General features: G+C 56.9%; 52 protein-coding genes (2 of these 52 cut by a window edge). 19 read left to right on the plus strand and 33 right to left on the minus strand.

The features are described 5' to 3' along the window. Both GH722_17815 and prpB read right to left on the minus strand, forming a co-directional pair. A protein-coding gene (locus GH722_17815; protein MRG73624.1) for an acetoin utilization protein AcuC crosses the window boundary here: on the minus strand, positions 1–683 show its 5' portion. It extends 448 nt beyond the left edge of the window; the window shows 683 of its 1131 coding nt (coding positions 1–683); the start codon lies at positions 681–683; its stop codon lies off the left edge, out of view. Between the two features lie 62 nt (positions 684–745). After that, a complete protein-coding gene (gene prpB, locus GH722_17820; GenBank protein MRG73625.1) occupies positions 746–1660 on the minus strand; it encodes a methylisocitrate lyase in 915 nt (304 codons plus the stop codon). 95 nt (positions 1661–1755) lie between these two features. Between prpB and GH722_17825 the strand changes: the two genes are divergently transcribed. Continuing rightward, positions 1756–2583 carry a hypothetical protein gene (locus GH722_17825; GenBank protein ID MRG73626.1) on the plus strand — a complete coding sequence of 276 codons (828 nt, stop codon included), beginning with the start codon at positions 1756–1758 and terminating at the stop codon, positions 2581–2583. A gap of 91 nt (positions 2584–2674) precedes the next feature. Here the strand turns inward: GH722_17825 and GH722_17830 are convergent, their stop codons facing one another. The 11 genes from GH722_17830 to GH722_17880 all read right to left on the minus strand — a co-directional run bounded on the left by GH722_17830 (position 2675) and on the right by GH722_17880 (position 15536). Then, on the minus strand, positions 2675–4144 hold the full coding sequence (locus GH722_17830; protein ID MRG73627.1) for a sodium:proton antiporter: 1470 nt from the start codon (positions 4142–4144) through the stop codon (positions 2675–2677). A gap of 92 nt (positions 4145–4236) precedes the next feature. Next, complete coding sequence (locus tag GH722_17835) at positions 4237–4797, minus strand: hypothetical protein (GenBank protein MRG73628.1); 561 nt, start codon at positions 4795–4797, stop codon at positions 4237–4239. A gap of 88 nt (positions 4798–4885) precedes the next feature. Next, positions 4886–5278, minus strand: coding sequence for a hypothetical protein (locus GH722_17840; protein MRG73629.1), 393 nt, complete (start codon positions 5276–5278; stop codon positions 4886–4888). A gap of 70 nt (positions 5279–5348) precedes the next feature. Beyond that, positions 5349–5774: a hypothetical protein gene (locus GH722_17845; GenBank protein MRG73630.1), complete on the minus strand. Its 426-nt coding sequence runs from the start codon at positions 5772–5774 to the stop codon at positions 5349–5351. Positions 5775–5883: 109 nt separating this feature from the next. Next, a complete protein-coding gene (locus GH722_17850) occupies positions 5884–6750 on the minus strand; it encodes an alpha/beta fold hydrolase (GenBank protein MRG73631.1) in 867 nt (288 codons plus the stop codon). Between the two features lie 8 nt (positions 6751–6758). Further along, positions 6759–7244, minus strand: a complete 486-nt coding sequence (locus GH722_17855; GenBank protein MRG73632.1) for a tetratricopeptide repeat protein — start codon at positions 7242–7244, stop codon at positions 6759–6761. An 81-nt stretch (positions 7245–7325) separates the two neighbouring features. After that, on the minus strand, positions 7326–8489 hold the full coding sequence (gene tssA, locus GH722_17860; protein ID MRG73633.1) for a type VI secretion system protein TssA: 1164 nt from the start codon (positions 8487–8489) through the stop codon (positions 7326–7328). A gap of 28 nt (positions 8490–8517) precedes the next feature. Beyond that, a complete protein-coding gene (locus GH722_17865; protein ID MRG73634.1) occupies positions 8518–12708 on the minus strand; it encodes a hypothetical protein in 4191 nt (1396 codons plus the stop codon). A 4-nt stretch (positions 12709–12712) separates the two neighbouring features. Next, the gene (locus GH722_17870) at positions 12713–13498 is read right to left on the minus strand and encodes a DotU family type IV/VI secretion system protein (protein ID MRG73635.1); all 786 of its coding nucleotides are present in this window, start codon (positions 13496–13498) and stop codon (positions 12713–12715) included. A 3-nt stretch (positions 13499–13501) separates the two neighbouring features. Continuing rightward, the gene (gene tssK / locus GH722_17875) at positions 13502–14848 is read right to left on the minus strand and encodes a type VI secretion system baseplate subunit TssK (protein MRG73636.1); all 1347 of its coding nucleotides are present in this window, start codon (positions 14846–14848) and stop codon (positions 13502–13504) included. A gap of 235 nt (positions 14849–15083) precedes the next feature. After that, the gene (locus GH722_17880) at positions 15084–15536 is read right to left on the minus strand and encodes a MerR family transcriptional regulator (GenBank protein ID MRG73637.1); all 453 of its coding nucleotides are present in this window, start codon (positions 15534–15536) and stop codon (positions 15084–15086) included. 32 nt (positions 15537–15568) lie between these two features. Between GH722_17880 and merF the strand changes: the two genes are divergently transcribed. After that, positions 15569–15784 (plus strand): mercury resistance system transport protein MerF, encoded by a 216-nt coding sequence (merF, locus tag GH722_17885; protein ID MRG73638.1) that lies wholly within the window; start codon positions 15569–15571, stop codon positions 15782–15784. Positions 15785–15967: 183 nt separating this feature from the next. Here the strand turns inward: merF and GH722_17890 are convergent, their stop codons facing one another. Further along, the gene (locus GH722_17890; protein MRG73639.1) at positions 15968–16486 is read right to left on the minus strand and encodes a hypothetical protein; all 519 of its coding nucleotides are present in this window, start codon (positions 16484–16486) and stop codon (positions 15968–15970) included. Positions 16487–16567: 81 nt separating this feature from the next. Then, positions 16568–17593 carry an LPXTG cell wall anchor domain-containing protein gene (locus GH722_17895; GenBank protein MRG73640.1) on the minus strand — a complete coding sequence of 342 codons (1026 nt, stop codon included), beginning with the start codon at positions 17591–17593 and terminating at the stop codon, positions 16568–16570. 200 nt (positions 17594–17793) lie between these two features. Between GH722_17895 and GH722_17900 the strand changes: the two genes are divergently transcribed. Then, entirely contained in the window at positions 17794–18177 is a 384-nt protein-coding gene (locus GH722_17900; protein MRG73641.1) for a hypothetical protein, read from the plus strand. A 6-nt stretch (positions 18178–18183) separates the two neighbouring features. Further along, positions 18184–19242 (plus strand): methyltransferase domain-containing protein, encoded by a 1059-nt coding sequence (locus tag GH722_17905; protein MRG73642.1) that lies wholly within the window; start codon positions 18184–18186, stop codon positions 19240–19242. A gap of 71 nt (positions 19243–19313) precedes the next feature. On the opposite strand, the gene GH722_17910 is transcribed toward GH722_17905, so the two are convergent. The 13 genes from GH722_17910 to GH722_17970 all read right to left on the minus strand — a co-directional run bounded on the left by GH722_17910 (position 19314) and on the right by GH722_17970 (position 34796). Beyond that, positions 19314–19739, minus strand: a complete 426-nt coding sequence (locus GH722_17910) for a hypothetical protein (GenBank protein ID MRG73643.1) — start codon at positions 19737–19739, stop codon at positions 19314–19316. Then, the gene (locus GH722_17915) at positions 19726–20544 is read right to left on the minus strand and encodes a hypothetical protein (GenBank protein ID MRG73644.1); all 819 of its coding nucleotides are present in this window, start codon (positions 20542–20544) and stop codon (positions 19726–19728) included. The genes GH722_17910 and GH722_17915 overlap by 14 nt, the downstream gene beginning before the upstream one ends. After that, positions 20544–22598 (minus strand): type VI secretion system tip protein VgrG, encoded by a 2055-nt coding sequence (tssI, locus tag GH722_17920; GenBank protein ID MRG73645.1) that lies wholly within the window; start codon positions 22596–22598, stop codon positions 20544–20546. The genes GH722_17915 and tssI overlap by 1 nt, the downstream gene beginning before the upstream one ends. A 30-nt stretch (positions 22599–22628) precedes the next feature. Then, positions 22629–25280: a type VI secretion system ATPase TssH gene (gene tssH / locus GH722_17925; GenBank protein ID MRG73646.1), complete on the minus strand. Its 2652-nt coding sequence runs from the start codon at positions 25278–25280 to the stop codon at positions 22629–22631. 107 nt (positions 25281–25387) lie between these two features. Beyond that, positions 25388–26518, minus strand: a complete 1131-nt coding sequence (gene tssG / locus GH722_17930) for a type VI secretion system baseplate subunit TssG (protein MRG73647.1) — start codon at positions 26516–26518, stop codon at positions 25388–25390. Beyond that, a complete protein-coding gene (gene tssF, locus GH722_17935; GenBank protein ID MRG73648.1) occupies positions 26482–28293 on the minus strand; it encodes a type VI secretion system baseplate subunit TssF in 1812 nt (603 codons plus the stop codon). Before tssF ends, tssG begins: the two co-directional genes overlap by 37 nt. Further along, positions 28286–28762, minus strand: a complete 477-nt coding sequence (gene tssE / locus GH722_17940) for a type VI secretion system baseplate subunit TssE (GenBank protein ID MRG73649.1) — start codon at positions 28760–28762, stop codon at positions 28286–28288. The genes tssF and tssE overlap by 8 nt, the downstream gene beginning before the upstream one ends. Before the next feature lie 32 nt (positions 28763–28794). Further along, positions 28795–29280: a type VI secretion system tube protein Hcp gene (gene hcp / locus GH722_17945; GenBank protein MRG73650.1), complete on the minus strand. Its 486-nt coding sequence runs from the start codon at positions 29278–29280 to the stop codon at positions 28795–28797. A gap of 54 nt (positions 29281–29334) precedes the next feature. Continuing rightward, positions 29335–30786 (minus strand): type VI secretion system contractile sheath large subunit, encoded by a 1452-nt coding sequence (gene tssC, locus GH722_17950; protein ID MRG73651.1) that lies wholly within the window; start codon positions 30784–30786, stop codon positions 29335–29337. Positions 30787–30843: 57 nt separating this feature from the next. Beyond that, complete coding sequence (gene tssB / locus GH722_17955; GenBank protein ID MRG73652.1) at positions 30844–31404, minus strand: type VI secretion system contractile sheath small subunit; 561 nt, start codon at positions 31402–31404, stop codon at positions 30844–30846. A gap of 540 nt (positions 31405–31944) precedes the next feature. Beyond that, a complete protein-coding gene (locus GH722_17960) occupies positions 31945–32658 on the minus strand; it encodes a hypothetical protein (protein MRG73653.1) in 714 nt (237 codons plus the stop codon). Positions 32659–32757: 99 nt separating this feature from the next. After that, the gene (locus GH722_17965) at positions 32758–33696 is read right to left on the minus strand and encodes an exopolyphosphatase (protein MRG73654.1); all 939 of its coding nucleotides are present in this window, start codon (positions 33694–33696) and stop codon (positions 32758–32760) included. 83 nt (positions 33697–33779) lie between these two features. Beyond that, a complete protein-coding gene (locus GH722_17970) occupies positions 33780–34796 on the minus strand; it encodes an EamA family transporter (GenBank protein ID MRG73655.1) in 1017 nt (338 codons plus the stop codon). Positions 34797–34898: 102 nt separating this feature from the next. Here GH722_17970 and GH722_17975 point away from each other — a divergent pair, with 102 nt between their 5' ends. The 10 genes from GH722_17975 (at position 34899) to GH722_18020 (ending at position 44939) form a co-directional block, all read left to right on the plus strand. After that, entirely contained in the window at positions 34899–35615 is a 717-nt protein-coding gene (locus GH722_17975; protein MRG73656.1) for a helix-turn-helix domain-containing protein, read from the plus strand. 157 nt (positions 35616–35772) lie between these two features. Beyond that, on the plus strand, positions 35773–36759 hold the full coding sequence (locus GH722_17980) for an aliphatic sulfonate ABC transporter substrate-binding protein (protein ID MRG73657.1): 987 nt from the start codon (positions 35773–35775) through the stop codon (positions 36757–36759). Positions 36760–36877: 118 nt separating this feature from the next. Continuing rightward, positions 36878–37642, plus strand: a complete 765-nt coding sequence (locus tag GH722_17985; GenBank protein MRG73658.1) for an ABC transporter permease subunit — start codon at positions 36878–36880, stop codon at positions 37640–37642. A gap of 5 nt (positions 37643–37647) precedes the next feature. Beyond that, positions 37648–38505 (plus strand): ATP-binding cassette domain-containing protein, encoded by an 858-nt coding sequence (locus GH722_17990; GenBank protein MRG73659.1) that lies wholly within the window; start codon positions 37648–37650, stop codon positions 38503–38505. Then, positions 38420–39760 carry a hypothetical protein gene (locus GH722_17995; GenBank protein ID MRG73660.1) on the plus strand — a complete coding sequence of 447 codons (1341 nt, stop codon included), beginning with the start codon at positions 38420–38422 and terminating at the stop codon, positions 39758–39760. The genes GH722_17990 and GH722_17995 overlap by 86 nt, the downstream gene beginning before the upstream one ends. 98 nt (positions 39761–39858) lie before the next feature. Further along, a complete protein-coding gene (locus GH722_18000) occupies positions 39859–41118 on the plus strand; it encodes an aminotransferase class I/II-fold pyridoxal phosphate-dependent enzyme (GenBank protein ID MRG73661.1) in 1260 nt (419 codons plus the stop codon). Positions 41119–41249: 131 nt separating this feature from the next. Then, positions 41250–42410 carry a mandelate racemase gene (locus GH722_18005; GenBank protein ID MRG73662.1) on the plus strand — a complete coding sequence of 387 codons (1161 nt, stop codon included), beginning with the start codon at positions 41250–41252 and terminating at the stop codon, positions 42408–42410. A 23-nt stretch (positions 42411–42433) separates the two neighbouring features. Beyond that, positions 42434–43495 carry a tartrate dehydrogenase gene (locus GH722_18010; protein MRG73663.1) on the plus strand — a complete coding sequence of 354 codons (1062 nt, stop codon included), beginning with the start codon at positions 42434–42436 and terminating at the stop codon, positions 43493–43495. Between the two features lie 102 nt (positions 43496–43597). Continuing rightward, entirely contained in the window at positions 43598–44506 is a 909-nt protein-coding gene (locus GH722_18015) for a trypsin-like serine protease (protein MRG73664.1), read from the plus strand. A gap of 103 nt (positions 44507–44609) precedes the next feature. Continuing rightward, on the plus strand, positions 44610–44939 hold the full coding sequence (locus GH722_18020; GenBank protein ID MRG73665.1) for a 4,5-dioxygenase: 330 nt from the start codon (positions 44610–44612) through the stop codon (positions 44937–44939). Between the two features lie 21 nt (positions 44940–44960). On the opposite strand, the gene GH722_18025 is transcribed toward GH722_18020, so the two are convergent. Both GH722_18025 and GH722_18030 read right to left on the minus strand, forming a co-directional pair. Further along, complete coding sequence (locus tag GH722_18025) at positions 44961–46346, minus strand: DUF2254 domain-containing protein (protein MRG73666.1); 1386 nt, start codon at positions 46344–46346, stop codon at positions 44961–44963. 12 nt (positions 46347–46358) lie between these two features. Then, on the minus strand, positions 46359–47573 hold the full coding sequence (locus GH722_18030) for an MFS transporter (GenBank protein MRG73667.1): 1215 nt from the start codon (positions 47571–47573) through the stop codon (positions 46359–46361). A gap of 294 nt (positions 47574–47867) precedes the next feature. Between GH722_18030 and GH722_18035 the strand changes: the two genes are divergently transcribed. From GH722_18035 to GH722_18045, 3 genes are all read left to right on the plus strand, one after another. Continuing rightward, the gene (locus tag GH722_18035; GenBank protein ID MRG73668.1) at positions 47868–48578 is read left to right on the plus strand and encodes a ribonuclease activity regulator RraA; all 711 of its coding nucleotides are present in this window, start codon (positions 47868–47870) and stop codon (positions 48576–48578) included. 97 nt (positions 48579–48675) lie between these two features. Further along, on the plus strand, positions 48676–49704 hold the full coding sequence (locus tag GH722_18040) for an extracellular solute-binding protein (GenBank protein ID MRG73669.1): 1029 nt from the start codon (positions 48676–48678) through the stop codon (positions 49702–49704). A 25-nt stretch (positions 49705–49729) separates the two neighbouring features. Further along, positions 49730–51457, plus strand: coding sequence for an ABC transporter permease subunit (locus tag GH722_18045; GenBank protein MRG73670.1), 1728 nt, complete (start codon positions 49730–49732; stop codon positions 51455–51457). Here GH722_18045 and GH722_18050 read toward each other — a convergent pair. The 3 genes from GH722_18050 to GH722_18060 form a co-directional block, all read right to left on the minus strand. Next, positions 51454–52785, minus strand: a complete 1332-nt coding sequence (locus GH722_18050; GenBank protein ID MRG73671.1) for an adenylate/guanylate cyclase domain-containing protein — start codon at positions 52783–52785, stop codon at positions 51454–51456. The genes GH722_18045 and GH722_18050 overlap by 4 nt on opposite strands. A gap of 85 nt (positions 52786–52870) precedes the next feature. After that, on the minus strand, positions 52871–54631 hold the full coding sequence (locus tag GH722_18055; GenBank protein MRG73672.1) for a hypothetical protein: 1761 nt from the start codon (positions 54629–54631) through the stop codon (positions 52871–52873). Positions 54632–54647: 16 nt separating this feature from the next. After that, positions 54648–55538 carry an EamA family transporter gene (locus GH722_18060; protein MRG73673.1) on the minus strand — a complete coding sequence of 297 codons (891 nt, stop codon included), beginning with the start codon at positions 55536–55538 and terminating at the stop codon, positions 54648–54650. A gap of 295 nt (positions 55539–55833) precedes the next feature. Between GH722_18060 and GH722_18065 the strand changes: the two genes are divergently transcribed. Next, positions 55834–56853 (plus strand): transporter substrate-binding domain-containing protein, encoded by a 1020-nt coding sequence (locus GH722_18065; protein ID MRG73674.1) that lies wholly within the window; start codon positions 55834–55836, stop codon positions 56851–56853. A gap of 102 nt (positions 56854–56955) precedes the next feature. Further along, positions 56956–57671: the 5' portion of an ABC transporter permease subunit gene (locus GH722_18070; GenBank protein ID MRG73675.1), read on the plus strand. Its footprint extends 490 nt past the window's final position; 716 of the gene's 1206 nt are visible here — the first part of the coding sequence; it begins with the start codon at positions 56956–56958; its stop codon lies off the right edge, out of view.

The raw sequence follows: 57671 nt of genomic DNA on the forward strand, positions 1-57671 counted from the left end.
TCTGCCGGCACAGCTGCATTGCGGGCCATTCCCCCTGCCCGGTCTGATACCGGACCGCTACGCGGCCAGCGATTCGCTTCATGAATCGAGAAGGTGAATACCCGGTCATCATCGGCAAAGGCATCCTGTACCCCGTCACCGTGATGGGCATCAATATCCAGATAAAAAATCCGTTCCAGCCCGTCATCCAGCATTTGCAGGATCGCCAGCACCGGGTCATTGAAATAGCAGAACCCGCTCGCCCGGTCCGGTCGGCCGTGATGCGTGCCACCGGCCAGACTATGCACCACCCCGCCCCGGCGCAGCATTTGTGCCGCCAGAATACCGGCACCGCAGGATGTCGCCGGTCGCCGGAATACCTCGGGATAGATCGGATTGCCGAACCGACCGATATGATAACGCTCCGCCAGTTCCTCCGGCAGTGACTGTTCGGCTTCGGCCCGCATCACCGCTGCGATATAATCGGGGTGATGGAACCGGGCCAGTTGCTGCGGCGTCGCCCGGGGGCTGTCGACGTACTGATCCGGCGCAATCCAACCCGCGGCATGACACAGATCAAGCGCCGCCGAGACCCGGGCAATACCCAGCGGATGCTTGCTGCCATAGGACGAGTTTCGGTAAATCTCGCTGGCGATCAGTACCGGACGGGCTGCGGCATCAGCCCCCGCTGCTTGCGGTAACATGGTTTCAGACTGCTTCATTCAACCCAGATGGGGACTGGCCGGCTTGCGGAAAAGCAACAAGATCAGGTTGCCGGTGTATCCGGTGCAATTGACCGGGCAATACTGGCATCCAGTGCCTCATAGTCATTCAGGCCGATAGTTTCATAAAGCTCTGCCCGGCTTTGCATCCGGTCCAGTGCAGGTTCAGTTCCGTCGGCCTGTTTCAGCCCACCGTAAAGCTGCTGCATCGCCTTGGCGGCAACGCGCAGCGAGGAAACCGGCCAGATGACAATCTGATAACCCATGGCTTCAAATTCTGCCCCGGTCATATAAGGGGTACGCCCGAATTCTGTCATGTTGGCCAGCAACGGTGTTCCCGGCATGGCATCGGCAAATGCCCTGAAAGCCTCGCGTGTTCCCAGAGCTTCCGGAAAGATGATGTCAGCGCCCGCTTCGACATAAAGCCGGGCACGGCGAACGGCCTCATCAAAACTTTCAGCCGCAGCATCCGTGCGGGCGATAATCCGCAAATCGGTCCGGGCACGAACGGCGGCAGAAACCTTCGCTGCCATTTCCTCGGCACTGGCGAGTCGTTTGTCATTCAGATGACCGCATTTCTTTGGCAGGATCTGGTCTTCAATCTGAACCGCCGCCGCCCCCGCAGACTCCAGCTCGCGCACCAGCCGCATGGCGTTCAGGGCCTCGCCATATCCGGTATCACCATCGACAATGATCGGCAGGTCGGTTGCCCTGTGAATCTGCCGGGTCGCCGCACAAAGCTCTTCCATGGTCAGGATACCGAGGTCAGGCAGGCCCATGCTGGCCGTTACAGCCGCACCAGAGAGGTAAAGGCAGTCAAACCCGGCTTCCTGTGCCAGCAGGCCGGCCATAGCGTTATGGGCGCCCGGAGCGCGCAGAATACCCGGCTTTTGTAATAACTCGGCCAGTTGGTCACCGGGACGCTTGGTTGATGCTGGTCGGTCAAGCCAGGTGTTCATGGGAAGGTTCCTTTCATGGATACAGAACGGGCAGCCACGTTGCACCGTCCGCTGCCTGCGGTTAATCTCTGCCCACAGTCATCACGGAGTGCATCATGTCGATCAAGTCTATTCTGGTCCATATCGCGGACGATGAAGATCATCTCGCAAGGTTTAAAGCCGCCAAGGGGCTGGCTGCCTGCTTTGATGCCCATCTCACCGCGCTCTATGTGACCAGCCCGGTGCATTTCAAGGCGGCTATGGTCGGGCGAGGTGCGTCAGTTGGTTATGAGCGTGAGAAAGTCGCTTTTGCCGAGCGCAAGATGAAAGAGATCGAGAACGAATTCAGAGAATATCTCGACAGTAACGACATTGACCTGGAATGGGTGGTCAATGACGGTGAGCATCTGGAGCGTCTGACCTATCATGCCTGCTTCAACGATCTCGCGATCGTCAGCCAGACAGAAGAAACCACACTTGAGGAAATCATCGCCCACAGCCTGCCCGATCAGCTGGCACTTCATTCTCCCTGCCCGACACTGGTTTTGCCGCATGGCTGGGACAAGGGCGGTCTTCCCGAACGTGTTGTCATCGGCTGGAAACCCAGCCCTGCCGCCAACCGGGCACTTCGCGGTGCCATGCCCTTCCTGAAACAGGCCAAGGGTGTCCGCGTCGTTACCGTATCCGAACGCGGCAAGGCAGACGCCCATGACAAATCAGTCATGATGCATCTGGAGCGCCATGGAATTCAGGCGGAACTGGTGCACGAAACCGGCATTGACCGTAAGGCCGGACATATTCTGCTCGATCAGGCGGCATCATATCAGGCAGAGATGGTGGTCATGGGTGGGTTCAGTCATTCACGACTGCACGATCTGGTTGTTGGCTCTGCCACCTCACATGTCCTGCACTATGCGGAAGTGCCGCTGCTGATGGCGCACTAGATCAGCGAATACTGATACGGAAGAAATAAAAACCCCGCAGGCTGCGATGCCTGCGGGGTTTTTTCATGGCCTGTTATCAGGCCGCGGTCAGTTAGAAGAAGACCAGCGTTACCAGTCCGAAGACCGGCACCAGGAAGATCAGCGACCAGCCCATATAGCCGAAGAAGCTTGGCATCTTGATACCCCTGTCTTCAGCAATGGACCGCACCATGAAGTTCGGTGCGTTGCCGATATAGGTGTTCGCCCCCATGAAAACGGCACCCGCAGATATCGCCAGCAGGGTCTGGCTCATCGGCCCCATCAGCTGCTGTGCATCACCGCCTGCCGTATTGAAGAAGACGACATAGGTCGGCGCATTATCAAGGAAGCTGGAGAGCACACCCGTCAGCCAGAAATAGGCAACATTCACCGGTTCCCCGGCATCATTGGTGACCAGCGAAATCACATCGGACAAGGCGCCGTCCCGGCCTGCTTTCAGAATGGCAATCGCCGGTATCATGGTCAGGAAAATACCGATGAACAGCTTACCGACCTCCACGATCGGGAACCAGCTGAAGCCATTGGCTTCCCGGCTTTCCCGGCTGGTAATCACCCAGGAGGCAACCGCAATAGCAAGCAGCAGCAGGTCCCGCAGGATATTCTGAAGCTCAACCGGGGTGTGGTAGATGGAAATCGAAATGCCAGGCTTCCAGGAACCACTCATCAGCACCGCAGCGACAATGCCGCCCAGCAGCAGGATATTGAAGCCACCCTCGATACCGAATTTCTCTCCCTCACCCGGTGCAGACGCATCTGCCGGCGGTGTGCTTTCCTTGCGATAAAGATAGCTGTCCAGAAGGAAGAAGACGACCAGCAGAATCGCGCTGACGAACAGCATCGGCAGGAACATATGCGTGGTCGGCCAGAAGAATGAGACCCCCTTCAGGAAGCCCAGAAACAGCGGCGGATCACCAAGCGGGGTCAGGGAGCCGCCGATATTCGCGACCAGAAAGATAAAGAAGACAACCACATGCACATTATGTTCGCGATTTTCATTCGCCCGCAGCAAAGGGCGAATCAGCAACATTGCAGCCCCGGTCGTTCCCATCCAGCTCGCGATCAGCGTACCGAACGCCAGAATCCCGGTGTTCACTACCGGAGAGCCGACCAGTGAGCCTTTCAGGCGTACGCCCCCTGCCACCGTGAACAGCGACAGCAACAGAATGATGAACGGGATATATTCAAGGAACAGGGTATGAATGATCTCGAACAGGGCGATATCAAATCCGTACACCAGCGCAAAGGGTCCGAGGAAAGCCAGCGCCCAGAATCCGGAAATCTTGCCGAAATTATCATGCCAGAAATGTGGTGCTGCCAGCGGGAAGACGGCAATGGACAACAGCATCGCCACAAACGGTGCCACCCACCATACCGCAAGGTCTGCACCATCAAGAACCGGCGCGCCCTCGCCGGCGGCAAATGAAGCTGACGTAGTGGTCAGCAAAATCGTGGCGACAAGCGCAAGCAAACGGATCAAGACATCCCCCAATGATTTCTCTCTGATCGCAAAACCGGCAGGCATACCTGAGGAAAGCCTTGGTTTTCGCTAATTCCAAGTGGGGAGCAAGTATGCCGAACGGGTCAGATCAAGCCAAGCCGAAACTCCCCGGAAAGCTATCCGGGTTTTTGTCCCGGCACCCATTTGGTTACCGAGACCGGACGCCCGGTCTGCGAGACCAGAAGTGTCGGGCGATCCGGATGCAACTGCTCGACGGGATCAGCCGCTTTCTTCTTTTTCTTCGGCTTGCGATTGAAGCGGCCGTAAAAGGCAATCATGTCATCAAGACTGATTTCCGCCCCCGGTGCACGCTTGAAAGCATTCAGAAAGGGGGCGTGCTTCATCAGCGTCTTCGACAGATGATCAGCCGAATGATGGCTATAGCGTTCCCAGATAGCATTCAGAAAGACTTCCGCCTCTTCCGGCAGCGGCCAGGTGTCGAAGTCAGGCCGGCCATTGGTGAAGGCCCGGTAGACATTCGGTTCGATCGGTCCGAGATGGTCTGCAACGAAAATGGAGGGCATCAGTTTGCGTCCGCCATTATCCACGGCATAGAACGCCTGAGAAACATAGAGCAGGCGGTGCAGTTTCTGTGGTTGCAGATAGCTGTTGTCCTGCAAGGCCCGGTCTGTGAACCAGATGGCGACATCAAAGCTGGAATCGGCTGCAGACGGCATTTTCCCTCACGCCAGGAAACAGTTACTCCCCGGTTCTAGACTGAACAGGGTAAAGAAATCATTTCCGCATCCAGACCGTGATAACCGGTCAGGTCTTGATATCAAGGACCGAGCGCGCAACCTGATCTGCGGTTTCAAGAACCCTGAGATTCGCTTCATAGGCATTTTCAGCGAGCGCCAGCTGAGTGACATCCTCAACCAGTGATCCGGATGGCACACCAACGATCCCCTCGTCATTTGCATTCGGGTCGGACGGGGCAAACTGCAGGACAAAAGACGGGTCCACAGGTGCCGTGCCAGAAACAACCCCGCCCCCGGCCTGCGAGGACTGCGTTACCCCGGTCGTTCTGTATCCGTCATAGCTGCCATTATCCCCGACCGAACCTGTCGTGTTTCGGTTGGCGATATTACCGGCAGCAGATTGCGCCCGGTTAGTTGCGGCCTGAAGACCGGATACAGCAATCGAAGAAATGGGGTTCATGTTTCCGTACTCCGTTTCACCGATACTGGATGATCGCAGAGCATTCGGCTGTGACGACAGACACAGGAGATCAGATAGCGTAACTCAACTGCGCGCCAGTGGATTTCCCACCATTCGCGATCGTCGTGATATTGCTTTCATACACGGCGATACCGCGGGCAATTTCATAAGGTGGCAGGTTTATGCCGCTACGCCCCGACGCCGTGAAGACTGCTGAACCGTCAGTCGACCCTTCTTCTGCCTCATGCAGCTCATAGGCGAAGGCAACGGACTGGGAGCTGAACCTATTGCCCGACTGCCGGTCATTGTCTTTCTCAGTGAACGAAAAATCCTGCTGGAGAACCTGTTCATCCTGCGAACCAACATTGAAGCCTTCAGGGATAGCATCGACCTCAGCCCGTGAACCGGACGCAACACCACGACCACCGCTGCTCGGCGAAATACGCGAGCTCGGCGTTGTGGCAGCAGATGCGACCGGTTTGACCTGAAGGGCCATGCCCTGATGATTCCTTTAATTATTCCAGAAGCTTAAAGCGTTCCGCAAAAAACAGTACGGCACACCTGTTAAATTTCATTAAGCATAGTGGACGTTAAGGATAAAAAAATCAAGGTTTTCCGCGATATTCGTTCTGTTCCTCATGGCCATGGTGAGCCGCTTGTCCACCCGCATAGCGTTCAACGAACCCCGCAACAGCCGCTGCCGCACCAAAATCATAGAGGTCCATATGCGCCCCGCCTTCAAAACGGACAAATTCCTTCGGCTCATTTGCAGCTGAAAACAGCCGGTGGCCAAGTTCGTATGGAACAACAGAATCAGCCGTTCCATGCATCACAAGAACCGGGGAGACGACCTGACTGATACGGCTGAACGAATCAAAGCGGTCTTTCACCAGCCAGTGCACAGGCAGCCAGGGATACTGGCGCGCAGCAACATCCGGAACACTGGTTAGCGGGGCATCCAGAATAACAGCCGCAACAGCCGATTCTGACGCCAGCTTGACCGCAACGGCTGTCCCCAATGATTCGCCGTAGATCACAATCCGGTTCTCGGCAATGCCCTCGGCCCGCAACCAGTTCAGACCGGCCAGCCCGTCCATGAACAAACCGGCTTCCGTCGGCGTCCCCGGATTTCCCCCGAACCCGCGATAATCAACCAGCAGGCAGCCAAATCCGGCGGCAATAAAATGTCGCAATCTGGCCGCACGGTCCGCCAGCGTTCCCGCGTTACCATGAAGATACAGCAGCACCGGCCTGTCAGCCCGAGGCGGCGGTACGTACCATGCATTCAGTTCAAGATGGTCTTCTGTCTTCAGGGTAACTTCTGAAGCTTCCGCCAGATCCGCTTCACTGAGGTGGCTGCGATGAACGTCAGGGCGATAAATCAGCTTTCGCTGGAACAGATACATGCCCAGCGTGATGCCGAGGTACATTGCCAGCAGAACTGCTGCCAGCCAGCCAAGAGACTGCATCATACGAAAAATCAGCCCCCGGCCCGCTTTTTCGCGTCCGCTATCGAACGCTTCAGCTGATCAAATTCACGACAGCCGAAAAAACACAGGCCATCGAGAATATCGAGCTGGGCTTCTGCTTTTTCCATTTCACCTGTCTGGACATAAAGCTCACCCAGATATTCATTGGCGCCCAGATGTCTCGGGTCGATATCCAGCGCCTTCCCGTACCAGTTTCTGGCCTGATCCATCCGGCCAAGTTTCCGGTTGCTGTAGCCCAGATAATTATAGGCATCTGCATTCTCAGGCTCATCGAGAATCAGCCTGGTCAGTTTCCCTATGGCATCTTCATAGTCTCCGGCCTTCACCGCTGCTTCTGCTGCAATGAAGGCCTGACTGAAGGAGTTGGAACTGCCGGAACCGTCAGAACTGCCACCACCGCCCGCACCGAACGACGGAACAGCAAACATTGAGACGATCACAAACGGGATGACGAAAACGGAGACGAACGGCTTCATGATGGTTCCCCGGACAGAATATGAATATCAAGGATATAGGTATTCACCCGGTCTTTGTCAGGATTATATCGGAGACTGGTTTCAGTCATCTCCGCGGGGCATCTTCATACCCAGAAGTTTATATAGCTGATGCCGGTCGGTACCGTCCTGCAGCAACTCTGCCAGCAGGTCATGCAACGGCATCCGCCCCCAGGTCACCGCGCGTTTGACGAGGTAAGGTGTCGGACTGTGCGGTTCTGCGCGCAACAGGTAATCAGCCGCGGCATCCAGCATCTTGTAGGCCTGTGCGCGACTGGTGATCGGGCCATCTGTCACAGAGATATCCCCTTCCATATCCTCATCCACCGAGTAATCGTGGAAACCGGTACTGTCATCATCATCGTCGTCATCATCATATTTTGGTGTCTCGCCCTTTTCGGCCATGGTCCGCTGGGCAAACAGCATGATCTGCTTCAGTGCGTCTTTCAGCCGGCCAAGGCTTGGCGCATCATTTCCCGCCTGATCATCAAGGAAATCATCCAGTTCCTCGGCGGCTTCATAGGCCTTGCTGGAATCCTTCCACAGGTCGCGGAAGAAAGCGCCCGGCGTCAGCGCCACACTGGTCAGGAATTTCTCGCGGGTCACTGCCCCGCCACGCTCTGCCTGGTCCGCCGCACCTTCATCCCGGCGCGACAGGTTTTCGAGGCGGTCGCCGCCTTCACGGTCATTCAGACAATAGGGTCTGGCATCCGTCGTCGACGGCTGTGTGATCGGCAACAGACGCGCCTGAACAGCCAGCCGGTCATTCAGCCAGGCGTAAGGCCCGACACGAAATTCAATATCGCCTTCTTCGATACGCGGATGCAGGCCATCCCAATAACGTTCCGACAACTTAACAATCAGATCCAGTCCCGCAGCAAACCCCGCGAACCCGAACCGATGCAGCCAGGCTTCGGTCAGCCAGACTGCGATCTGGGCATCTTTTGACTGCTCGACAATGACCTTTGTGCAGAGGGATTCAACGAGCTTCCAGTCCGCCCGTTTCAGTTCAGTCTCCCAGACACCCTGCGATAATGAGGGGTCGTCTGACCGGCGGGCATCCTTGATCTCGTCATAAATATTCTCATACCGGATCGACACACCGGCAGGATCATCGCCCGGAACCGGCTCCAGAAAATCCTCAAGCACCGGTCGGAAACGGCCATTTACAAGGCCATCATCATATTCCGGAGCACCGGCATCCTTGTCTTCGGGCTCTGAGGCCATATTCAGTCGTCTTTCCTGTTCTCTGCGTCTATCGGGTTTGCTGTGTTCGCTGTTCGAGGCCCGCAAGCTTGCGCCCCATTTCCAGCGCCGGTGCCTTCACCGGGAGCTGTGCCGGCAGTTTCAGTCGTTCCACCAGCCGGCCTTCATCAGACGGGGCGGCAACCTTGACGCGGATATAGACACGGGCCGGTTCCGGCGTCACCGGTGACAACCCGACACCGCCGCCAACCCGTGCTGTCGGTACATCAAAACGCAGGCTATGCGGGTCCGGGTCAGACAGCCGGGCAAAGTCTTCGGATGTGGATGCCTGATCCTGCAACAGGCTCAGCAGTGACCATTTGTTCTGATAGACATAGGCAACCGCGCCCCGGTCTACCGTCATGGCCGGCTCTCCCGGTTTGACGAACGGTGTGTTTGGCGCGTCTTTTGCCCAGCGCAGCACAACACCAACCGGATCGCCATATCGCCAGCGCAATGTCTTCGCTTCACCACGGAGTGTCGCAACCTGTTCGCCGACACCCAGCCGCCATTCAATGATCTGGTTGCCCGCGACTTCCCTGCGCCGGTTTACCCGGAACTCCGCCCCAATATCAAAGGTCGGTAGGGCACCGTCTGCAGAGGTCAGGTACGGGTCAAAGAAGGCCCGCGCAGCAACCATCGTATCAAGGAATGACAGTACCCGGTCCCGCGACAGGCCGAACCGCTCCGAACGTCGCAGCAGATCCATACCAGTCAGCTGATAGTCTTCCAGCAGCCGGAAGAAATCGCGGATGTCTTCCGGCAGAGCTTCCGCATCACCCGCAGATGTCGCCAGCGTCCCGAACGGGAAGCGTCCCGCCAGCCGCTCATTGAAGAAGGCTGATATCTGACCATAGCTCGACAGAACAGTATCCGACGCAATCAGCTGGCAGCGCGCCAGCAGATCGGACAGCAACTCACGGCGGCGGCGGTCAAAATAGTCGGCAGACCGGCCTGCATCCGCATCCTGCCCCGCCTGCAGCAGGCAATCCTGTCCGGTCAGGCCGGTCAGTGTGAAGCGGATGAAGTCCTCAAGATTTGAAACGCTGTTTCCTGTCGTCCGGCGGTCATAGCTGTCGAGTGCTTCCAGAATGCGCCGCCACCGGGTGGCAATCCGGTTTTCCGAACGCCCCTGATTCAGGGCCGGGCTGGAAAGAACAGCCACCAGAGGGCGGGCATAGTCCTGCGCCAGAAAAGCGATCCGGGAGCGTTGTGCATCAAGATAGGCTGCGATTTCAGCGTCATCACGTGCATCAAAACCTTCATATGCCGGGGGCTCCATCCCATCCCACCAGCCAAACCCGTCACCACGGGGCTGATAAAGACCATCCCCTGACAAGGTCACGTCAACTTCCTGTATCAGATCATCAGCCTGATCCCGGACGAGACGCAGAACAAGTCGTTCGCCCGCGACCGTCTTGAGGCGTGAAAAACGGTCGAGGATACGAAGCAGCGCAGGTGCAGCCGCCCGGAAATCCGTTACTTCACGCCGGAGTTGGCCTTCCGGATCCAGGGTTCCGACAGATGCCAGAACGGTCTCAGTTTGCTGCGCCGCCGCCAGCAGGTCGAGCACACTGATTTCCAGCTGACGGGTTGCCGCCCGTTCAACGACAGAGAGCAATTCCCTAGGATATCGAGAGCGGCTGGTGTTCATGTAGTTTTCATGACTGTCCAGCATCGAAAGCGCAGCTTCCAGCAACGGGCGGTCCCAGAAAACCGCACTGTTGCCTGCGACAAGTTTCGGAATTGCCCCGGACTGTTTCAGCATGAAACGCTGTGTCATGAGTTCTTCAAGGGCCTGCCCGAGATGGGCTACAGGCCCGGCAACCATCGGCGCACCGGTTGCCGGATCGACAATGACAATCGGCCCAACGACTGCTGACCGTGTCGTGTAGAGCCGCTCACGCGCATGTTCAGTAGACTCACCGGCCATCGAATCGATCCGCTTGCGCGCTTCGGGCCCGAAGAATTCCGACGTCTCCACATCAACCAGAATATCGCCCAGCGTATTCCCTATCACGGTTGATCGTGACAGTGACGCAAGAAGGCCGGCGCTGCCCAGTTCAGCCTTCAGTTCCTGAATCATGACTGCCAGCTCGCGCAGCCTTGCCGCAACCTCTGCCGGGTCTCCCCGCTCATAGGCCAGCGTGTCTATACCGGCGGCAACCAGCGGCGCATTTTTGAAAATTACCCGGCCATCACGCAGACTATCCAGCGCGCGTTCTGCGAGTTCAAATAGCCGCGCCTGCGCCGTGCCAGAATATTGCTCGATATCAACCAGCTGGAAATTGTTCGGATCAAGGTCGCGCTGATAACGTGCTGCCAGAGGAAAGAATCTCTCCGGTATTTCAAAGTCATAGAGATACTGGAAAATCTTTCCGATGCTGGTGACATCTCCGCCCTGCTTCAGGCGGTTGTAGCCCTGAATCATGGCTTCCAGTCGAACCAGTTCATCAACATAAGCAGTCAGCAGTTCAAGTTCAGGCGTTGTGTCAGATCCGCTGTCTGCATTCAGTGTACCAGGCTTTTCCGTCGTCAACTGAAGTGGCTGGATAACCAGGCCTTGCGTGCGTGCCAGCAGTTCTGTCCGCATCGCCTTGATGATGACCGTATCGTAGGCAAATTCCAGTGCCACCAGAACCTTGTCACCAAGCGGGCTGAACCAGGATGATGGCAGAAAAGCGTAAACCGGGCGCGCGTGGCGAACCCGGGACATGCCTTCAATGACCTCTTCCGATGCCTTGCGCAGGAAGGGACGGGATGGTTTTTCCCCATGCCGTTCCATCTCGGACATCTGATTCAGCGACACATATTTCGAAGCGAAAAGCGGGCCGAGAGCATCACGGTCATTATTCAGGTCAAAGGTCGAGAAGGTGATGCCAAGCAAACCAAGTACCAGAACAGCCGCACAGGCGACCTGAGCCCGGAAGACGGACCGGGTTTGTGACCTGACCCTGCCGCCGGCCGGCTGCGCCAGCGAGCTTTCCGCAAACACCTTGTTATCAAGCAGATGCTTCAGGAAGACAGGTCTCGGGCCCGCACTGGATGCGCCGCCCTGCCATGTCGCCAGCCCGGCATCGCTGCCCCCTCCAAGCGCGCTGTCGAACTGGTGTACGTTCCCAGGATAGCTATCCATATCCATGGAAGCCTCAGCATCACCGGTAAAATACAGTCCGCGCATCCGGAAAGAATCGTGATAGACGCTCGGCTTGAAAATGTGATTCAGATAAAGCCGCAGCGGCTCATGCAGTTCCTCAAAGGAGGATGGGAATTCAAAGACTGCTTCTGCGTCACTCAGTGTCCCGCCTTCGGCAAATACCTCCAGCTGGTTCTGCAACAGAACCCGGCCCATATGCGAAAACGCCTCATCCGCCCAGCCCGGCGAATAAGCTGTCTCAGGACCATAGGGGGCAGACCAGCCGAAGATTTCCTCCCGCGCATGTTCAGGCAGAGCCCTGGCAAAACTGGCAAAGCCGGGAATTTCATCAGACTTCGTGACAAGCACATAAACCGGGAGTGTGAATCCCAGTTTCTTCTGCAACGTCCAGAGACGCTCATATATCTGTTCAGCCTTCGCCGCGATGACATCGGGCGGCTCCATATTCGGTCCGATCAGATCGGATGCCGGGATAGACAGAACAATACCATCAAGCGGGCGTCGGGTCCGGTACTCGCCAAGGGTCGAGACGACATCTTCCCAGCCTTTTTCGTCACCGTTGCGGCCTTCCTGTTCAAGGATCATCGATCCGGCGACGTCGAGCACGACTCCGCGGTCATAAAACCACCAGGAAACCGGCGGGCGCTGCCCGCTTTCGTTTTCTGCCGGGCGCCCCATCGGCAAATTCAGACCGGAATGGGCCAGTGCAGTCGTCTTGCCGCTGCCGGCTTCCCCGATCATCAGATACCAAGGGATTTCATACAGGTAATTACGACCGGCGACGTTCTTGCGCAGGGTTGAACAGGCACGCCGGAATGACTGCTTCAGGCCAAGCGGCGCATGCTGACGGTTCTTTGCCCCGCCACTCATCGTGCTGGAGCCGACTTTCTCACCTTCTTCAGGCTGCGCCGGTTTAGAGCGGAACCAGAGCTGCCAGACCAGGACAATCAGCGCAACAGCGAGCAAAAGGAACAACAGAATCCAGAACGGCAAACCGAGATGCCGGGAGAGAAAACCGAGGAACTGGGTGATAAAGGATTCCATCGTACTACTGACGCGCCAGCTTCATGATACTGTCGATCGACTGCTGCAGGTCGACGGTCATCCCCGTCCAGATGAAATGCTGCAACACCAGCAGAGCCAGAAAAATCCCCCCTGCCAGCAGCCACCATTTCATGGCGGACGGAAGCAGACGATTCCTGCCCTGATCGAGCGTGTGCGCATAGGTCAGCGGGAACAGGCGGCGAGCGGAACGATACAGATCAGGCTCGCGACGGGCGACAAAGGTAAACAGTTTCCGCTTGTAGCGATCAATCGCGCCATCATCATCCTGTCCGCGATACTTGCCCCGAAAGCCAAGTGCCAGCGCCAGAAGATACAATACACCAACTTCGGAATGTGCCGGATCACGGGAATCCAGCAGACGTTCCAGCTTGTCAAAAAACACCTGACCAGCAGCATGTGTGCCAAACAGACGGGTTTCCACCAGATTGGACTGCCAGCTTTCCCGCCCGTCCCAGTCCATCGTCAGGAACACCTCATCAGCCAGTGCCGCCATGACAAACTGCGCTTCACGATAAAAGCCGGAACCGTAGTCTCCGCCCGTACGTTCCGCCTCGGCCAGTTGCTTCTCGATCACGGCAGAAATCCGGGCAGCGACGGCATTCGACGAGCGCGCATCGCCTTCCCCCTCCGGCATATCGCCGTCAGGTGCAAAAACCCAGGCACCGGAATGAATCATCGTCTTCAGGCGCATGACTTCTGCATAAAAGTCATGGAAATGGCTCAGGACAAATGATGACCGGTAGTCACCGCTGGCGATAAGGGCAGACATCCGTCAACCAGCTCCCCGGTTTGCGACATAAAGGACAATCTGTGACGGACGCCGCACACCGACCCGGTCTGACGTATTGGTAATCAGCAGCTTCTCACCCGGCCGGATGAACTGATGCGTCGGCTTGATCTCGAACAGAACCACCCCCCGGCTGGGCGACAATGACATTTCGTCTGCCGTATCGATCACCCGCCGGTCGGCACCGAGAATTCGTCGTTCACGCAGCGACCGCATGACATCGGCCGAACCAATCAGGGCTTCGTTCAGCCAGCTGATCATGTCGCCTTCCGTCGCGCCGATCTGGCCACGTGCACCGATCACCAGCCGGTCGCCGATCCAGTCCGGCTGCAGTTCCAGCGAGAACTCGTTCTCTTCCAGATCAAACGGCAATGTCCGGAAGCTTTCATGCACGGTATCGATCATACGGAAAACGTAGCTCGACAACTCACCGAAACTGTAACGCAGATCGTTGTGATTATAGGTCGGAAAGACCGGCGGCACGCCACCGACGCCCAGCGTCGAGACACTGCCCGCTACCCCGCTCAGGGCAAGGAACAAGGGATAGGGATGCGCCACCCCGGTATTCAGCACCGCCTCGAACATTGGCAACTGCGCACATAAAGACCGGATCAGCATATCCGTTTCAAGCAGCATCGGACGGTCAGCTTCTGAGCCCGGCGCCCGCGCCCGTTCGCTCAGGAACGAGGCTTTCTCGCGCAGCTTTGCCGCGACTTGCGAACACAACTCACCCAGCGGCGTCTGGGTCGGCACATGCAGCAAAGGCGGAATGAAATCGGTCAGGCTGTAAGCGTCGTTGCGGATAACAATCTGTGCCAGCGGAAAGCCGACATATTTCTGTGGCGGCTTGTCGACCACCAGCAGGCTGAGCCGGGGCCGCAGGCGCGGAATGCGCAGATCCCCCTCACCTGTATTCTCATCAACAACTGACGGGCCTTCCGCAGATTCATAACGCGGCAGGCTGCCGGCGACAGACGCTCCACCCGGCTGTTCTGCCGGGACCACCAGATACAGCAGGATCGGTTTGTCGCGAAGCCCCTCTTCAAAGGGGGTCAGGTCAACTTCCAGATCACCATCAAGCTGCGCATCATGAGAGACCACCAGCCCGTCAGGCATCACGGCTTCAAGATCCGTAACCCGGAACACACCGGACACCAGCAAGGCCGGGTCAATCCGCACACGGCGCAGCCCCCAGTGATACTGCATCCCGGTGGTCAGGTGGTAATGTAGCAGCGATTCCTGACGCAGGAAGGATTGCTGGAAATGCTGAGGTGCCAGCAGCATACCCTCGTGCCATTGTATCGCCTGCGGCAAATCCCGCGCATTTCGCATGTTGGTTGACCCGTTAACGCCGTTTCACTTGACTAGTCTCAATGGTTAACAGACATGATTAAGACCAGACTTGCCGGAATCTTGCCAATTTCCATCAATGCTTATTTATAACCGGCTGGAATCCCTTGCAATAAAAAGCACTTCCTTTGCGCATTAACCATTTTTGGTTCCACAACAGGTGGTATGCGGCATGTTTCAGATGGGAATATTTGGTTAACAAACAGGTGCTTCCGGATCACCCGCCCGAGATCGCGTTAATAACGGCGCAAGAGTTGGAAGTATTCCCACCGCAGCTTTTCACGGCCTGTACGAGCAATTTCTCGGTGCGTTTCAGATGATCGATACGCCTGCGTACCCCATCCAGAATTTCGCTGGCGACGGATCTTGAAGCCAGACAGTCGATCTGGTTTTGGTCCAGCATCAACAACATTCCCGCCAGGTCCTTCAGGGAGAATCCCAGTTCACGGCCTTTCTTCAGAAATTCCAGCCTGCGGATATCTTCAGAGACATACAGGCGATGCCCTCCCGAAGATCTCCCCGGCTCCGGTATCGCCCCCATTCGTTCGTAATATCGGATGGTAACAACCTTTATTCCGGTTTCTCGCGAGAGTTCGCCGATTGTCAGATACACAGCTTTCACCTCTCCTGAATAAGGCCTTGAACCTATAGGCACTATAGATGTCAGGATGTTCCGTCCTCAATGGAAGGAAACATTTTGTGATGTCTGACCGGAAACTTCTCATCACCGGGCTGGTGGGCTCAATAGCAACGGCACTTTGTTGTTTCACGCCGTTACTGATCATCCTGGCAGGCTTTGCGGGAATCATGGTCCTGCCATTCTGGCTGGATTACCTGCTTCTTCCCGCGCTCCTGAGCTTTCTCATTCTTACAGGATTCACGATATGGCGCATGGCCTTCAAAAATCATCAGAGATAACCTGTCCCGAATGCAGCTATCGCCAGACAGAGATTATGCCGACGGATGCCTGTCAGTACTTTTATGACTGCAAAAATTGCGGAACAGTGCTGAAACCGCTCGCCGGCGACTGCTGCGTTTTTTGTTCCTATGGGACAGTTCCCTGCCCTCCGGTTCAGGCAGATCGCAACTGCTGCGGCTAACCTATGCCGGCGGCAGGAAAGGCTCGATCGCGAAGGTTTTATCCAGCAGATAAATGCGGATGCCGCGTGTCGCACCAACCGCAGCCCGATGGTCGCCAGGCGCGAAGTAATCAGCGAAAACGATCATGCCGATGGCCTGTACCACCGTATCGGGCAACAGCTGTGGCTGAACCACCTGACCGGGCACAACCTCCCAGCGCCAGACATCAAATCCGCGGGGATAATCAAGCCGGTACTGTTCCACCTTCGCGAACCAGTCGCGCGCCGGTAATTGCAGCAACTGGTCATATAATGTCGCATCGTAAACCAGAACCGCATCAACCGCGACCGGGCTGTCGTTATTAACTTTCGGACTGACCTGAATTTCGATGACCTGGGTTGCAACCGAGCCGAGGCGCGGATCCGTTTGCGGCGCAGAACCGCAGGATGAAAGAGCAAGCGCCATGGCCCCTGCGCTGAACATGCGCATCTTCATGCTGAAATCTGAAAGCGTCAGGGATGCCAAGGCTGCTGTTACCATTCCGGTTTGCTGACCGACAGAATAGACCGACGACCCGCAGATATGAAAGACTTGAGGTATTAAGGGCCGAAAATCACTGAGCTACAGGCGGACATCATCCTTGCCGGGCGTGACGACAATGGCCGCCGTTCCGGCAACTTTCTTGATCCGGTCGGCCTCAATCCGCGCCTTTTCACGTGTCTCGAAACTGCCGGAGCGAACATAATAGAGTGTGCGCCCCTGCGAATCCGTACCACGAACAACAAAGCCCTCGACACCCTGTTTGCCAAACCTGGCGACCAGACGATCTGCATTGGTCTTGCTGGAGAACGCCCCGACCTGAACACTGAACGATCCCGCAGCAACCGGTGCAGGAGCAGGTTTGGCAAGCGCTTTTGGCTTGGTCCCGCTCTGCCCTTCAAGATCACGCGCCAGTTGCTCCAGCGGCGGTGCTGGCGGCAGATCATCCGCTTTCGCCGGTGCATCCGCAGACGGGAGAGCCGGCGGTTTCGGAGGTGCCAGAGATGCGGATGGCGGCGGCGGTGCAATGACCTTCGGTGCAGGCGGTGCCGCAACCGGCGGCGGGGCCGTCACGGCTGCAGAAGGTGCCGGCGGTGCAGCAGGCGCTGCGGCTGCCGGGGCAGCAGATTCAGAAACTGCCGGTGCAGCCGGCGGTGGAGCAACAGCAGCTTTCGGTGTAACGGCAACTTTCGGTGCGGCAGGAGACGGGGCTGCTGCGGGCGGGGCAGCCTGCGCAACCACTGGCGGCGCCTTTTTCGGTGCCATAAGGGTTTCTGATTTGCCGGAAGAGCCAGCCATATCACCATCAGCGGCAGACCCGCTCTGCATCCTTGAAGCCCGGTCATCCACCGGATCCGGCGACACGATTGCGGCACCGGTGAACATACCGGCCAGGAAAATCAATAAACCTGCCAGCACAATGCCTGCGATCAGCATGAAGCGCATGTTACTGTCCTTGCCCGTTTCCGGCTTTTCTTCGCCTGTTCGCCACTTGAGCGGTTGCTCCTCAACGTCGCCCGGATAGGAAAGCGATTCATCCTGTGGTGCCGGTTCTCGCAAGAATTCCGGCGCCGGATCATAGCTCGGTTTCATCGGTGTGATCGACATCGCAGACCATCCCCTGGCATTGACGGGTCCAGAATGACCCGCCTGCACCAGACCACAGAACGCTTACCAGACCGTAAATTTCAGAAATTTTTCCCGCTCGTCCTTGCAGAAGCAGACCGCCGGACCGCCGGATGCCACATATCAATGACAACCCCCCTCCGGAACTGATATGATCCTGTTATTATTTGAGGGGACCCTTAATGCCGCCAGCCGCCCGCCTTGGCGATATGATCAAACAGGATGCGCCGCATTGTCATGCGCCAATTCATCCTGCTGCACCGGTTCCGACCCCGGCACCGCATCCCGGTTTGCCACTGGCCATCATCAAGGGGGCCGGTACTGTCATGATCGGTGGCCCGCCTGCGGCCCGGGTGATGGATCAGTCTGCTCCCTGCATGCTGCCCGGCTGTGTTCCCGGTGGTCCGGGCATGATCATGAAAGGCTCGGCGACGGTCATCATTGAAAGCATGCCCGCCGGCCGGCTGAATGACATGACCTCGCATCCCAGCTGTGTCGCACCGATCCCGGCTCCCGTTGGCAAGGTTATCGGACCGGGCTGTCCAACCGTCATGATCGGCGGCTGAACGGGCATGCGCCCCGAACTCTTCGATCAGTTCAGACCCGTCTGCCCCGGCAGCCTCATGCGGGATGGTATCGAGGCACCGCTATGGCTGGCCACCGACATCAGGACAAGCGATGGTCATCTCGATCAGGCAGTGCTGCATGGCGGTGATGGTGACACGGTTCAGGAGTATCCTGTTCTGAACGGCGCTCCCCTGCTGATCGGTGATATCCGCAGCTATCTGTCAGATCATCAGAGCCACCTTCTGCTGCGCGACGACCTGTCCCCAGATATCGAGAGTATCATCGGAGACGGCATCGGCAGCGGCAGTCTGTTCGACATGACACGCCAGCATCTCAGCACCTATGCCTGGGATCACTATGCCGGACTTGATCCGTCGGAAATTACCGAAAAACCGCGTCCCGGCGCTGCCTTGCGCTGTCTCGAAGCCGGACTGACCATGGTCGGCTCCCTGCCCTCCGGCCCGATACTGGATGTCGGCTGCTCGGTCGGCAGGACAACCTTCAGACTGGCAGAAAAGTACAAACGCCCTGCCCTTGGTGTCGATCTCAATTTTTCAATGATCCGTATGGCGCAATCGATCCTGCGCCGGAATGTCGTCGATTATCCCCGGCGTCGTCTTGGTCTGGTATATGACCGACGGCAGTTCGATGTTTCGCTGGGTGGCAGGGATTTTGCCGACTTCTGGGTAGCCGATGCAACTGCGCTTCCGTTTCGTACTGCAAGCTTTGCCCTGACAGTGGCGCTGAACTCCACCGACAGTGTCTCCAGCCCGGCGGACCTGATCGCGGGCCTGGCGCGGGTCACCAAGCCTGATGGCTGGCTGGTACTGGCGACACCCTATGACTGGTCATCCGCGGTAACGCGGACAGAAAGCTGGATTGGTGGCCATTCACAGCGCGCTGAGGACAAAGGTGCCGCAGAACCACGGCTGCGCGCATTGCTGCGGGAGGCAGGCTGGAACATTATCGAAGAAATCCCGCACCAGCCCTGGGCAACCCGCCTGCACGACCGCAGTTCAGTGGATTATTCCGTCCATCTGATCGTCGCCCGGCGTCAGGCCTGAACTTATCAGCAGATCCCGGACAATACGGCTGACGCCGATTCCCTGATGCAAAGATACGGGTTTGACGGTTGTCAGTCTTCGCCCAGCAGTTCGATGATCTGTCGCATCTGTTCGATATGTTCTTCCGACCAGGCACGCATGCGTTCAGCTTCTTCCGGTGACACGCCCATCTTCCCGGCCCATTCTTCGAGCAATTCGGCTTCAGCGGGATGGAATTGCTGATCCGCATAGGAGATCAGGAATAACAGCACCATCGTTGCATTCTTCGCACGCTTGGTATCGAAGACCGAGAAATCCACATCTGCGAAAAATGCCCCCTGTGGCGGCTCTTCATCGATATCCAGATGAGCGCGAATTTTCTGAACAAAGTCATCCTCATCATCCGGCACCCGCCAGTCAGCCAGAACCAGCTTCGCCGCGAGATGACTAAATGCATGCTTTTGCTTTTCGTTCAGTACATCCAGAATTATCTGTCTTGGCCGGTCAGCCATGCCCATCCTCCCCTGATACTTTCCGTGCGATCCAGCCTCTCTTCTCGCCTTCTTCCCCAAGACGACGACCTTTCATATCATATTGTTCGGTCTCGCCAACCGGCTGACCCTTTGCCCAGTGGCTGCGTTCCTGAATCCGGCCGTTCTTATGGTGGACAATGCGCACCCCGTTCAACAGCCCGGCATGATAAAACGCCTCAACCCGAACACTGCCATCCTCCCAGTATTCATGGTCCTCGCCTTCCTGCAGATCATCAGCATAGCGGCTTTTGCGGATCAGTCGGCCATGATCATCAAAATACCGGGTCTCACCATTCAGCATGTCGGCGGCATAAGTCATCTCCGCGCTGGGGCGACCGTTATCATGATAGACGGTCATGATACCCTCCTTACGGCCACCACGATAACGGATGACCGACTGCTCGCGGCCTGCAGCATATAGCGTCATCACACCATCAATAACGCCGTTCCGATAATCAATTCTCTGAACAAGGCGCCCTTGCGGGTCATAATTCAGCATCTCGCCGGACAGCAGGCCATCACGGTAGTTTGCCCGCTGCACCACCCGTCCACCCGGACCATAGGCAATCAGTTCGCCATGCAGAACCCCGCCCCGGAAATGCATTCTTCCCGTCGGGTTCCCAGCCTCATCAAAAGAATCATACTGTCCGTCAGGCTTGCCGTTTACCGTGCGGTAACGGGTACTTGGCGCACCGGTATCGTGGAATTCCTCGATATCCTCGACCACAGGTGCAGCCGGTTCCGAAGCAGCTTCTTCAGCCGGATCAATAAGGGTTTCATCGCCCATCATCAGTTGATCTTCACCATGCCGCCCTTGACCGTCAGCATGCCGCCACCGTCAACCGTGCCCGTTGCACTGGCTTTCACATTCAGCATGGCACCCGCCTTCACCTCGACATTCGCACCGGCCTTGCCCGTCCAGTTGGCACCAGCCTGACTGGTCAGATTAGTACCGGCCTTGTCCGTCAGTTCTGTCCCCGCCTTGTTGGTCATTGCCGTACCTGCTTCAGAGGTCATGTCTTTTCCGGCCTTGATCTTGATCGATCCACCCGCCTCGATGGTCAGGTTTCCGTCAATTTTCAGGGTATAATTGCCTTTCACCTGATGGGTGAAATTGGCGTCATTGGTATGCTTTTCGTCCTTCTTGACGGATAAGGTCCGTGTACCCGCAGCAACCTTGTGGGTTTCATTTCCCTTGGTGACTTCAATGGTCCGGTTACCGGCAGAAATTTTCTTGGTGTAATCACCTTTGGTCACCGTGTGTTTTTCGTCGCCTTCCTTGACTTCTATCGTCCGGTCATTGGTAATTTCTGTCTTCTCGTCATGCAGCACCTCCATGAACCGGTCATTCTCGATGGTCAGGTTATGGTCTTTCTGGGCATGGAAATAGACTTCTTCAGAGTCCTTCTTGTCCTCGAACCGGATCTGGTTGAAGCCACCCCCGCCCTTGGTTGAGTTCGACTTGATGGTGCTTTTCGTCATTTCGCCCGGCAGGCCCAGCGGCAGGGTATTTTCACCATTATAGACGGCACCTGTGACCAGCGGCCGGTCCGGATCTCCGTTCAGGAAACTCACCACGACCTCCATGCCGATCCGGGGCAACCACCAGCCACCCCAGCTTTTCCCGGCCCAGCTCTGCGCCACCCGGATCCAGCAGGAGGTATTCTCATCCTTCTTGCCATCCCGGTCCCAGTGAAACTGGACTTTGATGCGCCCGAACTTGTCGGTGTAAATTTCTTCCCCGCTGGCACCGGTAACCACCGCCGTCTGCGTACCATGAATCCGGGGCTTCCCTGTCCGTCGCAGCGGGCGGTAGGGAGTTGTCGACGGAATAGCCTTGAAGCTGTTGCCGTAATGATCGTCCCTGGCGTGATGGGCGACTGATGTCAGCATGAATTTCTTGTTGTCGACATCCTTTCGGGAATGCCCCGTCACGGTAAAGACATGTCCGGATGTCAGGCAGGGTGCTGTTGTTTCACCGCTCAGAATAACCGCCGGGAATTCCAGTTCTTCCAGCCGAAGGGTCGCCAGCTTCTCGCCAGTCGCCTTCGCATCATAACGGCCGGGATATTCGTAATATTCCTGCTTCCAGTCGCCCTCTGCCTTGACCAGCAGGTCAGTGCTGGGAGTTTCATAATTGTAATCCCGCAGCGCCACCTTTCCCGTTGTCACGGACTGACGGAGTGCACAGCTCAGAATAGCATCGGACTGATAGCTATCGACCCGGTCGGTCGGCGCCATCGTCAGGGTACTGACATAGGGACAATCGGGATGCGCATCGGCGTCATCGGCCAGCACGAGCTTGTGAACACCGTCGGTATGTTCGAAGAAGTAGAAGATGCCGTCTTCTTCCATCAGGCGGCAGACAAACTCGAACGGGCTTTCCTGATACTGAACGCAATAATTCCGCGGTGAATAGGTCTTTGTCGTGGAATCCGAATAATCCGTGAAACCCGCATCATCAAAGATCGCCTTGATGATCTCGACCGTACTTTTCTCCTGAAAAATACGGCAGTCCCGACCCAGCGTCAGCAGCCAGAACCAGGGCCGCATCTCGACCGCATAATAGCTGACATCAGGGTCAACGCCGGTATGGGTGAAGCTGGAGACGATACCGTCAATGAACCGCTTCGTGCCATCCGGATAGACCATTGTGATGGTCGCATGTTCGCCGACGATCTTTTCAAACGACAGATCATCATCAACCGAAACACATTCCAGATGAAACTCGAACAGGCTGGATATCCGTTCCTCACCGTGGAACTGCCGCAGGATCAGCTTGTCTTTCCCCAGCGGAGAATTGACCGAGAGATAGACATTGTCCTGTGTCAGGCTGTCAGCCATTGCACCGGGTACCTTCGTTATCGGTTATCGTCATGCCGTGGACTCATCAGAGAAACGATAGGCGAAACCGCCGTCTGAATCGAGGGTGACCTCGACCCGGCGGAAACTCTCCCGGTTTGCCATCCGGCGAAGAACCTCACCCGACAGGTCCGGCAACAGGCCGTTCGTCAGCAGACGGTCAATCTCGCGGGCACCCGCATCCGGTGCCGCACAAAGATCAGCGATATGGTCGATCAGGGAAGGATCGACAATCAGGTCTGCCCGGCGACGTTCCGAGAAACGGGTGACAATCTGCCCCAGTTTAAGTTCCACAATCTCCCGCAACCGGTCGCGGCCAAGCGGCAGATAAGGCGCTATCGTCATCCGCCCCAGCAAAGCTGGCTTGAAATGTCGCACCAGCTCCGGTCTGATTTCCTGCATCAGTGCATCCGTATCCGGGCTTCCGCCGTCGGCACAGGCCGCCATGATGGCATCTGTCGCCAGATTCGACGTCAGCAGAAACAGGGCGTTTGAAAAACTGATTTCCAGCCCCTCCCCGTCTTCCATGAAACCACGGTCAAAGACCTGATAGAAACTCTCCATCACATCGGGATGCGCTTTCTCGACCTCATCCAGCAGCACCACGCAGTAGGGGTTGCGCCGGACGGCTTCGGTCAGCACACCACCCTTGCCGTAACCGACATAGCCGGGCGGTGATCCCTTCAGCTTCGCCACACTGTGCGATTCCTGATATTCGCTGAGGTTGACTGTAACCAGTTGCCGCTCACCGCCATAGAGCAGGTCAGCAATCGCCAGTGCGGTTTCCGTCTTGCCGACGCCGCTTGGTCCGACCAGCAGGAACACTCCTACCGGACGCCCCGGATCTCCAAGATCCGCACGATAGGTTGCCACCCTCCGCGCGATGGCACGCAGGCCATCCGGCTGACCGACGACCCGCTCCCCCAGGCGGCGTTCCAGTTCCAGGACCGCATCTATTTCATCGGTCAGCATCCGCCCGACCGGCACCCCGGTCCAGCCGGCGACCACATTTGCCACGGAACGAGCATCAACAGACATCGGCACCAGCGGCATGTCCCCCTGCAGTTCGTGCAGTTCACGCAGCCGTTCCTGTGACGGATCACCCTCTTCCGCTTCAATCACCCTGACGAGTTCAGCTTCCTGCTGCCAGCGGGCTTCAAGCGCCTGTTTTGTGGACTGGGCCTGGGTCAGCGATTTCTGATAGTCAGCCAGTCTGTGTGCCGCATCTTCCACCCCGCGGTCTGCGGACCTTGTGGCAACCGCGATCTCCGTTTCCAGCCGCTGAATTTCACGGCGGGCATCTTCCAGTTCCGGCGGTTCACCTGCACGGGCCAGCGCCACCCGCGCTGCTGCGGTATCCAGTACACCGATGCATTTATCCGGCAACTGACGCCCGGTGATATAGCGATGTGACAGGCGTACAGCTTCACGTACAGCCTCATCCTCGATATCCACGCCATGATGCTCGGACAGTTTCTCAGCCACGCCGCGCATCATCGCAATCGCCGTTTCCACGTCAGGTTCATCGACACGCACGACCTGAAAACGCCGGGCCAGTGCCGGGTCTTTTTCAACATACTGTTTGTATTCAGCCCATGTCGTCGCCGCGATGGTCCGTAACTCGCCACGTGCCAGCGCCGGTTTCAGCAGGTTCGCCGCATCCTGCGATCCGGCGGCACCGCCCGCACCGATCAGCATATGTGCCTCGTCGATGAACAGAATGACCGGCTCAACCGAGGCTTTTGTCTCTTCGATCAGCTTGCTCAGCCGTTCTTCAAACTCGCCCCGTACACCAGCGCCCGCCTGCAGCAAGCCGATATCGAGACTGCGCACAGCCACATCACGCAGCGAGGGTGGGACATCCCCCTCTGCCACCCGCAGCGCAAATCCCTCGACCACGGCGGTTTTGCCGACACCTGCCTCGCCTGTCAGAATGGGATTGTTCTGCCGGCGGCGGCACAACACATCGATAACCTGCCGGATTTCATTATCCCGCCCGACAATCGGATCAATTCGCCCGGCCCGTGCTTCTGCCGTCAGGTCGATGGCATATTCATCAAGGGTGGGGGTTTTCGATTTCGCCCTTGCCCGGTCCAGCGGCGTATCGGTTTTCTTTTTCTTCGCCGACGCAGCCTTCTGAAGGCCGGCCGCTTCACGCTTGGCCTCATCATATTCCACCGCCTCGTCCTGCTCGATGGAATGACGCAGGATTTCCGGCAGGGCATCTCTCAGCCGGTCGGGTGACAAAGTTGCGAGGGTCGGGCTGTTTTCCATCACCAGTGCGCGCAGACTGTCATCCTCGAACAGCGCCAGCAGTAATGCCGCAGACCGTATCTTGCCGCCATTGAGCCGCAGGCTGGAGACATTCCACGCCTCTGACAGCAGGGTCGGAACATGGCGTGACAATGCCGGTGTCCGTGCCGCGCCCCGTTCAAACCCGTCCAGCGTAGCCCGCAACTCAGTCAGCACATCTTCAGGACGCAGCCGGAAATGCAGCAACACACGTTTCAGGTCAGAGTCATCGGCTTCAATCAGGCGGGTAAAGAAATGCTCGATCTCGACATGATAATTGGTTTCGGCGACACAGAGTTCCGCCGCACCTTCCAGCGCTTCACGGCAGACCCCGTTCAGTTTTCCGACCAGTAGTTTGATGTCGTGCGCCATAGCCCCGCCGCATGTGAATCCGTAATACCCAGGATGGTGGCGGCGTCACGCCGGACAGTCCAGAGGAAAGGCCAGAGGAAGGACGTGATGCCGACTGCTTCGGGTCGTCAGTTGAATCGTGGCCTGACAGAGACCTGTGCGTCATCACCTTCCGCACCCTCGGTCTTCAGCCAGGATGTCCAGCCGAGGCGGGTGTTGGCCCCCAGACGGATCTGATCCACCTGACCGGCAGCAACTCGATAGCGAATATCAAAATCGGTACTGTCACCAAGATAAAACCGGGCCAGAGCACAAAGGCTGGCATAACCGGAACCGGATGGCAGCAAATCCGCCTGCGTCGCAGAATTGACCGGCCCGATCTCAATTTCGATGCGGGAGGTATTATCCCAGACCTTTTCACCCAGTGTGGCGGTCTGGCCCAGTACATTGTTCATCCCGCCCCGTCCCAGCACTGTCTTCTGGTCATCATCCAGGCGGTGCCACTGACCGGCAAACTGACGAACCTGCACCGGGATCCTGAAATGCCCGCTCAGGAAAAGTTCCAGCCCGACGGCAGAACGCGGACGCTGATTCAGCAGTCCTGCAAAGCGGATCAGCGCACGGTCATCAACCGGTGCTGTCCGTGACAGCCAGGGGTTAAGCAGTTTGCGCAGCCCCTCGGTCTGTTCTTCGGAGCGGTTTGCACTGCCCGCAACCGGGTTCAGATCAGCCGCTGTCGATACACCGAGACGGTTAAGCGTTCCCTTGGTGCCGAGCCCCAGAAAAGACAGGAAGTACCGGGTAAAATGGGTTTCTCCGGGATGGCTCTGATCCAGTGCAACCCGGTGTTTCTTGCGGATGCGGTAGAAGACCGAAATCAGCCGGTGATGGAAGATATCGATGAAATCCCGCATCGCATAATCACGACGCTTCGTCCGGTCCAGCAGGGTCTGAACATAAGGCTGCGGCAGCGGCCCGTTGAAGCCCCCCACCGGCAGGAAGTTGGTGTCGAGTTCGTGACGCTCGTCATCACCCTTCGGCGGGATGACCTTGTTGATATCGGAGGCCGGGAAATCCATCCGGACACGTGATCTGAATTTGATCCGCTCGCGCCCCGGAACCGATTGTTCACCGACAGAAGGCTCACCCTTCAGATTGCGCTCAAGCAGCCGCACCGCCTGAAAGAACTCGAAGCGGTGTCCCTCGCGGAGCAGACTCTCCGCTACAGAAGGCTCTCGGTTCCGGCGACGGGTTGCCATTTTTTCCAGATTCCATCTCTGTCGCGACTGGTAATCGCGAGCTCGGTAAAGGAGTTGCAGGAGGCATACATGCCAAAGAAACGGTTCAGTACACTGGCCAGCAGAAAGGCACTGGAGCCGACGAAGTTGCTTTCATCAAACAACAGTTCAATGGCGGTGCCGCGGGCAAACCCCCGCCAGGCGTCTTCCCCGGTCCGGCGCACCACCTTCCGGCAGGTCATTTCCCGGATGCCGTTGATCTGCTGATGAACTGCCGATGTTTCATTAAAGCTGTAGAGCTTGAGAATTTCCCGTAAAGCAGCCAGCGCCTTCGGCCCGCCTTCCGACAGGGACAGATAGTTCAGCGACAGATGCGAAATCAGCCGCCAGTAGGTATCGCCCCCCATCGGAGGGTAACGTGGTGGCGTTGGCGCATGCAGGCATTTGATATATTTGACGGGCACCGTCTCTTCGATATGCAGTTCGGCACCCGGCGGTACCTGTTCGGCCAGCAGCCGGTTGGTGCAAAGCGTATGCGCAAAGACCGTCTGACTGGGCGGCTCTGACGGGTCCATATCCAGATCCACGAAGGAGACATGCATTTCCGTGCCCCGGATATCTTCCCGGCTGGAATAGCGTCGCCGAGCGAACCAGAAGGACTCCTGTCCGGCACCTTCCATATGGTGATCATAGGCAAAATACGGTGCCACGATCTCCAGTTCCGTACTCGCGTCAGACGATGCGGAAACCCGTTCGATAGAATGGATTTCAGTGGTGTCTTCGCGGCGCAGGTCAGGCGACAGACGGTATTCGGTGCGGCGATGGTCGAGGCGGATCGGCTCTGATGTCTTGCGGAATAGATTGATCACCGGCGCACAGCCAAGCTGGAATGTATCTTCCGCCAGCGACAGGCGACGCGGCTTCGGCTGGTCCAGCAAAAACAGAATATCGAAATGCTTCGAAACCTTTGACGTATCCAGACCATCCACATCAAAGAAGTGGAACTTCTCGGGATAACTGAAATATTCCATCAGCAGGCGATAGCCTGGATGCCCCTGATCCGGATAGGGCATAACCGCCTCATCCTGCTCCAGACCAACCGGACGAACGGCAGTGTCCGGCAGGTAACGCGGGCGCTTCTCGTCATCCACCAGAATGGCGACCCGCCTCAGATGGGCGAACAGCAGCTCATAAATGTCGCTGGTCGTGGTTGGAACACCATTCAGATAGAACCGCAGGGACGTCATTTCGAGATCACTCAGCGGATCACCCAGTGTCTCCACCCGCAACCGCAGCACCGTCGCTATATCCGGTGCATCATCGAGAAAATCATACTTGTCCGTCGGCTCAAAAACGGCCTGCGAAATCTTCACCGGCCAGAGTGTCACCGGATAGCAGGTGCGGAAACGGCAGACGATCCCCTGCCCCGTCTCGGCAAACAACTGAGTCTCACGGGCGATCGGGTGGCCGGAGGTTATCTTGGCCTGATCCGGGTCGACTTCAAACTTCGCCACGGTCATCGCCGGGATCGGCGTGGTGAACTGCGGGAAAAGCACCCCCAGCAGAGCCGTGGTGATCTCCGGGAAATCATTCTCCACATTCTGCTGCAGCCGTGCCGTCAAAAAGGCAAAGCTTTCCAGCAGGCGTTCGACATGCGGGTCAGGGCTTTCATCACCACTGAGCTGAAGACGGTTGGCAACTTTCGGGTAGCGCTGTGCAAAAGCCGCTCCGGAATGCCGGAGGTAGCTCAGCTCGCGCTGATAATGGTCGAGCATTTCCGCGTTGAAGTCAGCCATCAGTCTGTCCCGCAGCTCCCTGCTCAATCACCACCGGAAAGGATAATGGTGCCATCACATCACCAATCCGGACATTGCCATCCACCCGCATCACCAGCTTCTGCCTGTTGTCAGAGAGTTCCTCGACCGTGATCCGCACATCATGCAGCCGAGGTTCAAAGGTTTGCAGAATATCCCGGTAGACCCGCGCCATGCGCCGGCGGTCTTCCAGATATTGCGGGGAGAAATCAACGAGGTCGGGGACACCATATTCCAGCGCCGTCAGTTCACCCCGGCGCTCCAGCTCCTCAATCGACAGGGGATTGCGGGTGTTAAACAGCGCGTCGGTTTCTGCAACAACCGACGCCCGGACCTCTTCAACCGAGAGCGTACGATAGGGATTGATCTCGCGGGTGACCTCGCGATCCTCGTCGGTAAGCCTGTCGAAAAGCGGCAATGCGCCGCCATGGGAAACCCTTGGTCGACGCATTGCCAAATACCTCCGTGATCAGCAGGTGCCGATCAGGAACCCTTGTTGATTGCCAGGTCCCATTCGGCCGCGGCGTTACCCGGGCTCTTCATGTCTTCGCCCTGAACCTTGTAGTCCCAATAGATCTTCGAATAGTTGAAGGACAGGTTCTCAACCGGCGTATCACCACCGCCACCGGAGACGGAGATCGAGGAGAGAATGGTGTCTTCAAACTTGTAGATGATCATCTCGGACTGGCCCTTGGCACCATCCGTCCGCATGACGCGGAATTCAACGGTCCCCAGATTTGCACCGATATTGCACTTGAAGTTCAGTGTCGGTGTTGCCTTGTCCATGTATTTGGTAACCGAAAATGCCTGATGTTCGGCACGTCCCCGTGAACGGCCGGCATTCGACACGTCATATGAAATCGGCATCGAAACACCGTGGCTGTAGGACAGACAGGTGATCTGATCCTTGTAGCCGTCGAGTTTGCATTCGCCGTTAATATTGGGAATTTTGAGAACTAATCCGTCCATAACCTGTCTACTCCCCTGGAGCCGAGCTGTTTAACTACTGTATCGAATGGGGCCTTATTCGGCCGGCGGCGGAAGATCCGCGACCAGACGAATAGATGCCGTCAGTTCTTCAAGCTGGAAATGCGGCTTGAGGAAAACTGTCGCCCGATAGACCCCGGGCTTGCCCGGAACATCGAACACATCGATACGCGCTTCGCGCAGTGGATACTTCGCCTTGGTATTCTGCGGTGCTTCGTCCGTCAGCAACACGTAGTTCGCAATCCAGGTGTTGAGGAATTCCTCAACATTGGAACGGGTCATGAAGCTGCCGATCTTGTCACGCATGATCGCCTTGATGTAATGCGCGAACCTCGAAGCATTCAGAATGTAGGGCAGCGAGGCCGACAGACGGGCATTCGCATTCGCTTCATTCGTATTGTAGACCTTCGGCTTCTGGGTTGTCGCCCCACCGAAGAACGCGGCGTAATCCGTACCCTTGCAATGCACCAGCGATATAAACCCGAGATCGGAAAGCTCTTTCTCCCGACGGTCGGTAATCGCAATCTCGGTCGGGCATTTCAGTGCAATGTCACCTTCATCAGTCTTGAAGGTATGGGTTGGCAGACCGCGCACGATACCACCGCCTTCGACACCGCGGATCGCGGCCACCCAGCCATGCTGGGCGTAGGCCTGCGTGATACGCTGGGCCATCAGCCATGCCGGGTTACCCCAGAGATATTTGCCGTGATCCGTACCATCCGTGTCTTCTTCGAAGTCCACGCCTTCAACCGGAACGGTGTCCTTGCCATAAGGCAGGCGGAGCAGCGCACGGGGAAGGAAAAGCGAGGCGTAACGGCTGTCTTCGCTATCCCGGAACGAGCGCCATTTGATGACTTCCGCACTCTCGAAGATCTTTGAGAGGTCACGGGGCACACCCAGTTCGGTCCAGCTGTCCAGATCGAACAGCGACGGGCCGGCAGCGGCAAGAAACGGTGCATGAGCAGCCGCAGCCACACCCGAGATCAGTTCCAGCAACGCCATATCCTGCGGATGCCGGGTGAAATCGAAGTCACCAACGAGGCAGCTGTAGGGACTGCCACCGAAGGTGCCATATTCTTCTTCATAGATCTTCTTGAACAGAGCGCTCTGATCGAACTCAACCGCTTTCTGCAGATCGGTCAGCAGCTCTTTCTTCGTGATGTTCATCAGACGCAGTTTGAGCTGCGTTCCGGTTTCCGTATTCATCACGAGGAAATGCAGGCCACGCCAGGAGGATTCCATCTTCTGGAAATCCTCGGCATGCATGATTTCATTGAGCTGGGCCGTAATCAGCCTGTCGAGGTCGGCAATCCGTCCGACAAGAAAGGCCTCAACGTCACTGGAGGCCGTATCGCCCGCATCCAGCACCTGTTTGACAAATTCGCCAACGAGATCCTTTGCGTAAGCTTCCTGTTCTTCCTTACGCGCCAGTTTGCCGTCAGACAGAATCTTGTCCAGAAGGCTCTTTTCCTGTGCTTCATCCGCCATGGTCTAAACTCCCAGTTGAGCCGACGCCGCTTTCAGCGGCTGAATACCGGCTGCCCCCTATTTCTTGCCTTTACCCTTCTTGCCGGCGTCGTCGCCACCCTTATCACCAGAGTCGAGTTCTTTCGTGAGCTCGCTCTGACTTTCGGAATTAGCGATGACGTCCTGCAACAGAGCGTCGAGTTCATCGTTGCCATCCAGCTTGGTCAGCAGATCGCTGAGCCGCTGGCGCGCTTCGAACAACTGGCGAAGCGGGTTCACCTGGTTGATCACGGCGACCGGTTCGAAATCATCAATATGGCTGAACTTCAGCTCCACATTGAGCATGTCACCGGCTTCCGCATCCTCGTCACCTTCTGTCAGGCGATTGGGGACGCGATAGGCAATCCGCGGATTAACTGAACCCAGAATATCGTTAAAATTATCGCGATCGATTTCGACGAACTTGCGATCCCGAACTTTTGGAAGCGCCTCTTCCGGCTTACCGGAAAGGTCTGCCATGATCCCGACGACGAACGGCAGTTCCTTCATCAGGATCGCGTTGCCGATTTCCACATCATAAGTGATCTGGACACGTGGAGGCCGAACCCGACCCAGTTTATGTTGTACACTCTCGCTCATGCTGAAGCCCCCAGTTGCGGCTTAATTACTTGGTAATCTTTATAAGCCCTTTGGATTAACCTGTAAACACTTCATGTAAATCTTTCGAGCACTATAGCCAACCCGCCCAAAACAATGATTTCGAGTCGTTTCAACCATACCTAAAATTCAGGACAATATATTGTTTTTTATAAGCTTTATGGATTATGAAAATTTTTTCGGCAATATCTTCAGACAAAGACATGATCGAACACAGAAAAATGGTTAACGATTTTTATTATGGTTAAACTATATGGTTAACAGAGATGATTGCCTGAATCAGGCGGCCTGAAAGTGTAATCCAGCCATCCGGAGCCAGCCATTCCCGCCAGAAAGGTTAACGGCAGTTTCATAAAGGCCTGTAATACAGAGAATTTTCTGCGCTGTCGCGTTAACCAATCTATACAACCGCGCCGAAGCCGGTAAACAAAACCGGAAAGAAACTTATTTAATTAATTGACAGTATTAAAAAGAAATAAAGCGACACTTTTACTATAGTATACTTGAGCATCTGGACCATGGTCAGGCAATAAGCCCCAGCCGCCCCTTTGCCCTCTCTGAAGCGGCCAGTTCAGCAGCCTGTCTGTAACGGTCTATCATCCCGCCCGCCCTGTATGATGTGGCAACATCTTCTGCCGCTGCCGTTTCGAAAGGCGAATTCCCCTCCCCTCTCTCCTCGGCCCGCTGTTGCCGGAGTTCTGCCTGGGCCTGCGCTTTCTGGGCATCAGCCTGGGCGGCTACGGCCCGGTCCTGAGCAGATGGCTCCGACGGTGCCAGAGCTGCCCGCTTCACGACTTCCATTTTACGGATGGTCGCTTCCGGGTCTCCCCGCACCGGCGAAGCATCAATCTTCACCTCCCCGCCGACCGCGTAACTGGCACCATCCGGCCCACGCACGGTATCGTAACTGGGAGAGCCCGCGTAAGGACCACCTTTCGCAGCATGCGCCTGCTCATGCTGCCGCACTTCCCGGTCCCGTTGCCGGAGATCATCGACAATTTCCTGCTCTTCTTCGGTCAGCTGATTGGGGTCAGCTTCCGCTTCTGTTTCGGACTGTGCGATGACCGCATTGTCCGACGACAGCCGTTGATCTGATATACTGTAGGCTGGGGATTGTGCGCCCGGCGCAGCCGAAAGGCCCTCTGGCCGCGGGCTCCGGACCGGCGGGTCAGATGGCAGACCGGCCTTCTGAAAAGGAGCCGCCGCCCGGGAAGTTGCTGTCAAAGCCAACGTCATCAACGTCGCTCCGCCGCGTTTGAGTCACGTCTCATCATGTCTGAGACGGCGACGACCGGATCAACCCGGCCGTCATCCCTCCCGAAAGACCGGCAGGAACTATCCGTCAGCCTTCAGACGGGCTGTCACTTCTGCCAGACGTTCCGACACAACATCATTCTCAACCTGCATCGTACCGGCATTCTCATGTCCGCCGCCGCCATATCCGAGGCAAATTTCACCGATATTCGATTTGCTTGAACGATTGGTGATCGATTTACCGATAGCAAACACCGTATTCTGCTGACGCAGCCCCCAGATGACATGGATGGACACATTCACTTCCGGGAACAGGGCATAAATCATGAACCTGTTGCCGACATGGATCGTGTCTTCCTCGCGCAGATCAAGGACCAGCACATTGCCGTCAATCTTTGCACAGCGTTTAAGCTGCTCCTTGAAAGGGCCAGCCTGTTCCATGTACTCGACAACACGCTCACGTACATCCGGATTATACAGAATATCCTCGATATCCTGAGTGCGGCACATATCGATCAGCTCCATCATGAGCTGATAATTGGAAATACGGAAATGCCGGAAACGGCCAAGCCCGGTGCGCGCATCCATCAGATAGTTCAGCAGGATCCAGCCATTCGGCTTGATAATCTCGTCTTCGCTGAGCTGCGCGGAATCCCCCTTATCGACGGCTTCCATCATTTCTTCAGAGACCGTGGGGAAAGCTTCCTTGCCACCGTAATAGTCATAGACCACACGGGCAGCAGATGGCGCGTCCGGAACTGTTATGTAATTCTCGGGTATCTCATCAAGGCGGAGCGTTTCGCTCAGATGATGGTCGAACGCCAGATGTGCGCCAGCCACGTAGGGCAGGTTGGTGGTGATATCATTGGCCGTTATGTCAATTGTGCCATCCTGCATGTCCTTGGGATGGACGAACTTGATATCGTTGATCATACCAAGCTCCTTGAACAGGACCGCGCAAACGAGCCCGTCAAAGTCACTACGTGTCACAAGGCGAAATTTTTTCTTATCTTCACTCAAAACATGCTCTCCCGAACGGAATGTGCTCCGCACTACTCCAACACTGCATGCAATGTACCCGAAACAAGTTCATTTACAACAGATCACCCGCCGCCCTCATCCTCCCGCACCGCCTGCCGGCGAAGGATGAAAATTCCGCTGACGGCAATGATCCCCGCCCCGGAAAGCATCAGCCCCGTCGGTATATCCCCCCAGACCAGATAACCGATCAGAATCGCCCAGATTAACGAAAGATAATCAAAAGGAGCGATCAGCGACGCTTCAGCCAGGCGATAGGCAAGCGTCAGAATGATGACGCCTGCGCCATAACAGACACCTGCAATCAGAATAACCGGCAGGTCCGAAACCGGCGGCGTCCGCCAGTCCGGCAGCGCAACCACACCCGTCACGAAGATCACCGTCAATGCGAGATACAGCATCATCGACGAAGCCGTTTCAGACAGGGCATACTGACGGGTAAATATCTGCATCAGCGCATAGGCAAGTGTTGCAACCAGCGCCAGCAGGGTTACCGGCTGTACCAGTCCCTCAGAGGTCGGCTGCAGAATGACAATAACACCGGCGAATCCCGTAACCACCGCCGCCCACCGTCGCCAGCCCACCTTTTCGCCGAGCATCAGGATGGAACAAAGTGTGATGAAGACCGGCGCCGCCAGAACAACAGAGGTAATCGCCGCCAGTTCCATTTCGGTAATCGCCGTAAAAAACGCAAACATGGCAATCAGGGCAGAACCGATACGCAGAACATGCGCCCGCAAGCTTCTGATCCGCAGGGCACCCGGCTGCCAGGTGAACCATATATAGACCAGTGTCGGGACCAGTCCGATCACGGTCCGCATGAACAGCACCTGACTGACCGGGTAATCAGCCACCAGCCATTTCATACAGGCATCCATTGCCACCAGAATCAGTGTCGCGCCGGTAATCAGTAAAATGGCGGTGACCGGCCGGTCTGAAGAGGAAGTCATCAAACGCCTCGTGAAGGGCACAAACTGTTTCTCTTTCCCTTTTGCACCGCTCACCGACTTTTGCCAAACCGACACTGCGTGACAAAGGGCGACAGCCTGCCTATCAAGCGCCCCCGAAACAGATCGTGACATCACGTCACATTTTTCACAAAATATTCAAAACAATAACAGGAACACTCATCCGTGTCGGACAAAGTGGAAACCAACTCCGCCATTCAGAAGGCGCTGTCGGTGATGGAAGCCATTACCAAGAATGGCCGCCCTCTCAGCATTGCAGATATCTCGCATGAACTGGAACTGCCCAGACAGACCATTCACCGGACAGTCCAGCAACTGGAAGCACTCGGGCTGCTGCAGAAAGACCCGCATCGCGAACGTTTCGGGGTCGGCCCCCGGCTGAAGACACTGGCAATCAACACGGTCTCTGCCGGCAACGCCACGGGCACCCGCGCAATCCTTCAGGATCTCGTTGGTGAGATTAATGAAACCTGCAATGTCGGCATCCTCGACGATCATGAAGTCCTCTATATTGACCGGGTAGAATGTGACTGGCCGCTTCGCGTTCAGCTTCAGGCTGGCAGCCGGGTCCCGGTCCATTGTACGGCCATCGGAAAGCTGCTTCTGGCGCATCAGGAAGAAGACGCCCAGCAGCGGATTCTGAAAACCGCTGACCTGCGTCGCTATACCAAACACACCATCACCGATCCCGGTGTTCTGGAAGCACAACTGGCGCAGATCGTGGCCCAGGGCTACTCGATCAATAATCAGGAAGACGCCATTGGCCTCATCGCCCTCGCCGTTCCCGTTCGCAATGCGGATGGTCTGGTTATTGCCGGTCTGGGCGTTCATGCCCCGGAACCGAGATTCAATATCAAACAGGCGCTTGACCGGCTCGCCACCCTGCGTGCGGCAGCAGGTCGCCTGCAAACGGTCCTGTCAGACCCGACCTGATCATAATTTGTAAAATTGTGACGCCTCGTCACAATTTTTATTGACTTTGAAATCAGATACCCGAACCCTGTCGATATGTCCTGAAGGATCGGAGCCGGTTGGCCTGGTTCCTTGAAACGGGCTCAACGACCTAAAAACAACGACAGGGAAAACTGATATGTCGCGCAGATCGTTTACCAGAACAGTTATCGGAGCTTTGTTCGGTTCAGCTGTGGCCTGCAGCCTGCCTCTCGCCACCGCTTCCGCTACGGACACCATCAATTTCGGCACACAGCCCGCGACCATGCCGATCTACATCGCCCGGGAGATGGGGCTCCTCGACAAGATCGAGAAGAAGCATGACGTTAAAATCGAGTTTAAGGTGTTCTCCTATGGTGCACCGGAAAATCAGGCACTGGCTGCCGGTGAACTGCAGATTGCCTCGGCGGGAATGGGCCCGGCAATCGTCGCCGCCGCACGGCTTCCGGCCAAGTTGCTCGCCATCTCGATCCTGGAGCAGACCGCAATCATTATCCCCGCAGATTCCGGCATCAAGACTGTCGCTGAACTGAAGGGCAAAAAGATCGCGTTCCCCGGCAAGGGCTCACAGCAATATCCTTTGCTGGTCAAGGCGCTGGCTGATGCCGGACTGAGCCTGGACGACGTGCAGCTGTTCAAGACCAAGGGCTCTGATGTCCCGACCCTGCTGGCCAACAAAAGCGTCGATGCAGGTATCACCTGGGATCCACATGTCTCCAATGCTCTCGCCGCCGGAACTTCGAAAGTCCTGCTGAAGGCCGAGAAGATTCTGCCGATCAAGGCCGGTCATTACATTGGTAACGGCGTTTATGCCCGTGAAGATTTCATCGCGGCACGCCCGGAACTGGTTCAGGACCTGATCGGCTCTATCGTCGAAGCCATTGACTTCATTCTGGCAAACGAGGAAGCGGCCGTAAAAATGTGGGCCAAACAGATCGGCTTCCCTGAAGAAGTTATCCGGTTTGCGCTTGCCGAGAAAATTTCCGTCTACAACCGTGATGTAGCCCCTGAAGCATCGACAATCGAGGCGTACACAAAGTTCCTCAAAGATGCCGATATCCTGAAGCCGGATGACAATCCGAAATTCGACGACAGCTTTGCGAAGAAAGCACTGGCGCCGAAATGACCTGATCCCGGTGCTGCCGCAATTTCACGCAGCGGCACCGGATTTCAGCGAACGTTAACTTCACAAATCGACCCGCCATCGGCTTGCCCGGTGTAACGGGAGGGGGAAACCGGGAAAGATGTCCGCATCAAACAAACGCGCCGGGACAGTTCTGCCTTATCTGTACGCAGCCCTGTTCATTATCACGATCTGGCAAATGGTTGTCAGCTTTACCAACGCACATGTCACTCTATTGCCGTCACCTCTGCTGACCGCACAATCCTTCTTCGAACTGGTCGTCACCGGAGAACTGTTCATTCATATCGGTGCCAGCCTGGGGCGGGTGATATCGGCCTGGGCCCTCTCAGCACTGGTTGCCATTCCGCTTGGCCTTGCCATGGGACGCTGGGGGTGGTTTGAGCGGCTTGTCGATCCGGTTATCGAACTGTTCCGCCCGATCTCGCCACTGGCCTGGATTCCGCTGGCCATTCTCTGGTTCGGTATTGGCGAGACCGGCAAGATCTTCATCATTTTTATTGCGACATTCTTTCCCATTCTGCTGAACACGGTCTCCGGCGTAAAAAGCGTCGATCCGGTGCTGATCCGCGCCGGGCAGGTGCTGGGCTGTAACGATGACCGGTCTCTGTTCATCAAGGTCATCCTGCCCGCTGCCATGCCAACCATCGTGGTCGGGCTGCGGATATCCTTTGGCACCGGCTGGGCCGCAATCATTGCAGCTGAACTTGTCGCAGCGCAGATCGGCCTTGGCTATCTGATTGCCGACGGCATGGAAATTCTGCGCTCTGACCTGGTGCTCGTCGGCATGGTCACAATCGGTGTGCTCGGCGTCCTCATTGATGCGGTCTTCAGACTGCTCAACAACCGATTTTCCTGGGGAGGATAAGCGACATGTCATCCATTGAGACCATAACCAATCCAGCCATCTCCACAGACGGCAGCACCGGAAAATCCAAGGGAATATCCGTGAAGAATGTTGGCGTTACCTTCAATGCCGGTGAGGAGAACGAAGTCGAGGCGCTGCATCCCGTTGCCATTGACTTTGTCCCCGGTGACTTCATCGCGCTGGTCGGTCCGTCAGGCTGTGGTAAATCAACACTGCTCAATGTTCTGGCCGGTTTCATCAACCCGTCAACGGGCAAGGCCCTGATCGGCGAGGATGAAGTTACCGAGCCTGATATCGATCATGGCATGGTGTTTCAGGATTATGCTCTGTTTCCCTGGCTGAATGTCATCGACAATGTCTCCTTCGGTCTGGAACGCATGGGCATGAACAAGGCCGACCGTTATGCCAAGGCACGTGAATATCTTGCCATGGTCGGTCTGCAGGATTTTGCCGAGAAGCGGACCAACGAGCTGTCCGGCGGTATGAAACAGCGGGTCGCGATTGCCCGTGTCTTTGCAACCGATCCCTCCGTCATTCTGATGGATGAACCATTTGGTGCGCTGGATGCCCTGACCCGCCGTTTTCTGCAGCATCAGCTACTTGAGATCTGGCAGAAGAACCGCCGCACCGTCGTCTTCGTCACCCATTCGGTGCAGGAGGCAGTTTATCTGGCAAACCGCGTCATCGTCATGACCGCACGACCCGGGCAGATCAAACTCGACCTGCCGATTGAACTGCCCCACCCCCGGGATTTCTCCTCCAGCGAATTCAGGAAATATGAGAAAATGGTATACGATCAGCTGGATGAAGAACTGGCCAAAACCTTCCAGCTGGAAGGCGGAAAAGGCACGTTCGTTGACTAGGGCCGGCGAAGCCCTGGTGAAGGATACTTCCGGCACCAGTTGTCGCACTGCCGTCGAGGCGTTTCTGCAACGTCTCGGCGACCGTGAACCGACAGTCCGGGCCTTCATCGATGTTCAGCCGGAGCGGCTGCGACGTGAAGCAGACTGTCTGGACCGTATCAGCCCGGACCAGCGCCAGTCGCTGTTCGGCATGCTTGTCGCGGTGAAGGAAATCTTCGACGTCAGCGGATATCGCTGTAGCTGGGGAACGGAAATTCATCGCGACCGCATACCACATACCGACGCTCTTGCGGTCAGACGTCTGAAAGCGGCGGATGCCCTGATCGCCGGGACAACCGTCTCGACGGAATATGCCCTTGCCCGCACCGGACCGACAACCAATCCGCATGACCCCGGCCGGACCCCCGGTGCCTCATCGCAGGGCTCTGCCGCTGCTGTCGGGGCCGGAATCACGGATGTTGCCATTGGTTCACAGACCATCGGCTCGGTCATCCGGCCGGCAGCCTATTGCGGTTGTATCGGGTTCAAGCCGACCTGGAATCTGTGCAGCCTGTCAGGGGCAATGCCACTGTCACCCGCACTGGATCACATCGGACTGATCGCCCGTGATCCCGCATTGGTGCGCCGCCTGCTGACTGTGCTAACCGACCGGCCCGTCGCCCCGGCTCCAGTCGGAAAGCTGCGTCAGTTGCGTCCATGGTTCAGCGACGTCATTGACCCGGCAATGTTTGATGCATGCAACAAGGCTACATCTCTGCTGTCGGCAGACTATGGGCAGGCAGAAGACCTGTCTCTTCCGGACAACATCGCAAGTCAGGAAGAGCAGCTTCTGGAAATCATTCTGGCAGCAGGAATGTCCCGCTCGCATGGCGCGGACTTCGACCGCTCAGGCGACCTGATGAGCGAACGTGTCGCCGGTCTGATCGTCAAAGGCCGAGATCTCAACTCGACAGACCTCGATCAGGCGCTCTCTCTGAGAAGCCAGATCGCCGCACAGATCGACGATCTGATTGGTGATGATGTTCTGATCATGCCCGCAACCACCGGCGTTGCTCCCCTGCTGTCTGACGGAACCGGATCAAGAAGTCCGCAGCGGCTCTGGTCGCTGACCGGTCAGCCCGCGATTACCGTACCTGTCAGTGATCATCAGGGGTTGCCTGTTGGTGTTCAGCTTATAGCCGCCCGTCAGCATGACGACGCCCTGCTGACGGTGGCAGAGCAGCTTTATCAGGCAACTGCCGGACCGAAGGACTGACCCTTACCCGGAATTGAAACCGCTCCAATCATTGCGTTGACTCCGGCATGGACCGGCGCAATACCCGACGCAGAATCAGATCTGCGCAGGAGCCGGGAATGGATGTTCAGGAAACAACAGAATTGCTGGCGGCCGCCCGCGACCGCTTCAGCACCCTGAAACGCGCCAACGCCACCATCGACATGACCCGTGGCAAACCGGCGCCGGAACAACTCGACCTTAGCAACGGGATGCTGAATATCCTGACCGCAGAAGAATGCGCAGATGTCGACGGGCAGGATTACCGGAACTACGGTATCGGTCACGGCATCCCCGCAGCAAAAGCCCTGTTCGCCGGTTTCATGGAAGTCGCCCCTGACGAGATCATCATCGGCGGGAACTCCAGCCTTAACCTGATGTATGACGTCCTTGCCGGTGCCCTGCTGTTCGGCTTCCCCGACAGCCCCCGGCCATGGAGCCAGGAAGAACAGGTTTCAATCCTGTGCCCGGTTCCCGGCTATGACCGGCATTTCGCTGTCTGCGAACAGCTTGGCATCAACATGATCCCCCTGCCGATGACAGATACCGGCCCGGACATGGACGCGGTTGAGGAACTTGTTTCCAGCCGCCCGGATGTTCGCGGCATCTGGTGTGTCCCGAAATACTCCAACCCCACAGGCGTGGTCTATTCTGACGAAACAGTCGACCGGCTGGCCGCCCTGAAGCCCGCCGCCACAGATTTCAAAATTTTGTGGGACAACGCCTATACCCTGCACCATCTCGGCGGCGGGGCCGCGAAAGTTAAGGACATTCTGAAGACCTGTCGCGCAGCCGGGACGGAGAACCGCCCGATCCTGTTCGGCTCAACCTCGAAGATCACCTGGCCCGGTGCGGGTGTGGCGGTGGTCGCTGGCTCAAAAGCCACCATCGCCGACCTCGCAAGGAAAATGAGCTTTCAGACCATCGGTCCCGACAAGATCAACCAGCTCCGCCATGTGAAGTTCTTTCAGGACCTGGCAGGCATGCATCATCTGATGAATGGCCATGCAGACATCATCGGTCCGAAGTTTGCCGCCGTTGAAAAAGCTCTGACCGAGCGTCTTGCCGGAAAAGGCATCGCCACCTGGACGACGCCGCAGGGCGGTTATTTTGTCAGCGTCGATGTGCTGCCCGGCTGTGCCGCAGAAATCGTCCGGCGGGCGGATGAAGCAGGGCTGAAGCTGACACCCGCCGGGTCGACCTGGCCCTATGGCAAGGATCCGGATGACAGCAATCTCCGCCTCGCCCCGACCATGCCGTCCGTTGAAGAAATTTCCCGCGCTATGGAAATTTTCTGTACCTGTGTCGAGCTGGTTTGCTTCCCCCGGCTGCACGGGTAAATTGTCCGCTCTTTATATCTGTCAGCCCTGCGTCAGCGGGATTCCGGGCCTAACTGCGCCTTCTGCGTAAGTCGCTTCGGGTTCGCGTCTGTGTCAGGCTGGCACCACTGCAGACCGGACATAAACCCACAATGCGCATTACCCGAATTGTCGAGAAGACAGCTGGCATCAAATCCAATATCCGCAATGCGGTCATCGATTTCAGCAAAATCACCCTCAGTCTTGTTGCTGTGGAAACCGATGTGATCGTCGACGGCAAGCCCGTCATCGGCTACGGCTACACCTCGAACGGACGCTACGCCGTCGGCGAGGTTCTGCGTGAACGGATCATGCCGCGGCTTATGGAAGCCGACCCGGACAGCCTGCTCGATGCGGATGGCTATATCGATCCGCATCTGCTGCATGACTGCCTGATGAAGAATGAAAAGGTTGGTGGCCACGGCGACCGCGCCCATGCCGTCGCCGCAGTTGATATCGCCATCTGGGACGCAATCTGCAAAGCCAGGGAAGTGCCGTTCTACCGCGAAGTTGCCCGTCGCCATAATGGCGGCAAGGCCCTCAGTCTGGTCAATGCCTATCCGGGTGGCGGCTATTACACGGAAAAAGGCAATGCCGGGCTGCGCGACGAGATGAAGGGCTATCTCGATCAGGGCTACAAGCTCTGCAAGATGAAGATTGGCGGTGCCAGCGTTGCAGAAGATATCGAACGTATCGAAGTTGCACAGGCCATCGTTGGCGAAGGCAACCTGGCTGTTGATGCCAATGCCGGACTGAACCGGGAACGGGTCATGGCCTATGCCGAAGCACTTGAGCCGTACAAACTGGCATGGTTCGAAGAACCCTGTGACAGTCTGGACTTTGAACTGCAAACAGATCTGGCTGACCGCTATCCTCACCCCATCGCAACCGGCGAGAACTGTTTCTCACGACAGGATGCAAAGAATCTGCTGCGGTTCGGCGGACTGCGCCCGGATCGTGATGTTGTTCAGTGGGATCCCAGCATGGCTTACGGCCCCACAGAATTCATCCGCATTGTAGAACTGTCCCGGCCCCTTGGCTGGAAGCCCGAATCCTGCTCACCGCATGGCGGTCTGCTGCTGGGTCTGGGACTGGCTGCCGGTCTGGAACTGGGTGGCACCGAAAACTATCCGCTGGTCTTCCAGCCCTATGGCGGCTTCAGCGACGATGCTGTCGTCGAAAACGGCATGGTTGCACCGTGCGAAGCCCCCGGTATGGGATGGGAAACCCGCTCCAAACTTTATAATGAAGTCCTGAAACCACTACTTGATTAGAACCCGAATCTTAGGAGACGAGAGTGACGAACAAATACAAAATCGCGACAATTCCCGGTGATGGCATCGGCATGGAAGTTGTCCCGGAAGGCATCCGTGTACTGGATGCTGTCGCAACGAAATTCGATCTGGGACTGAGTTTCGACCATAAGGACTGGAGCTGTGAATATTTCGCCAAAAATGGTGAAATGATGCCAAAAGACGGTATCGAACAGATTTCCGAACATGACTCGATCTTTCTCGGTGCTGTCGGCTTTCCCGGCGTGGCAGACCATGTCTCGCTCTGGGGCCTGCTGATCCCGCTGCGTCGCCAGTTCCAGCAGTATGTGAACCTGCGCCCGGTACGGATGATGCCCGGCATGTCCTCCCCCCTCGCCAACCGCACACCCGAAGAAATTGATTTCTGGGTCGTCCGCGAGAACTGCGAAGGTGAATATTCCGAAATCGGCGGACGTATGGGCCATGGCACGCCCGGCGAAATGGTTCTTCAGGAAACCGTGTTCACCCGTAACGGCGTTGACCGCATTCTGAAATTTGCCTTCGATCTGGCAGTCCGGGTCGGCAAGAAGCATGTCACATCGGCGACCAAGTCGAACGGCATCATGCATACCATGCCCTATTGGGACGAACGCTTCGCCGAAATGAAGAAAGCCTATCCGGATGTGAAGACGGACCAGTTCCATATCGACATTCTGACCGCCCATTTCGTACAGCATCCGGACTGGTTCGATGTCGTTGTCGGCTCCAACCTGTTTGGCGACATTCTGTCCGATCTCGGCCCGGCCGTTGCCGGTTCCATCGGCATTGCACCTTCTGCCAACATCAATCCGGAAGGTGACTTCCCGTCGATGTTCGAACCGGTACACGGTTCCGCCCCGGATATCGCCGGCAAGGGCATTGCCAACCCGATCGGTCAGATCTGGTCAGCCGCGATGATGCTGGACCACCTCGGTCATGCCGATGCCGGTGCCGCCGTTGTAAAGGCCATCGAAACCGTGCTTGGCGATGGCGGCCCCCGCACACCTGACCTTGGCGGCAAGGCCACCACGGTCGATGTCGGCAAGGCCATCGCCGACGCCCTCTAGGCGACGGAAGTGCAATACCGCCATCCCTCAGGACGCAGCTTTGCTGCTCACCGTCCGGGAGTGAGAATAGCCGATATTCTCACTCCCGGACGGGCCTGGGGGATGGCGGCCCTGCTCCTCTTCATTACGCTATCTCTGCTGACTGTCCGGCCGGCTCAGGCTTTGCCGGAAAAGCTGCTCGACAGCATCGTTGCCATCGTCCCCGACCTGCCACTTCGCCAGCGCCTGAAAGAACCGGAAGGCTCCGGCGTGGTTCTGTTCAGGGGCGGATATGTCGCAACTGCCGCCCATGTCATGGGAAATGCGACGACGGCACGTCTTCGCCTTCAGGATGGACGTCAGATCACCGCCAGCCTGATCGGTAGCGATACCGCCACCGACCTTGCGCTGCTGAAAGCTGATATCGATCTGCCGGTAATCGATCAGGGTGTCTTGCCTGCACTCGCAACGCCGGTCTGTGCGATTGGAAATCCCTTTGGCCTTGGTAATTCGGTCTCCTGCGGGGTTGTCTCCGCCCTTCGCCGGACCGGTACCGGATTCAACCGGATTGAAGACTTCATCCAGACCGATGCGACCGTAAATCCCGGGATGTCCGGTGGCGCGCTGGTTACGCCTGATGGCGGACTGGTTGGCATTGTCACCGCAATTTTCACCAAGGATTCCGATGCCAATATCGGTGTCAACTTTGCCTCATCTCTCGAACTGCTGTTGCGTGTCGCCACCGATCTCCGGGATTACGGCGAATACCGGCAGGCCGTCTTTCCCCTCCGGATTCGCCGCCTGAATATGGAACAGGACACCGCAGCCTTTGGCGTGATCCTGCTCGCCCCCCTACCCGAAGCAAGCCGGTTTCAGCCGGGAGATGCCATCATCGAAATCGACCGGCGCCCGATCCGCAAACCCGCCGATGTCGCCTCGGCAATCGGACTCCGCCGTTCCGGTGACATCGTTGACGTCGTAGCAGATCGTGCCGGACAGAGAATTACCCAGAGTATCGAACTTCCGAAATAGCGGGCTTCTGACGATCTGTATCCGCCTGCCCTCTGGTGATCAGGAGCGGAGGGGCTATATGTTTCTGCACATGATCCAATCCCGTTGAGGAGTTGCTGCACAAATGTCCGAGATCACAGACTTCCATGCCCATGTCTATTTCGACGCCGAAACCGTCGACCTTGCACGGTCTGTCTGTGAGGCCGCACGTGACCGGTTTGGTATCCCCATGGGACGTATGCATGAGCGACTGGTTGGACCGCATCCGATGTGGAGTTGCCAGATGACCGTCCCGACGGATCTGTTTGGCACGGTGATTCCCTGGCTGGCGCTGAACCGGCAGGGGCTGATTGTCTTCACGCATCCTCAAACCGGTGACAACCTGGCCGATCACACCGATCATGCGATCTGGATGGGGGATGCGCTGGAGCTGAATGTCGAGATGTTCAGGTAGCTGGCAAAACAGACCACGCGCCTATGAGCGTGATCTGATTGTCTCACCAAGCCGCTTGCTGATCCGGTCCAGCGAGGAACGGTCTGCTTCAAGGCGGAGCAATTCCTTCCCGAAAGCCTGCGCCCGTTCCCCCTCTTCCCGGAGCGCATCAAGATGACCGGGATCGATCATTGATGCCAGTTCCACGAGCGCATTGAGAATTCCGCAGATCACCTCCGCCTGCCCGCCACCATCCCGTACAATCGGCCGCCAGGCACGCTCCAGCAGATCAGCATAGGTCTGGCGTCTGATTTTCAAACGACCATCACACAATATCTCCGGGGGATATTTATCCGGCGGGACTGCACCAGCTGTGCTCAGCAGGCTGACCAGATAATCAATACAGGCCAGTGCGGATTTCGGATCATTGATGCCCGGAGACAGGGACCGGCAGGCAACTTCTGTCAGCAATTCGATCCCCAGTTGAGGGTCGTCCTGTGAGCTTCTGTCTGCACCAAGCACCAGTGTCGAGGCTATCTGGTCCAGCAACTGTTCATCCGGATCTTCCGACCCGCAAACCCAGGCAAAAGGCCGGGTGGCGTGCAGAAAGTCACCGACATGGCAGACAAACTGCAACCGCAGGTCATGTTTCTTGAGAATATCGGTGATCGGCCCAATATCGATCAGCTGTATATAGCCGGTGTCATGGGCGTAAACCGGCAGTGATTTCTCATCTTCGACAATGTCGTCCCAGTCAGAACCGGCCGGGCCTTCTTTCTCATCATCAATCTCAAGATAATTCTCCAGTGCACGGCGTGCCTGCCCCGCCAGCCGTTCAATCACCCGGTTCAGCTTGAGGGCATCAGCCACGTGATGGATCCATTGCAGGAGATAGCGCAACGAAATCGCCACCAGCAGAATGGCCCCGAAGAAAACCAGCGTTACAGCGGATTCGCTGTAGGCGCCGATACCGAACAGCATCAGGGCTGTTATCGAAAAAACGAAGGTTGCGAGAAATATACCCAGCGCGTTCTGCGTGACTGAATCCGCCATCAGCTCGGGAACTGCCCGTGGCGTCGCCTGACCGGCGACCAGATTCAGCACCAGCATCAGTGCTGAGAGAACAAGGGTCGATACGGTCAGCATGCTGCCGGACAACAGCCGGAGAATATCCCGGACAAACTCCGGCTCCGCTGTTGGCAGCCAGCGCAATGTCTGTAAAGGCAACAGCGCATCTGCTGCTGCCAGGGCAATAGCGAACCCCGCTGCCAGCAGGCAAAAGGCCGATGGCCGGAACCAGAGTGCAGAACGGATCGCCCGCAACTGCCCCTTCAGATAGGATTTCACAGCAAACAGCCTTTCAGTTACCGGATGCGCATGACGCACTGAATATACGGTACACGATATCCCCGGTTCCCAAACGACCAGAGCCGGGGATGTCTATCTCGCCTCCGCCTCTGATTTCGGCACCAGCAGGGTCAGCACATTTGCAACCAGCATCGACGCCGCCAGACAGTAGAAGACCGGCAACAGACCATAGTTGTCGGCAATCAGACCGCCGACAACCGGGATCGGGATGATCAGCAGTGACTGGAAGCCGAACATCAGGCTGGTTGCCGACCCGCCCATATTCGACGGGGCCATATCCATCATCCAGGAATGCATTACCGGACGGGCCGCATACAGGAAGAAGCCGAGCACCGCGACACCACCGACAAAGACGAACGGACTTTCAATGAAAGTCAGGGCGATAATGACCGCTGTCGAAGTCCAGAGACCACCGATGATGATTGGCCGTCGCCCGACCTTGTCGGACATATGTCCGGCAACCGGTGTCGCCACCATCCCGCCGATCTGCATCGCCGCCAGCGTTACCCCCATGATGACCGGCGACATGCCCAGATCTTCCTTCAGGTAGAAGGGCAGGAAAAACAGCAACCCGGCCTGTGCCCCGCTGCGAAATGCCGCCAGCGCACAGAGCAACATGATTCCGCGATGTTTCAGCAATCCCTTCATGCCGCTGAAATAGTCGCCACCCTTCATTCCCTTTTCAGGTGCCTTGCCCGCATCTGTTCGCTTGAGACCGAAGAACAGCAAGGCCGCGACCATCAGCGCCGGCACCGCATTCACCATCGCCGTCTGCTGCCAGGTCAGATACAGCATCAGCGTTCCCGCCGCCACCGGTGCCAGCAGATCCCCCAGACTGGCCCCCATTGCATGGATCGACAGGGCAAAACCCCGCTGGTCCGGGAAGGCTTTTGACAGATAAGAAATCGCCGCCGGATGCCAGAGCATGTTGGTTGCCCCGATCACCGCGACAAAAATACAGATCAGCAGATAAATGCCGGTGAACCCGACCCCCAGCAAGGCCAGCGCACAGACGCCAAGCGCAAACACCTGCCAGAAAACCCGTTTCCCGGTCATGTCGACAAGGGTTCCACTGGGCAGGTTGGCGGCAAAGGAAGCGATGTAAAAGATACTCCAGAAAACCGCCACTTCGGCCGTTGATACGCCGAGCTCTTCTTTCATATAAGGCGCAAGGAACAGAAAAATCGCGGCAATCCAGTGAATACCGCAATGCCCGAGACCAACCAGTGACATCGGTAATTCAAGGCGCGGCATCCAGCCGGTTTTCGTCTGTTCCTGTGTATTCATCAGATAGTTTTCCGGTTCATAATTGAGGCAGAAGGACGCAAGGGGGAAAGTGCATCGACAGAACAAGCTGATGCAGAAGGCAGAATTTTCAATTTCAAAGACTGAACCTCCATCCGATGAAAATCCAGTCGCAATGTCACGTCCTGCCGGAATTTGTTCCGCCAGGACGGCGTTGTCTGATTGATGCAAAAGATCGCATTCAAGGCTTTGGCAACCGCCATCTGCTGATGTATCACGGTAGCAACAATCACAACGGCCCGACGGGCGCTAAGCTATTAAAGCAAGGATTCTGCAATGACCGCCTACGACCCTCAGATAATCAAAGATTTCGAGAGCATCACAACAGCCACCCTGACCACCGTCCTGCTTAAAAAAGGGCTGCGGAATGTCTGGATACGGGGTTCCTTCCCGCTGCGCGAAGGCCAGAAACGCCTTGTCGGACCAGCTTTCACACTCCGCTTTATCCCGGCACGCGAAGATCTTGCCACACCTGAATCATGGTCTTCGCCGATTTCTACCCGCGGCGCGATCGAAGCCATGCCGGAAGGCTGTATCGCCGTCACTGGCGCCGACGGCTGCACCGATGCCGGTATCTTTGGCGATATTCTGTGCCAGCGCATGGCAGTCCGGAAGGTTGCGGCTCTTGTCACTGACGGTGTTGTCCGCGACCTCGAAGGCGTTCTGGAAACCGGCCTGCCGGTATGGGCATCCGGTGCTGCCGCCCCTCCTTCCGTTGCCGGGCTGACCTTCGTGAACTGGGAACAGCCGATTGGCTGTGGCGGGGTTGCCATTTTCCCCGGCGACCTGATCGTCGCCGACAAAGACGGTGCAGTTGTTATCCCCCAGAAGCTGGTGGCTGATGTCCACAAAGCCTCTCTCGATCAGGAAGAGCTTGAGTCATGGATCATCAATGAAGTCCGCAACGGCGCGGTTCTGCCCGGCCTTTATCCGCCCAACGAGGAAAACAAGAAGCGTTTTGACGCCTTCAAAAAAGCCAAAGGCTGATCTCTGAAACAGTTAATGCGAATGACTTGCACTAACGGCATTCCCGACATATGTTCGCAAATGACAGTCGTTCGCATTAACAACACAGAGAACTAACATGTTACGTCGTTCCCTCACACTTGCTGCCGCAACAATGGTCGGCATGACCGGTGCCGCCGCCACCTCCCAGGCTGCTGGCGAAGTAAACCTCTATTCCTATCGTCAGGAATTTCTGGTTCGTCCGTTCCTTGAAAAGTTCGAAGCGGATACCGGTATCAAGGTGAATGTTGTCTATGCCAGTGACGGTATCCTTGAACGGCTGAAAGCCGAGGGTGCAAACAGCCCGGCCGATGTCGTTCTGACCGTCGATGTTGCCCGGCTCAAAGCCATTGCCGACGCCAATCTGTTCCAGCCAGTTTCTTCTCCTGTGCTGAAGAAAAACATTCCGGAACAGTATGTCGGTGACGATGGCGGCTGGTATGCCCTTACCCTGCGCTCGCGCATTCTGTATGCGTCACGGGAACGGGTACCTGAAGGTGCAATCACAACCTATGAAGACCTTGCTGATCCGAAATGGAAGGGCCGCATCTGCACCCGGTCGGGCAAGCATGTCTACAACCGCTCCCTGATTGCGTCGATGATTGCCGCTCATGGCGAGGAAAAAGCCGAAGAATGGGCTAAAGCTGTCGTTGCCAATTTTGCCCGCAAGCCGCAAGGCAATGACCGGGCTCAGGTGAAGGCCGTTCATGAAGGCCAGTGCGATATCGCTATCGGCAATACCTATTACTATGCGCTTATGAAGAACAACGAAAAGCAGCCGGAACAGAAAGACTGGGCAGCCTCTGTGCGTCCGGTTTTCCCGAACCAGGACGGTCGTGGTGCGCATGTGAATGCGTCCGGTGCCGGTGTCCTGAAATCCGCGAAAAACAAGGAGAATGCCATCAAATTGCTGGAGTTCCTGTCGAGCGACATTGCGCAGGAAATGTATGGCGAGCTGAACCACGAATATCCGGTGAAGCCGGGCGTTCCGCAAAGTGCCGAAGTCCGCAGCTGGGGTGAAGTCAAATTTGACACGCTGGCCCTGTCGAAAATCTCCGACAATGCAGAACCGGCCGCCCGTCTCGCAGATCGCGCCGGATGGCAGTAAACTGCCCTCATAAAAGACTGCCTGCATGAAGGAGCAGCCTTCTGCAGCAGGTGATATACCGCTTCCTGGCGGTTCACCCCGGGTTCCTGACGGAGCCCGGGGTTTCGGCTTTTCAGATATCCGCCGACCGGATATCTGGCTGATACTCAGCGCTTCCATTGCGCTGCTGGTCTCGATACCCGTGATAACCGTTCTCGTCATGTCGACGGTATCAACCGGCGATATCTGGGCCCATCTCGCGTCAACCGTGCTTACCGTCTATGTGGCCAACACCCTGATTCTTTTTGTCGGTGTTGGTGTCGGAACAATCCTAATCGGCGTCACGACTGGCTGGCTTGTCACGATGTGCCAGTTTCCGGGGCGTCGGATCTTCGAATGGGCACTGCTCCTGCCGCTCGCAGTCCCTTCCTACATTCTCGCTTTTGTGGCGACGGACATGCTGGAGTTTTCCGGCCCGCTGCAGGGCGCTCTCCGCGATATGTTCGGCTGGCGAACCATGCAGGATTACTGGTTCCCCGATATCCGTACGATCGGCGGCGCCATCCTGATGTTCTCGCTGACCCTCTATCCCTATGTCTATCTGCTGGCCCGCTCGGCCTTCCTTCAGCAATCCGTCTGCGTGCTGGAGGTCAGCCGCACACTCGGTCGTTCCGGCCTCTCCAGTTTCTTTCAGGTCGCCCTGCCGTTGGCCCGGCCAGCTATCGTAGCCGGCGTTGCCCTGGCGCTGATGGAAACCCTGAATGACTATGGTACCGTCAAATATTTTGCCGTGAATACCTTCACAACAGGCATTTTTGATGTCTGGCTGTCCTACAACAATGCCGGAGGTGCCGCTCAACTGGCCAGCGCCCTCCTCGGTTTTGTCATCCTGCTCATCGCTCTCGAACAGATTTCCCGACGTCAGCAACGCTATCATCAGACAACCAGCAAACTGAAGGACCTGCCCGGATATCCACTGAGCCGCGGGCGCGCTACGGCGGCCATCGCGGCCTGCCTGCTCCCGGTACTCCTCGGCTTCCTGCTCCCCGCTTCTGTTCTCGCGCATTATGCCTTTGAAAGCTTCAGGGACACCTTTGGCTCTGCCTTTCTGTCTGATGCCCGCAACAGCCTCCTGCTTGCTTCGGTTTCCGCCGTTATCGCTGTCTTTCTTGGCGTGTTTCTCTCCTATGCGAACCGTCTGCGGCCCGGCAAGGCGCTGACCGCGCTCACGCGTTTCTCGGTCGTCGGCTACGCGGTTCCCGGTGCCGTTCTGGCGCTCGGGGTCATCATTCCTTTCGGGTGGCTGGACAATTACATCGACGGACTGATGCGATCTGCGTTTGACCATTCAACCGGGCTGATTTTCAGCGGCACTGTCTTTGCCCTGATCTTCGCCTATGTGGTCCGCTTTCTGGCCGTATCCTTCGGTGCAGCCACGTCAGGCCTGTCGAAAGTTACCCGCAACATGGACAATGCGGCACGGATGCTGGGCCGGTCTCCGCTTGGTACGCTGGGCGCCGTGCATCTGCCACTGATCCGGGCCAGTGTCATCACTGCCGGACTGCTGGTCTTTGTCGATGTCATGAAAGAGCTGCCGATGACGCTGATCCTGCGTCCTTTCAACTTCAACACGCTCGCCACCCGCACCTATGATTACGCGTCTGACGAGCGACTCTGGGAAGCCTCTCTCCCCGCCTTGTCCGTGGTTATTGTCGGTATTCTTCCGGTTATCCTGATGAGCCGGGCCCTCCGGAATTCACGTCCCGGCCATTAATCAGCGCGGGCAACCGTGTAGACTTCCGTGGGCTGCGTCCTGCCCCGGACCACCACGCTATCCAGCAATGAGAACCTGAATTCCATTCCCTGCCCTGCAGCCTTCATGGTCGAGCCGGTCAGCATGATATAGGTGCCGTAATTCTTGTTCAGCTGCTCCAGCCTTGCCGCAATGTTGACCTCGTCACCATGAACCGTGAACAGCAGCCGCTCCGGCGAACCAACAGCACCCACAGTCAGAAGTCCGGTGTTGATCCCGCATCTGGTCCGGATTTCCAGTTGCTTCTCACCAAAGCGCCGGCTGGTCATGAGTTCCTGAATACCCAGCGCCGTCTGTAACGCACTGGCCGCATGCTCGCCGTCTTCCGTCACCGTATTATAGGCAATGAGCATCGCATCGCCTTCAAACTGCACGATGGTCCCGCCAAACTCATCAATCACTTCTGCTACTGCCGTAAAATAGTCATTCAGCAGAGCGATCAGTTCTTCCGGTCCCACTTTCTCGGAGATGGTGGAAAACCCCTCGATGTCGGTAAACATGACAGTGGCGACTTTTACCTCGGCATCACCCGGCTGCAGCGCCTGGTCGGCATGGGTAATCCGTGACGCGATTTCCGGAGACACAAACTTTGACAGCTCTGATACGGCAGAATGCTCGGCAATCGCCGTCGTCATGGTCCTGCGGGCGCGAACAAGGGCAATTGTGAGGACAAAAGTCACCAGCAGGATGGACAATATCTTGTCCACCTCGCCGCCGATCAGGATCTTGTCCGAGGTGACATACTCAACATAATCCCGCGTAATCACCGTATCAGCGAACGGGTCTGACAGGGCATAGAACAGCATGTAGCTCCAGGCCACAGCAGCGGTAATACCTGCAACCAGCACATAGACAGGGTCAAACCGCAGGGCGCGCAGGGAAATAAAAATAAAGACATAAAGCAGGGTCGGCGCTTTGAGGTAAAACGGTGCCGGCTGCATGTACTGGATATGAAAACTCCAGATCAGCACCATCAGAATGGTGATATCGACAATGACCGAAACAAACAGAAACCAGCTTGGCATGAACGACCTGTAGGCCATGCCGAGGCGAATGACCGTAAACAGAATATAAGCACCAAGCGCCCAGGGAACGGGCTGAAACGGATGACCTTCCGCCGGTTGCGGGGCCAGCGCAAACAGGATCGACCAGGCAAACACCAGCAACAGCTGCATCCAGCCAATCAGGATTTCACTCTGCATCTGCTGGCGCTCGATCTTCTCCAGCACCCGCGCCGGCAGATTTTTTGACGGTTTACCCCCGAACAGAAACTCGATAATGCCTGACACGTCATTTTACCTGAATGATTGAAGCATCCGACTATAGCCGGAATGCCCGCCTGAACACCGAACCAATTGTTCACAGGGCGACACGTTAGCGTGACGTTTCCACGACAGATGTCTGCTGACTGTAACTTTCCGAGATTCTTGCCCAGGCACGCGCCCTGAACCAGGGGTCCCTGATTGAGCGGGCGATATCAATTGCCTCCGCCCGGTAGGCAATCCCGGACGAGCGACTGTCCGGCTGCCCTCCGAATTCAGCCTCAAGGCTGCACAGCAGCCAGACCCGTGCCAGCCGGTCAGCAACCCCGTCGATTGAACGCCGGGCAACTGTCGCCAGATCACGCTGATCTGTCGCAGCATCCCGATACTCTCCCGTCGAAAGCAACCGCAGGGCAGCAACTGCCTTCAGCCTGTCATCTTCAATCTCATCAAGCGCCCTTTCAGCCGCCGGCATATCCTCCAACGCCATCCAGACATCGACAAGACGTCCATAGGCATAGGAACGGGCGTAGGAAAGTTCGATCCGGCCCGCTACCATCATTGAAAGATCAGCGACAGCAATCGCCCGCTCCCGCTCATGTCGCAGCAATATCGCAAGGCGGGCCAGTCCCACCGCCTTGTAGCGAAGCTGGCGCACCCCGCCGAGCATTACCAGCGCCCGGTCACCTTCACCCGACCGGGCCAGTGCCAGAGCCAGCGCAATGCGGGCCGACACCTGATCTTCGTTCCGGGCTGCAAAAGGTGCGAATGCCTGTTCAGCTTCAGGCAACCGGTCAAGGCTGGCCAGTCGCTCAACCAGTGCCAGTTCAGCCGCCTTCCGGGCACTCGCCTCGGCCGGAAGCCGCGAACGGTAATGATCAAGCATCCCGGTAAACTGCGCCTCATTACCCAGTTTCAGCCAGACCGCAGCACTGCGGAGCATGTCATCCGATGATATTTGCAGATCACTCTGCCCACCCGTACCGGCTGCCAGAGCTGCCTGCCTTGCTTCTGGCAATCGCCCATCCTGCAAATGCACTTCTGCAATATCCAGAAAAGCCGCTGACTGCTGCCGGGGATCCGGTATGGCCGTCGCCGTTTCTGCTGCCAGTGGCCCCGGAACGGCGCGGACAAGCGCGCCAGCTATCCGGCGCATCCCGACAAGTACCGCTCGCGGATCAGACAATTGTTGTGCGGTTGCCAGCGCATTGGCCAGATAGCCCGCATTGGCCTGTGCGACGAGAATTTCGGAATAGGCCCAGTCCCGCTGCTTGCGATCAAGAACGACATCGGCAGCGGCCAGCGCCTCGGTCAGCAGGCAGCGTGCACCCGGATCGGCGAAACAGCCATCGGCATCCCGGTTCGCCGTGACCGGTGCCGTAACTGCCCGTTCCAGAAAGTCACGGGTATCCTTGCTGCCTTCCAGCGCCTGTCGTGCCTGCTCCCGCTGCCGCTCCGTTGCCCCGGCCAGACGTTCCTGCATCAGATCGACATCTACCATCAGCGCCAGACGGTCGACCACATCACGGGTCAGCAGGGGATCCGGCTCAAGCCGGTCCTGCGACGCCGCCGACACTCCGGTGATCCCCGCCAGAGCCTCAGCCAGTTGCTGGTTGAACCGGCCATCCACAGGCCCTGCATATCGTCCCAGCCGCGTCAGCAATTCCTGTGCACGGACAACCAGAGGGTCCGGGTCCAGCAGAAGACGCGCCCCGCCTGTCGTTGCCCCCTGCCCGGAAAGTGCTGCGATCTGAACCTGTCCGTTTCCGGTTTCCGGCGGCGCGGCAATCGCATACCGCATCGTCATCAGCACGAAAGCACTGACAAACAATCCCGCGGCACAGCGACTCATGTGGTTCTGCAGAATATCCATGACGGATTATAGTATGTCAGCGGACTGCCCGCCGCTTCGTAATTCTGCTGATCGCAATTCCAGCCATCACCAGTATCAGGGCGATTGTCTCGTTCAGGCCAATCTTCTCACCCAGCAACACACCACCCAGCAGGACACCGGTTACCGGAACGATGAAATTGACCTGAGACATGAATGACGCACCTGCGTCCGAAATAATCCGGAACAGCAGCAAGGCAGCCAGCGCCGTCGGAACCACCGCCAGATACAGAATGATTGCCCATTCACCGAGGGAATAAGTGAAATCGGGTACGGGCTCCAGCATCAGGGCCAGTGGTGTTATGACAATCGCCGAGCAGATCATCGCCGCTGTGGTTCCTGCATAGGGATGCACATGCGCCGTTCGCCGTGTCAGGACACTGGCCACCGCATAACAGACAGCGGCCCCCAGAATGGCAGCCTGAGCAATCAGCTCGTTTCCCAACCCGGCAATAGCGTCCACACCAAACAGAACAGCAATCCCACACAGGCCGACACCCAGCCCCAGTGCCTTGAATAATGTTATCCGGTCGTCGCTGGTCAGAAAGTGGCTGAGACACAGAGCCGTCAATGGCGATACCGCCATCAGAATTGCCGCCGTACCGCTCTCGACCACCTGCTCGCCCCAGTTGATAAGGAAGAATGGAAGGGCAGAATTCAGGCAACCGACAACAGCCAGTATCATCCAGGTCCGCAGGTCCCCCGGAAGCCGGTAGCCACGCCATCGCACAAATACCAGCAGCAATATCGCCGCGATAACGATACGAATGGCTGCAAGGTTTAGCGGCAGGATGAATTCCATTGCCGCCCGGATCCCCGTAAAGGATGACCCCCAGATCATTCCCAGCAGCCCGAGCCGCATGTAGTCAGAGGCGATTGGTGCCCGCATCCGCTTTCTCTCCCGACAACTGTTGGCTGATCTTGTCCGGACCAAACCAATCCGGCTTTGCTATCAATACGAAGCAGGCTTGCATGCACTTTGCCTGACCACCCGGTCAAGTAAAAGAGTCCGGGTAATAGACTGAAATTTCAGAGCTTCATGGCAATTCGTGATCGGATAGTCGGTTGACGAAGCCCCGTGTTGTGTTAGCGTTTTTCCCTGTAGCTTGATGGGGGGTCCGTTTTTCGGGCCGGAAGTTACAATCCAACACGACCAGCTCTAAAGAGAACAGGGAGTTTCAGTAATGAGCACATTGAAGATTTTTGCAGCGGCAGCCGCCGGTGCAGCGCTCTTCGCGGGAGCCGCCACGGCAGCCACCCTCGATGACGTAAAAGCTAAAGGTTTCCTCCAGTGCGGTGTGAGCCAGGGTCTTCCCGGCTTCTCCAATCCGGATTCGAATGGCAACTGGTCAGGCATCGACGTTGATCTTTGCAAGGCCGTTGCAGCCGCCGTCTTTGGCGATGCCAGCAAGGTCAAGTTCACGCCGCTTTCGGCAAAAGAGCGTTTCACTGCTCTGCAGTCCGGCGAAATTGATCTCCTGTCGCGTAACACGACATGGACCAACACCCGCGACACGTCGCTGGGTCTCGATTTCGTTGGCGTCAACTATTATGACGGTCAGGGCCTGATGGTCCGCAAAAGCCTCGGTGTGAAGAGTGCCAAGGAACTCAGCGGCGCCGCAGTCTGCACCAACACCGGTACGACGACCGAGCTGAACGTTTCCGATTACTTCCGCACCAACAAGATGGAGCTGAAGCTGGTCGCATTCGAAAAGGCTGACGAAGTTGTCCAGGCCTATGATTCGGGTCGTTGCGACGTCTACACCACTGACCAGTCGGGTCTTGCTGCACAGCGCACCAAGCTGGCCAAGCCGGATGACCATGTTGTTCTGCCGGAAATCATTTCCAAAGAGCCGCTTGGTCCGGTTGTCCGTCAGGGCGACGACGTTTGGGCTGACATCGTCCGCTGGACGCTGAATGCCATGGTTACCGCTGAAGAATTCGGTGTGACCTCTGCCAATGTTGACGAAATGGGCTCCTCCAAGAACCCGGAAATCGGTCGTCTTCTCGGCACCACCGATGGCGCCATGTGCACCAATCTCGGTCTTGAAGCCACCTGCTTCGCTGCTGCGATCAAACAGGTTGGTAACTACTCGGAATCGTTCGAGCGCAATGTTGGTCCGAAGACCGCACTGGGCCTCGGCCGTAACCTGAACGCCCTGTGGTCACAGGGTGGCCTGATGTACTCACCGCCGTTCCGGTGAGCCAGGTTTGAAGTCCGGGGGATGCCTGTTTCAGGTATCCCCCTCTTCTTTTTGATCAACTGAACGGTCTCCGTTCGACACCATGGCTTTCAGGGGGGCTTTATGGCTGTTGATACGAAACCCGCACGGGGCGATGGCCCACCTAAGGCGAAGGTGGCTGTCTGGAATGATCCTGTAGCGCGTGGCATTTTTTTCCAGCTGTTGCTGATTGTAGCAATTGTCTGGTTCGGTTATTTCCTTTTTACGAACACGGTCGCGAACCTTGAGCGCCAGAATATTGCATCTGGTTTTGGCTTTCTGAGTTCGGAAGCCGGGTTCAACATCATTCAGACACCGATTGAATATACGGAGGCTTCCAGTTACGGAACCGTCTTCCTGATCGGACTGATCAACACCATCATTGTTGCCGTGATCGGCTGTGTCCTAGCAACCATCATCGGCTTTATCATGGGCGTTGCCCGGCTGTCTTCGAACTGGCTCGTGTCCAAACTGGCCGCAGTCTATATCGAGATATTCCGGAACATCCCGCTGCTGCTGCAGATATTCTTCTGGTATTTCGCCGTTCTGCGGTCTCTGCCTGATTTCCGCGACAGCCTGACAATGTTTGGTGAATCAGCCTTCCTGAACAATCGCGGTCTTTATATTCCGCGCCTGATCCCGGAAGACGGATTTGGTCTGGTAATCGCTGCTTTTGTGATCGGCATTGTCGCAACCATATTCGTCTCGAAGTGGGCAAAGAAACGTCAGGAAGCAACCGGTGAACAGTTTCCGGTTTTCTGGACTGCCGTGGGCCTTATCATTGGCCTGCCCATTGTTGT

The organism is Alphaproteobacteria bacterium HT1-32, from assembly GCA_009649675.1.
In the GTDB taxonomy this organism is placed as follows: domain Bacteria; phylum Pseudomonadota; class Alphaproteobacteria; order Rhodospirillales; family HT1-32; genus HT1-32.

Coding starts and splice junctions, on each gene's coding strand:
- GH722_17980 (MRG73657.1), top strand. CDS start 35,773: ATGTCGCGCAGATCGTTTACCAGAACAGTTATCGGAGCTTTGTTCGGT.
- GH722_17870 (MRG73635.1), bottom strand. CDS start 13,498: ATGTCTGCCCTTATCGCCAGCGGTGACTACCGGTCATCATTTGTCCTG.
- GH722_17975 (MRG73656.1), top strand. CDS start 34,899: ATGGAAGCCATTACCAAGAATGGCCGCCCTCTCAGCATTGCAGATATC.
- GH722_17990 (MRG73659.1), top strand. CDS start 37,648: ATGTCATCCATTGAGACCATAACCAATCCAGCCATCTCCACAGACGGC.
- GH722_17895 (MRG73640.1), bottom strand. CDS start 17,593: ATGTCGATCACACCGATGAAACCGAGCTATGATCCGGCGCCGGAATTC.
- GH722_17960 (MRG73653.1), bottom strand. CDS start 32,658: ATGACGTTGGCTTTGACAGCAACTTCCCGGGCGGCGGCTCCTTTTCAG.
- tssB (MRG73652.1), bottom strand. CDS start 31,404: ATGAGCGAGAGTGTACAACATAAACTGGGTCGGGTTCGGCCTCCACGT.
- GH722_18015 (MRG73664.1), top strand. CDS start 43,598: ATGGCGGCCCTGCTCCTCTTCATTACGCTATCTCTGCTGACTGTCCGG.
- tssG (MRG73647.1), bottom strand. CDS start 26,518: ATGGCAACCCGTCGCCGGAACCGAGAGCCTTCTGTAGCGGAGAGTCTG.
- GH722_18035 (MRG73668.1), top strand. CDS start 47,868: ATGACCGCCTACGACCCTCAGATAATCAAAGATTTCGAGAGCATCACA.
- tssK (MRG73636.1), bottom strand. CDS start 14,848: ATGCGAAATGCGCGGGATTTGCCGCAGGCGATACAATGGCACGAGGGT.
- hcp (MRG73650.1), bottom strand. CDS start 29,280: ATGGACGGATTAGTTCTCAAAATTCCCAATATTAACGGCGAATGCAAA.
- tssH (MRG73646.1), bottom strand. CDS start 25,280: ATGGCGCACGACATCAAACTACTGGTCGGAAAACTGAACGGGGTCTGC.
- GH722_17985 (MRG73658.1), top strand. CDS start 36,878: ATGTCCGCATCAAACAAACGCGCCGGGACAGTTCTGCCTTATCTGTAC.
- tssC (MRG73651.1), bottom strand. CDS start 30,786: ATGGCGGATGAAGCACAGGAAAAGAGCCTTCTGGACAAGATTCTGTCT.
- GH722_17995 (MRG73660.1), top strand. CDS start 38,420: ATGAGAAAATGGTATACGATCAGCTGGATGAAGAACTGGCCAAAACCT.
- GH722_18030 (MRG73667.1), bottom strand. CDS start 47,573: ATGAATACACAGGAACAGACGAAAACCGGCTGGATGCCGCGCCTTGAA.
- GH722_17890 (MRG73639.1), bottom strand. CDS start 16,486: ATGGTAACAGCAGCCTTGGCATCCCTGACGCTTTCAGATTTCAGCATG.
- tssE (MRG73649.1), bottom strand. CDS start 28,762: ATGCGTCGACCAAGGGTTTCCCATGGCGGCGCATTGCCGCTTTTCGAC.
- merF (MRG73638.1), top strand. CDS start 15,569: ATGTCTGACCGGAAACTTCTCATCACCGGGCTGGTGGGCTCAATAGCA.
- GH722_17970 (MRG73655.1), bottom strand. CDS start 34,796: ATGTCACGATCTGTTTCGGGGGCGCTTGATAGGCAGGCTGTCGCCCTT.
- GH722_18065 (MRG73674.1), top strand. CDS start 55,834: ATGAGCACATTGAAGATTTTTGCAGCGGCAGCCGCCGGTGCAGCGCTC.
- GH722_18045 (MRG73670.1), top strand. CDS start 49,730: ATGAAGGAGCAGCCTTCTGCAGCAGGTGATATACCGCTTCCTGGCGGT.
- tssF (MRG73648.1), bottom strand. CDS start 28,293: ATGGCTGACTTCAACGCGGAAATGCTCGACCATTATCAGCGCGAGCTG.
- GH722_17910 (MRG73643.1), bottom strand. CDS start 19,739: ATGGGCATGGCTGACCGGCCAAGACAGATAATTCTGGATGTACTGAAC.
- GH722_17905 (MRG73642.1), top strand. CDS start 18,184: ATGCGCCCCGAACTCTTCGATCAGTTCAGACCCGTCTGCCCCGGCAGC.
- GH722_17865 (MRG73634.1), bottom strand. CDS start 12,708: ATGGAATCCTTTATCACCCAGTTCCTCGGTTTTCTCTCCCGGCATCTC.
- tssA (MRG73633.1), bottom strand. CDS start 8,489: ATGGCCTCAGAGCCCGAAGACAAGGATGCCGGTGCTCCGGAATATGAT.
- GH722_17830 (MRG73627.1), bottom strand. CDS start 4,144: ATGCCTGCCGGTTTTGCGATCAGAGAGAAATCATTGGGGGATGTCTTG.
- tssI (MRG73645.1), bottom strand. CDS start 22,598: ATGGCTGACAGCCTGACACAGGACAATGTCTATCTCTCGGTCAATTCT.
- GH722_17915 (MRG73644.1), bottom strand. CDS start 20,544: ATGATGGGCGATGAAACCCTTATTGATCCGGCTGAAGAAGCTGCTTCG.
- GH722_17825 (MRG73626.1), top strand. CDS start 1,756: ATGTCGATCAAGTCTATTCTGGTCCATATCGCGGACGATGAAGATCAT.
- GH722_18005 (MRG73662.1), top strand. CDS start 41,250: ATGCGCATTACCCGAATTGTCGAGAAGACAGCTGGCATCAAATCCAAT.
- GH722_18040 (MRG73669.1), top strand. CDS start 48,676: ATGTTACGTCGTTCCCTCACACTTGCTGCCGCAACAATGGTCGGCATG.
- GH722_17835 (MRG73628.1), bottom strand. CDS start 4,797: ATGCCGTCTGCAGCCGATTCCAGCTTTGATGTCGCCATCTGGTTCACA.
- GH722_17845 (MRG73630.1), bottom strand. CDS start 5,774: ATGGCCCTTCAGGTCAAACCGGTCGCATCTGCTGCCACAACGCCGAGC.
- GH722_18020 (MRG73665.1), top strand. CDS start 44,610: ATGTCCGAGATCACAGACTTCCATGCCCATGTCTATTTCGACGCCGAA.
- GH722_17840 (MRG73629.1), bottom strand. CDS start 5,278: ATGAACCCCATTTCTTCGATTGCTGTATCCGGTCTTCAGGCCGCAACT.
- GH722_17855 (MRG73632.1), bottom strand. CDS start 7,244: ATGAAGCCGTTCGTCTCCGTTTTCGTCATCCCGTTTGTGATCGTCTCA.
- GH722_18000 (MRG73661.1), top strand. CDS start 39,859: ATGGATGTTCAGGAAACAACAGAATTGCTGGCGGCCGCCCGCGACCGC.
- prpB (MRG73625.1), bottom strand. CDS start 1,660: ATGAACACCTGGCTTGACCGACCAGCATCAACCAAGCGTCCCGGTGAC.
- GH722_18060 (MRG73673.1), bottom strand. CDS start 55,538: ATGCGGGCACCAATCGCCTCTGACTACATGCGGCTCGGGCTGCTGGGA.
- GH722_17900 (MRG73641.1), top strand. CDS start 17,794: ATGCCGCCAGCCGCCCGCCTTGGCGATATGATCAAACAGGATGCGCCG.
- GH722_18055 (MRG73672.1), bottom strand. CDS start 54,631: ATGGATATTCTGCAGAACCACATGAGTCGCTGTGCCGCGGGATTGTTT.
- GH722_17850 (MRG73631.1), bottom strand. CDS start 6,750: ATGATGCAGTCTCTTGGCTGGCTGGCAGCAGTTCTGCTGGCAATGTAC.